The organism is Actinomadura kijaniata NBRC 14229 (genome assembly GCF_001552175.1).
GTDB classification, from domain to species: Bacteria; Actinomycetota; Actinomycetes; order Streptosporangiales; family Streptosporangiaceae; genus Spirillospora; species Spirillospora kijaniata.
In genome coordinates this window covers 1-55808 of sequence record NZ_BCQR01000037.1, presented here as the reverse complement: position 1 = coordinate 55808, position 55808 = coordinate 1, and the positions used below count along the sequence as shown (strand labels likewise).

Annotated in this window: 56 protein-coding genes and 1 pseudogene (1 of these 57 running past the window's edge); 34 read left to right on the top strand and 23 right to left on the bottom strand. The window is 72.8% G+C overall.

All coding sequences use genetic code 11. The features are described from left to right. From AKI01S_RS13750 to AKI01S_RS54835, 5 genes and pseudogenes are all read left to right on the top strand, one after another. Nucleotides 1–1086 carry the final stretch of an ATP-binding protein gene (locus AKI01S_RS13750; RefSeq protein WP_157419828.1) on the top strand. 1458 nt of this gene lie to the left of the window's left edge, so the window shows 1086 of its 2544 coding nt (coding positions 1459–2544); its start codon lies beyond the left edge, outside the window; the stop codon is at nt 1084–1086. A 94-nt stretch (nt 1087–1180) separates the two neighbouring features. Beyond that, a complete protein-coding gene (locus AKI01S_RS13745; protein ID WP_067816117.1) occupies nt 1181–2185 on the top strand; it encodes a hypothetical protein in 1005 nt (334 codons plus the stop codon). Nucleotides 2186–3397: 1212 nt separating this feature from the next. Next, on the top strand, nt 3398–6067 hold the full coding sequence (locus AKI01S_RS13740; protein WP_067816116.1) for a hypothetical protein: 2670 nt from the start codon (nt 3398–3400) through the stop codon (nt 6065–6067). A gap of 203 nt (nt 6068–6270) precedes the next feature. Further along, nucleotides 6271–6828 (top strand): dihydrofolate reductase family protein, encoded by a 558-nt coding sequence (locus AKI01S_RS13735; RefSeq protein ID WP_067816113.1) that lies wholly within the window; start codon nt 6271–6273, stop codon nt 6826–6828. Nucleotides 6829–7111: 283 nt separating this feature from the next. Continuing rightward, nucleotides 7112–7411, top strand: a pseudogene (locus AKI01S_RS54835) (hypothetical protein); the annotation flags it as partial. 40 nt (nt 7412–7451) lie between these two features. Here the strand turns inward: AKI01S_RS54835 and AKI01S_RS13730 are convergent. The 4 genes from AKI01S_RS13730 to AKI01S_RS13720 form a co-directional block, all read right to left on the bottom strand. Beyond that, the gene (locus tag AKI01S_RS13730; protein WP_067816110.1) at nt 7452–8771 is read right to left on the bottom strand and encodes an MATE family efflux transporter; all 1320 of its coding nucleotides are present in this window, start codon (nt 8769–8771) and stop codon (nt 7452–7454) included. A 173-nt stretch (nt 8772–8944) separates the two neighbouring features. Next, entirely contained in the window at nt 8945–9106 is a 162-nt protein-coding gene (locus tag AKI01S_RS50480) for a hypothetical protein (RefSeq protein WP_157419826.1), read from the bottom strand. A gap of 39 nt (nt 9107–9145) precedes the next feature. Then, complete coding sequence (locus tag AKI01S_RS13725) at nt 9146–9547, bottom strand: hypothetical protein (RefSeq protein ID WP_067816107.1); 402 nt, start codon at nt 9545–9547, stop codon at nt 9146–9148. A gap of 128 nt (nt 9548–9675) precedes the next feature. Beyond that, entirely contained in the window at nt 9676–10566 is an 891-nt protein-coding gene (locus AKI01S_RS13720) for a LysR family transcriptional regulator (protein WP_157419825.1), read from the bottom strand. Nucleotides 10567–10698: 132 nt separating this feature from the next. Here AKI01S_RS13720 and AKI01S_RS13715 point away from each other — a divergent pair, with 132 nt between their 5' ends. Together AKI01S_RS13715 and AKI01S_RS13710 are read left to right on the top strand one after the other, a co-directional pair. Then, nucleotides 10699–11148 (top strand): hypothetical protein, encoded by a 450-nt coding sequence (locus tag AKI01S_RS13715; RefSeq protein ID WP_067816104.1) that lies wholly within the window; start codon nt 10699–10701, stop codon nt 11146–11148. 38 nt (nt 11149–11186) lie between these two features. After that, nucleotides 11187–11729, top strand: coding sequence for a nuclear transport factor 2 family protein (locus AKI01S_RS13710; RefSeq protein ID WP_067816102.1), 543 nt, complete (start codon nt 11187–11189; stop codon nt 11727–11729). A 13-nt stretch (nt 11730–11742) separates the two neighbouring features. On the opposite strand, the gene AKI01S_RS13705 is transcribed toward AKI01S_RS13710, so the two are convergent. Further along, nucleotides 11743–12156, bottom strand: coding sequence for an SRPBCC family protein (locus AKI01S_RS13705; RefSeq protein WP_067816100.1), 414 nt, complete (start codon nt 12154–12156; stop codon nt 11743–11745). Between the two features lie 166 nt (nt 12157–12322). On the opposite strand from AKI01S_RS13705, the gene AKI01S_RS13700 reads away from it, so the two are divergent. Continuing rightward, nucleotides 12323–12811: an MSMEG_6728 family protein gene (locus AKI01S_RS13700; RefSeq protein ID WP_067816098.1), complete on the top strand. Its 489-nt coding sequence runs from the start codon at nt 12323–12325 to the stop codon at nt 12809–12811. A gap of 50 nt (nt 12812–12861) precedes the next feature. Here AKI01S_RS13700 and AKI01S_RS13695 read toward each other — a convergent pair whose 3' ends face one another. From AKI01S_RS13695 to AKI01S_RS54245, 5 genes are all read right to left on the bottom strand, one after another. Further along, the gene (locus AKI01S_RS13695; RefSeq protein ID WP_067816096.1) at nt 12862–13572 is read right to left on the bottom strand and encodes an alpha/beta fold hydrolase; all 711 of its coding nucleotides are present in this window, start codon (nt 13570–13572) and stop codon (nt 12862–12864) included. A gap of 130 nt (nt 13573–13702) precedes the next feature. Beyond that, complete coding sequence (locus AKI01S_RS13690; RefSeq protein WP_067816093.1) at nt 13703–14416, bottom strand: alpha/beta fold hydrolase; 714 nt, start codon at nt 14414–14416, stop codon at nt 13703–13705. Nucleotides 14417–14448: 32 nt separating this feature from the next. Beyond that, entirely contained in the window at nt 14449–15405 is a 957-nt protein-coding gene (locus AKI01S_RS13685; RefSeq protein ID WP_067816090.1) for an alpha/beta hydrolase, read from the bottom strand. 109 nt (nt 15406–15514) lie between these two features. Next, complete coding sequence (locus tag AKI01S_RS13680; protein ID WP_067816202.1) at nt 15515–16507, bottom strand: alpha/beta hydrolase; 993 nt, start codon at nt 16505–16507, stop codon at nt 15515–15517. A gap of 112 nt (nt 16508–16619) precedes the next feature. Then, nucleotides 16620–19415, bottom strand: coding sequence for a helix-turn-helix transcriptional regulator (locus AKI01S_RS54245; RefSeq protein ID WP_067816087.1), 2796 nt, complete (start codon nt 19413–19415; stop codon nt 16620–16622). A 225-nt stretch (nt 19416–19640) separates the two neighbouring features. Between AKI01S_RS54245 and AKI01S_RS13670 the strand changes: the two genes are divergently transcribed. Beyond that, nucleotides 19641–21893, top strand: a complete 2253-nt coding sequence (locus AKI01S_RS13670; RefSeq protein ID WP_067816083.1) for an ATP-binding protein — start codon at nt 19641–19643, stop codon at nt 21891–21893. 39 nt (nt 21894–21932) lie between these two features. On the opposite strand, the gene AKI01S_RS13665 is transcribed toward AKI01S_RS13670, so the two are convergent. Then, the gene (locus tag AKI01S_RS13665) at nt 21933–23150 is read right to left on the bottom strand and encodes a phospholipase D-like domain-containing protein (protein WP_169813957.1); all 1218 of its coding nucleotides are present in this window, start codon (nt 23148–23150) and stop codon (nt 21933–21935) included. A 309-nt stretch (nt 23151–23459) separates the two neighbouring features. Here AKI01S_RS13665 and AKI01S_RS53390 point away from each other — a divergent pair, with 309 nt between their 5' ends. The 5 genes from AKI01S_RS53390 (at nt 23460) to AKI01S_RS13640 (ending at nt 27016) form a co-directional block, all read left to right on the top strand. Next, nucleotides 23460–24146 carry a MarR family winged helix-turn-helix transcriptional regulator gene (locus AKI01S_RS53390; RefSeq protein ID WP_245681612.1) on the top strand — a complete coding sequence of 229 codons (687 nt, stop codon included), beginning with the start codon at nt 23460–23462 and terminating at the stop codon, nt 24144–24146. 127 nt (nt 24147–24273) lie between these two features. After that, the gene (locus AKI01S_RS13655; RefSeq protein ID WP_067816077.1) at nt 24274–24699 is read left to right on the top strand and encodes a hypothetical protein; all 426 of its coding nucleotides are present in this window, start codon (nt 24274–24276) and stop codon (nt 24697–24699) included. A 125-nt stretch (nt 24700–24824) separates the two neighbouring features. Beyond that, nucleotides 24825–25652 carry an endo alpha-1,4 polygalactosaminidase gene (locus AKI01S_RS13650; protein WP_067816074.1) on the top strand — a complete coding sequence of 276 codons (828 nt, stop codon included), beginning with the start codon at nt 24825–24827 and terminating at the stop codon, nt 25650–25652. 136 nt (nt 25653–25788) lie between these two features. Further along, on the top strand, nt 25789–26451 hold the full coding sequence (locus AKI01S_RS13645; protein WP_083999513.1) for a class I SAM-dependent methyltransferase: 663 nt from the start codon (nt 25789–25791) through the stop codon (nt 26449–26451). A 121-nt stretch (nt 26452–26572) separates the two neighbouring features. Then, nucleotides 26573–27016, top strand: a complete 444-nt coding sequence (locus AKI01S_RS13640) for a hypothetical protein (protein WP_067816068.1) — start codon at nt 26573–26575, stop codon at nt 27014–27016. A gap of 33 nt (nt 27017–27049) precedes the next feature. Here AKI01S_RS13640 and AKI01S_RS13635 read toward each other — a convergent pair whose 3' ends face one another. From AKI01S_RS13635 to AKI01S_RS13615, 5 genes are all read right to left on the bottom strand, one after another. After that, nucleotides 27050–27508, bottom strand: a complete 459-nt coding sequence (locus AKI01S_RS13635; protein WP_067816065.1) for a hypothetical protein — start codon at nt 27506–27508, stop codon at nt 27050–27052. A 36-nt stretch (nt 27509–27544) separates the two neighbouring features. Further along, nucleotides 27545–28078 (bottom strand): hypothetical protein, encoded by a 534-nt coding sequence (locus AKI01S_RS13630; protein WP_067816063.1) that lies wholly within the window; start codon nt 28076–28078, stop codon nt 27545–27547. A 370-nt stretch (nt 28079–28448) separates the two neighbouring features. After that, nucleotides 28449–29123, bottom strand: a complete 675-nt coding sequence (locus AKI01S_RS50475) for an alpha/beta fold hydrolase (protein ID WP_067816060.1) — start codon at nt 29121–29123, stop codon at nt 28449–28451. Nucleotides 29124–29168: 45 nt separating this feature from the next. Next, complete coding sequence (locus AKI01S_RS50470) at nt 29169–30356, bottom strand: YbfB/YjiJ family MFS transporter (RefSeq protein ID WP_157419824.1); 1188 nt, start codon at nt 30354–30356, stop codon at nt 29169–29171. Beyond that, the gene (locus tag AKI01S_RS13615; protein ID WP_067816057.1) at nt 30353–31198 is read right to left on the bottom strand and encodes an alpha/beta hydrolase family protein; all 846 of its coding nucleotides are present in this window, start codon (nt 31196–31198) and stop codon (nt 30353–30355) included. Before AKI01S_RS13615 ends, AKI01S_RS50470 begins: the two co-directional genes overlap by 4 nt. A 79-nt stretch (nt 31199–31277) precedes the next feature. Between AKI01S_RS13615 and AKI01S_RS13610 the strand changes: the two genes are divergently transcribed. After that, nucleotides 31278–31877 carry a TetR/AcrR family transcriptional regulator gene (locus AKI01S_RS13610; RefSeq protein ID WP_067816055.1) on the top strand — a complete coding sequence of 200 codons (600 nt, stop codon included), beginning with the start codon at nt 31278–31280 and terminating at the stop codon, nt 31875–31877. A gap of 67 nt (nt 31878–31944) precedes the next feature. Here AKI01S_RS13610 and AKI01S_RS13605 read toward each other — a convergent pair whose 3' ends face one another. Further along, nucleotides 31945–32607, bottom strand: coding sequence for a sulfotransferase family protein (locus AKI01S_RS13605; protein ID WP_245681613.1), 663 nt, complete (start codon nt 32605–32607; stop codon nt 31945–31947). Nucleotides 32608–32749: 142 nt separating this feature from the next. On the opposite strand from AKI01S_RS13605, the gene AKI01S_RS13600 reads away from it, so the two are divergent. Continuing rightward, on the top strand, nt 32750–33601 hold the full coding sequence (locus AKI01S_RS13600) for an SAM-dependent methyltransferase (RefSeq protein ID WP_067816050.1): 852 nt from the start codon (nt 32750–32752) through the stop codon (nt 33599–33601). Between the two features lie 7 nt (nt 33602–33608). Here the strand turns inward: AKI01S_RS13600 and AKI01S_RS13595 are convergent, their stop codons facing one another. Beyond that, nucleotides 33609–34265, bottom strand: a complete 657-nt coding sequence (locus tag AKI01S_RS13595; protein ID WP_067816047.1) for a TetR/AcrR family transcriptional regulator — start codon at nt 34263–34265, stop codon at nt 33609–33611. Nucleotides 34266–34333: 68 nt separating this feature from the next. Between AKI01S_RS13595 and AKI01S_RS13590 the strand changes: the two genes are divergently transcribed. The 7 genes from AKI01S_RS13590 (at nt 34334) to AKI01S_RS13560 (ending at nt 39381) form a co-directional block, all read left to right on the top strand. Next, entirely contained in the window at nt 34334–35338 is a 1005-nt protein-coding gene (locus AKI01S_RS13590; protein WP_245681611.1) for a serine/threonine dehydratase, read from the top strand. Between the two features lie 333 nt (nt 35339–35671). Next, nucleotides 35672–36082 (top strand): RNHCP domain-containing protein, encoded by a 411-nt coding sequence (locus AKI01S_RS13585; RefSeq protein ID WP_157419823.1) that lies wholly within the window; start codon nt 35672–35674, stop codon nt 36080–36082. A 28-nt stretch (nt 36083–36110) separates the two neighbouring features. After that, nucleotides 36111–36527, top strand: coding sequence for an RNHCP domain-containing protein (locus AKI01S_RS13580; RefSeq protein WP_083999511.1), 417 nt, complete (start codon nt 36111–36113; stop codon nt 36525–36527). A gap of 150 nt (nt 36528–36677) precedes the next feature. After that, complete coding sequence (locus AKI01S_RS13575; protein ID WP_067816042.1) at nt 36678–37511, top strand: phosphotransferase enzyme family protein; 834 nt, start codon at nt 36678–36680, stop codon at nt 37509–37511. A 384-nt stretch (nt 37512–37895) separates the two neighbouring features. Continuing rightward, nucleotides 37896–38150 (top strand): hypothetical protein, encoded by a 255-nt coding sequence (locus tag AKI01S_RS13570; RefSeq protein WP_067816039.1) that lies wholly within the window; start codon nt 37896–37898, stop codon nt 38148–38150. Between the two features lie 407 nt (nt 38151–38557). Further along, nucleotides 38558–38752: a hypothetical protein gene (locus AKI01S_RS13565; RefSeq protein WP_067816036.1), complete on the top strand. Its 195-nt coding sequence runs from the start codon at nt 38558–38560 to the stop codon at nt 38750–38752. Beyond that, entirely contained in the window at nt 38752–39381 is a 630-nt protein-coding gene (locus AKI01S_RS13560) for a sigma-70 family RNA polymerase sigma factor (protein WP_169813956.1), read from the top strand. Before AKI01S_RS13565 ends, AKI01S_RS13560 begins: the two co-directional genes overlap by 1 nt. A gap of 415 nt (nt 39382–39796) precedes the next feature. Here AKI01S_RS13560 and AKI01S_RS13555 read toward each other — a convergent pair whose 3' ends face one another. Further along, entirely contained in the window at nt 39797–40456 is a 660-nt protein-coding gene (locus AKI01S_RS13555) for a TetR/AcrR family transcriptional regulator (RefSeq protein WP_067816033.1), read from the bottom strand. Between the two features lie 108 nt (nt 40457–40564). Here AKI01S_RS13555 and AKI01S_RS13550 point away from each other — a divergent pair, with 108 nt between their 5' ends. After that, nucleotides 40565–42430 carry a cellulase family glycosylhydrolase gene (locus AKI01S_RS13550; RefSeq protein ID WP_067816028.1) on the top strand — a complete coding sequence of 622 codons (1866 nt, stop codon included), beginning with the start codon at nt 40565–40567 and terminating at the stop codon, nt 42428–42430. Between the two features lie 324 nt (nt 42431–42754). On the opposite strand, the gene AKI01S_RS13545 is transcribed toward AKI01S_RS13550, so the two are convergent. Then, complete coding sequence (locus AKI01S_RS13545; RefSeq protein ID WP_245681610.1) at nt 42755–43180, bottom strand: hypothetical protein; 426 nt, start codon at nt 43178–43180, stop codon at nt 42755–42757. A gap of 404 nt (nt 43181–43584) precedes the next feature. Continuing rightward, nucleotides 43585–43863, bottom strand: coding sequence for a hypothetical protein (locus AKI01S_RS50465; protein ID WP_157419821.1), 279 nt, complete (start codon nt 43861–43863; stop codon nt 43585–43587). A gap of 105 nt (nt 43864–43968) precedes the next feature. Here AKI01S_RS50465 and AKI01S_RS13540 point away from each other — a divergent pair, with 105 nt between their 5' ends. Then, the gene (locus AKI01S_RS13540) at nt 43969–44751 is read left to right on the top strand and encodes a DUF899 domain-containing protein (protein WP_067816025.1); all 783 of its coding nucleotides are present in this window, start codon (nt 43969–43971) and stop codon (nt 44749–44751) included. A gap of 432 nt (nt 44752–45183) precedes the next feature. Here the strand turns inward: AKI01S_RS13540 and AKI01S_RS13535 are convergent, their stop codons facing one another. Together AKI01S_RS13535 and AKI01S_RS13530 are read right to left on the bottom strand one after the other, a co-directional pair. Next, on the bottom strand, nt 45184–45711 hold the full coding sequence (locus AKI01S_RS13535) for a DUF3995 domain-containing protein (RefSeq protein ID WP_218009667.1): 528 nt from the start codon (nt 45709–45711) through the stop codon (nt 45184–45186). Next, a complete protein-coding gene (locus tag AKI01S_RS13530) occupies nt 45701–46030 on the bottom strand; it encodes a DUF6191 domain-containing protein (RefSeq protein ID WP_067816022.1) in 330 nt (109 codons plus the stop codon). The genes AKI01S_RS13535 and AKI01S_RS13530 overlap by 11 nt, the downstream gene beginning before the upstream one ends. 337 nt (nt 46031–46367) lie before the next feature. Here AKI01S_RS13530 and AKI01S_RS13525 point away from each other — a divergent pair, with 337 nt between their 5' ends. From AKI01S_RS13525 to AKI01S_RS13490, 9 genes are all read left to right on the top strand, one after another. Then, nucleotides 46368–47657, top strand: a complete 1290-nt coding sequence (locus AKI01S_RS13525) for a PP2C family protein-serine/threonine phosphatase (protein ID WP_245681609.1) — start codon at nt 46368–46370, stop codon at nt 47655–47657. A 184-nt stretch (nt 47658–47841) separates the two neighbouring features. Then, nucleotides 47842–48021 carry a hypothetical protein gene (locus AKI01S_RS50460; protein ID WP_157419820.1) on the top strand — a complete coding sequence of 60 codons (180 nt, stop codon included), beginning with the start codon at nt 47842–47844 and terminating at the stop codon, nt 48019–48021. Between the two features lie 238 nt (nt 48022–48259). Further along, nucleotides 48260–48727, top strand: coding sequence for an NUDIX hydrolase (locus tag AKI01S_RS13520; protein ID WP_245681608.1), 468 nt, complete (start codon nt 48260–48262; stop codon nt 48725–48727). A 147-nt stretch (nt 48728–48874) separates the two neighbouring features. Continuing rightward, nucleotides 48875–49855, top strand: a complete 981-nt coding sequence (locus AKI01S_RS13515; RefSeq protein ID WP_067816175.1) for an ABC transporter substrate-binding protein — start codon at nt 48875–48877, stop codon at nt 49853–49855. Continuing rightward, nucleotides 49852–50847, top strand: coding sequence for a FecCD family ABC transporter permease (locus AKI01S_RS13510; RefSeq protein WP_067816016.1), 996 nt, complete (start codon nt 49852–49854; stop codon nt 50845–50847). The genes AKI01S_RS13515 and AKI01S_RS13510 overlap by 4 nt, the downstream gene beginning before the upstream one ends. 50 nt (nt 50848–50897) lie before the next feature. Further along, a complete protein-coding gene (locus AKI01S_RS13505; RefSeq protein ID WP_218009666.1) occupies nt 50898–51917 on the top strand; it encodes a FecCD family ABC transporter permease in 1020 nt (339 codons plus the stop codon). 47 nt (nt 51918–51964) lie between these two features. After that, nucleotides 51965–52843 (top strand): ABC transporter ATP-binding protein, encoded by an 879-nt coding sequence (locus AKI01S_RS13500; protein ID WP_218009665.1) that lies wholly within the window; start codon nt 51965–51967, stop codon nt 52841–52843. Nucleotides 52844–53363: 520 nt separating this feature from the next. Further along, nucleotides 53364–55097, top strand: a complete 1734-nt coding sequence (locus tag AKI01S_RS13495) for an ABC transporter ATP-binding protein/permease (RefSeq protein WP_067816011.1) — start codon at nt 53364–53366, stop codon at nt 55095–55097. Then, nucleotides 55094–55808, top strand: a 715-nt coding sequence (locus tag AKI01S_RS13490; RefSeq protein WP_169813955.1) for an ABC transporter transmembrane domain-containing protein, incomplete at its 3' end; no start/stop codon positions are given. The genes AKI01S_RS13495 and AKI01S_RS13490, both read left to right, overlap by 4 nt.

Below are 55808 nucleotides of genomic sequence, written 5' to 3'. Positions count from 1 at the left end.
CGCTACCTGGTCGGGGACCATCGTGAGGCCATCGAGGTGCTGACCGAGTCGCTGGCGGCCTTCCGCCGCGGAGGGAATCCGCTCGGCGAGGCCCAGGCCCTCAACGAGCTGGGCATCGTCCATCGGATGGCCGGATCCTATGCGGCCGCGCTGGAATTCCTGCGGCAGGCCATCGTGCGCTACGACGAACTGGGATGCCGCCTCGATCTGACGGGTGCGCTCAACGATTTCGGCATCGTGCTGCGCACGGTCGGGGAGTACGCGGAGGCTCGGGCCGCCCACGAGCGCTCGCTCGACCTCTACCGCGAGGCAGGGGACCTCATCGGCCAGGCCGGATCGATCAATCAGCTCGGCATCGTCCACCAGCTGGCGGGCGATCACGCGCGGGCCGTCGCGCACCACGAGACGGCGTTCCGCATGTACCTGGAGGCCGACGACCTGCTCGGCCAGGCGCACGCGTCCAACCAGCTCGGCGCCGCATGCCGCCGTGCCGGCGACCGGGCGGCGGCGGCCGTGGCGCTGGACCGGTCGCTGGAGCGGTTCCGCAGGCTGGGGAATCGGCTGGGGGAAGCGCACGTCCTGTACGAGACGGGGGCCCTCCGCCGCCAGTGCGGCGACCTGAGCGCCGCCGCGGACGCGCTTGACCGGAGCCTCGGCATCTACCGCCGGTTGCGCAACCGGCTGGGGGAGGCCCGCAGCCTCGACGAACTTGGGTGCGTGCACCTGCTGGAAGGGCGCGCGGAGACCGCGCGGGACCATCATCTGCATGCGCTGTCGCTGTTCGAGGCGCTCGGTGACCGGTTCGGTCAGGTGCAGGCGCGGATGAACCTCGCCCGAATCCCGGGGCAGGAACCGGGCCGGGTCTACCGGAACTACCGGCTGGCGCTCGCGGCGGCGCGAAGGCTCGGTGCCCGGGCGGAGGAGGCACGGGTGCTGCGAAGGCTCGGGATCTTCCTGCTGGTGAACGGGCGAGACGGGCTCGGCGCGAGGCTCCTGGAGGAGTCCTGGGAGATCCGTGGCCCGGCCCGGCCGCTTCCGCCGGCGATACCGGTTTCCGTGGACGGCCCGGAGGATTCCGGCGGCTGACCTATAGTCCTGCCGCATGGTCCCGCCGCGTCGGGGCCGCGGATCCGCAGGGGGCGGAGTGACCGGAGCGCATTTTCCCTTTGTCACCAGGAAGTTGCTGGAACTGTGGGATGAGGGGCGCCTGCCCAACGTCGCCGGTGTCGAGGTCGAGCCCGAGTACGGGTACGTGGCGCGCATCCGCTACCGGAGCGGCGCCGTCCGGATCATCCGGGGAAGCGATGTGGGGTTGAACGCCGGGGCGGCGTGCGAGCTCGCCAAGGACAAGGCGTATGTCAAGCACTTCCTGCGGCGGTCCGGTTTCGAATGCCCGCGCGGTGAGGCGTTCCTGCTGCCCTGGTGGGCGGAGGAGATCATGCCCCGGCTGGCGGAGAGGGGCTTCACCCGGCCGCGGACGACCGACGGCGCGGCGGAGTACGCGGCCGGGCTCGGGTTCCCCGTCTATCTCAAGCCGATCGACGGCGCGCAGGGCCGCGGGGTCTGGAGATGCGACTCCGCGGCGCGGATCCAGCCGGTCATCGACCACTACGCCGAGCAGCGTATCCGGCTCATGGTCGTCGAGGAGGCCGTCGATCTGCCCGACCACCGGCTGGTCGTCTTGCGCGACCGGCTGATCTCGGCGTACACGCGCTTCCCGCTGAACCTGACCGGGGACGGGACGGCGACGGTCGCGGAACTGCTGAGCGGGCTCCAGCGCGGCTTCCGGCTCAGCGGCCGTCCCACCACGATCGACGCGGCGGACGCGCGGATCGCAGCCCGGCTGGCCAGGGCCGGGCTCGACCTCGGCTCCGTGCCCCGGCGCGGCGAGACGGTCGTGCTGCACGACATCTCCAATCTCGCCGCCGGGGGCACCGCCCTGGACGTGACGGCGACCGTCCATCCCCGGTGGGTGCGGCTCGCCCTGGACGTGACCGCCGAGCTCGGCCTCACGTTCTCCGGCGTCGATCTGGCGTGCGCGGACGTGACGGACCCCGACGCCCCGTACTCGGTCCTGGAGGTGAACTCCTCACCGGGGCTCGATCACTATGGGAGCGTCGGCGCGGAGCAGCGGGCGGTCGTCGACGGCCTGTACGCGCTCATCCTCAACGAGCCGCCTGACTGAGGCCACCGAGACGTTCAGGGGTCAAGGACTTCCGGGGGACTCCATGCCGGGCCTGAGGTCTTCGACCAGGGACATCGCGGGCGGCCAGCCAGCGCCGGACGAGCGCGTCGTCGGCTCCGCGGCCCGGCGGCGGGGCCGGGCGAAGGCCATTTCGATCCGTGCCGCCCCGCCCGGCCGGGACTCCGCCGTAGGTGAGGAGCTTCTCCCACTCGGCCGCGTCGCGGGCCGCCGCCCCCGTTCCAGGACGGCGACCGTTCCCGCACGCGACCGGGATCAGCCCCGAGCGGAACCGAGGATCTCGTAGGACGCGATGGGCGGGGTGCCGGTTGCCCACCCGCTGCGAGGACACCGACGCTGGCGTCCTTCGCTGTGAGGACGTCGACCAGGGCGATGCCAGCCGAGGTCGGCTCGCCCTCCGTGACCCGTTTCGGTCCGGACACGGCCGACAGTCGACGTTCCTCAGGCGGGCTGCTCGGCGCGTGCTCATCTTGAATAAATGTCCGATTCTGCGAGGTCAGCCCCGTGCTCGCTCCGTGGAACCCACCCACCCGACGCGGCGGTCGGACCATGTCGCCTGACTCGCCACGGAAAACCACGGCCGGTCGGAGCGCTACATAACCCCAGCCAGCCTCATGCAACAGCAAAGCTGGCGGGGTCAACGTCAAAGACACGCCTGACGTATTCTAAAACGTTGACAGTCTTTAATGTCGGGGGTTTGACGTGACACTTCCCCAAAGCTAACAATGAAAACCGGAGCGAGATATCGCGACTTCGAACTGCCGGCAACATTGTTAAGTCACGAAACATGGCTGCTGTGCATCACCAGGTAATGACGCGACTCTTGTGTGGCTCTCTCAAGTAATGAGGGGCTGTTAATGGTTATCTGGCGCGGTTGAAAGAAGATGCCGACAGAGAGCATGCAGACTGCGCCCGCCGCTAGTGGGGGCGTCAATTTGCCCGAGCGTGGAGATGGTCACTACATCTACCGCAGCGGCTTCACCGGTGGAGTCTTTCCCGTCGGCTGGCCCGGATGGAAAGTGCTAGGGAATGTGCCGAGTGGAGATCTTCATTGGAGGCTGCGGAGCCGGAATGTGAGTGACGGCCGGGGCGGCCCCACTTCACGTGTCGGTAGCGCCGACACAGTCAGGAGGGCAAGGCGGCGCGCGAGGAGCAGACGCAAATGGTAGGCGGGTGAACGGCCGAGGAGTGGCGATGGTTGCGTTCGATCCGAATATGATCTGCACACGGGTGATGCCTGATTCGAGCACCAGTCACTGGGTCCGGCTGACCGACCCTCTCTCCGGCTCCCTGTCGCTCGATGTCCACGGTGCCGATCCGTTCGTCGCGGTAGGGGAGATAGTCGTCTCCGAGAAGTATTGGCGACTCCCGGAGGGGGATGAGAGGGGGCCAGCCGATGGGGATCTCGTCGAGGACACCAGGGTGGTCGCCAGGGGCAGTGGTTCCCAATCCGTGCCCGTGGAACCCGGCCAGGATGTCGACATCGAGCTCTTGTGCGGGCCCGCTCCCGGGGGCGGGTCGGAGAAGTGGCTCGTGGGACGTCTCGTCGCCCACTTGGGCTCTGCCACCAGTGAGCTGCCCCTGTACTTCGCGGTCGGCGGGGATGAGGTGCAACCGCTCGTCTCGGACGAGCAGCTGAGTGTATGGATGAACCCGGGCCAGACGAGAAACACCTCCTTTGCCATCGTCAGCGCCCCGTCCAGCGCGGAAGTGCGAGCCTGCCTCATCGGCGGCGCACCGACGATCCACTCATCGGAGATCTTCGTGGAGAAGGAGGAACACCTCAGCTACGAGGAGGCCCTGAGCCGCGGGCTGCTCGAAGGCATGGACGCGGATGAGCTGGAGCTGATCCAAGAGCACGGATACAGCCACATGGTGCAGGTCGCTCATGCCATGGGCGCGGAACCGGTTCAGGTGGCATATGGAAACCAGGTCAGGGTGAACATCGCCTGCCGGGCCCCGGAGAACGGGGGCGGCGTCGCGAGGGCGAAAGTGGCCTTGGTCGCTCCTCAGTGGAAGCCGGTCATCGTTCCGATTACGGCGATCGTTCAGAACGTGTCGGTCAAACTGGATCGGGACACCTTCACCCTGGCCCAGGGCGAGCGTATAGGGCTCGATTTGACGGTGTCCTCGGGGCTCGGCGCAGCGGGATATGTGATGTTCAAGCTGTGGGGAGGGGACGACATCCTGACCCTGCCGTCGCCGGCCCCTCTGGTCTACGGGCCCGGGGCGAAGGTCAGAGCATCGATCCCGCTGTCGGTCTCCCCTGCCGCGCCCCTGGGGCCGGTGCACAACACCCGGTTGGTGGCGCTGTTCAGCGCCGGGGGCGTGGACGATGCCATCACCACCTCCATCGACCTGCATGTCACGGTGGTCCCGGGCAAGACGGAAGTGCTGGTGAGCCCCACCAGGATCGGCGTCCCCACGGGATCGTCCGGCTTGCTGACGGTCGCCGTCCTCTCCGGCGGAGGCCCCAAGGAGATCCAGCTGACTCCCGGTCCGTTGCCGCCGGGCGTGAGCGTGGAGTCGGCGACGGTGACTCTGCGCCCCACCGACACCGAGGTGCAGCGTGTACTCCGCGTCGATGCTCATCCGGACAACGCCCGTCTCGTGTCCGGGCTGCCCGTGGTCATCAATTGGAAATCGAACAACGGCCAGCAGAGCGGGACCGTCGTGTTCCGGCTGACCATCCTTCAGCGTCCCGAGTCACGGACGTTCTCCAAACCGATCGTGACTCCATCGGGTGTCCCGCTGGGCGGACATGCGGAATTCGTGATCAACAGTGACGGATCAGCGCGGTTCAAAGGGCATATGCGGGCCACGGGGCTCTTCTCGTACAAGTTCACCGTCCGAGCCGTACTACAGTCGGGTAGCGGGGGCTTGGCGCTCATCCACCAGAAGTCAGGACAGGTGTACGGAACCGACACGCCCGGCCCACGTCAGTTCGACTGGGACGAGGACGCAAGCGACCAACTCATCGCCGACATGTGGCCCGACTTCCGGGCGGGCTCAATCGCGGTAAGCCGCAGCTCGGAGATGACAGGGGTGATCGGCACTGCCGCGGAACTTACCGGCGATGTGCTGGAATTTGCGGTCGCCTCGTCAATTCTCCTTCCCTTCGGGCCCGCAGGCCAGTGCCTGGCCGGTCTGGTCCTTGTCGGCAGCGAAATCGGCGACGCCGCCAATACCTCCATCATCGGGCCCGGGGCTCTGTCCGGTCTCCTGCTGGCAGGTGGCGCCGCCTTCCTCGTCAGCCCAACCTTGATCATCCCGGCCTTCGTCGGCGGGGCGCTCATCGGAGAGGCCCTCGTGAAACACCGAGGGCTCAACTCCGCGGAGAAGGCAGCGGCGCACGAGCTCTTCCGGGACACCTTGCCATGGGACCGCATCCGGCTCACCAATCTGTCCGGTCGCAACAACGCGATGCTGACGATCCCCTCCTATGATGGATCCATCCTCCTCAATCTCGGCGACGCATTCGACGACCCACTGGCCTACACCAACCCGCCGCAATTTTCTACCTATTTGGAGCCGGGGCAGGCTTTCATGCACGAGCTCACGCACGCCTGGCAGATCGCACACAAGTCGTTCAAGATTGAGTACTTCTGGAAAGGCGCGGTAGACCGGATGATCGGGTTCACGAGCGGCGACTCCGAAACTCCCTACCGCTACGGACCGGCCGGAGAGCCGTGGCGGTTCTACGGGCTCGAGGAGCAGGCCGCCATCGTCGAAGAATGGTGGGCAGGAACAACGTATAGGTCGGCCGGAGAATTTCCCCCAGGCGCAGTGCGGCCAAGGAAATCCGAAAATGACCCCTACTTCCGCTACATCTCTGAGAACATCCGCATGGGCGAACCTCTGTAAGGGGCGATTCCTGCCAGAGAGGGCCTGGCTGGTGCGGTGATCACAAACGATCACCGGCCTGGTTGCTCGGCCCGCGGTCGGCACATCCGCGTGCCGATTGTCCGCGTTGGGCCATCGCCGATACGCGTGCGACTCCGCCCCGCCGTCCCCACCGGCCGGACTATGATTCGGCCCCGGGCTTCCAAGATCCCCTGGAGAAACGCATGAGCGATGCGAGCACCGGCAAAGTGGTCGTGAACAGGGTGATGTCCCTGGACGGCTTCATCGCCGGTCGTGGTCACGCGATGGATTGGATCTTTGAGTACCTGACCGCGGACGCGGTCCCGGAGGTCATGGCGGCCACGGGCGCCATGCTCATCGGCCGGGGCACCTACGATGTCGCCAAGGGTATGGCCGATCAGGACACCGCATACGACGGGGGAGCACAGTTCGTCCTCACCCACAATCCTCCGGAGGAGCCGGACCCTGCCGTCACGTTCCTCACCTGTGGGCTTGAGGAAGCCGTTGCCACGGCACGCAGCGCCGCGGGAGACAAGAACCTGGAGATCCTCGGTGCCGACGTGGCCGCCCAGTGCCTGCAGCGCGGGCTCGTCGACGAGATTCTGGTGTATGTCCTACCGGTGCTGCTCGGCGACGGCGTCCGCTTCTCGCCTCCGAGCTTGGACAGGGTCGACCTGGAACCTCTCAGCAATACCCAGTCGGGCGCCGTCACGGTGCTCCGCTTCCGGGTGCGAAAGCAGGCGCGGCCCTCCAACGGCTGATGCGCTGTCGGTGAACGTTCGTCGGGTGTGATCAGGCGGCTTGGGTTCGTGGTCACCGCACTAGGGAGTGGGCGGTGGTCGAGCCGCATCTGCCGTTGGGCGGGCGCGGCCCGGTCCCTGACCTGCGGCGGCTGGTCGACGGCGTGATGTGGCGGCTCCGTACGGGCAGTCCGTGACGGGACGTGCCGGAGCGGTACGGGCCCTGGCCCACCGTCTACGCGCGGATCCATTTGTGGGCAGGGGCCTAGGTCTTCCATGCCCTAGTGGAAGCGGTGACCGCCGAGGCCGCCGAGCTGGACCGCTCACGCGGAGGACGGACCGCCGCTGCCGCCCGCTGCCCTTTGTGCTCACCCCCGGCCAGGCTGCTGACAGCCCGCGCTTCACCGCCGTCCCGGAGCGCATCAAGGCCCGGGACCCGGCCTGGCGCCGTGGCCGCGGATCAGGCGTACTCCTCCCGCGCCAACCGCAGCGCGGGGAACGCCGCCTCAACAAGATCAAGGAAGGGCGCGGTCCGGCCGCCCGCTACGACGGGACGCCCCTGAGTCACCTCGCCGGACTCCACCTACGAGGCGCGGTCATCTGACTCCGCGGCCTCCAGCGAAGATCTGAACTCGACACGCTCCCTAGGACCGGACCCGCTGCGCCGCCGGCCGGTCCAGCCGACGCCGGTCCTGCCGACGCACGAACGCCAGCGCCCCGGCCACCGCCAGCAGACCGCCGACGTTCATCGCGCTCATCACCGCGTACAACGGCACCGGACCGTCGGCGCCCTGGTTCGCCCAGGCGCCGACGGCGACCGTCAGCACGACGTACAGCACCGTCGCCGACAGCGCCATCCGCACACCGCCGACCTGCTGGAGCGCCATCATCACGGCCAGGACCAGGGCGAGGGGCAGGTAGCTCGGCGCGACGATCGCGAAGTACCGGGCCGTCTCCTCCGCGATCCGTGCGTTCTCGGCCGTCACGCTCCCGATGAGACCGCGCGACAGCCACACCACCGGGGTGATCACGGCGTAGACCGCCACGGTGATCCGGAGTGCCGCGCGCAGGACCGGGGCGAGCCGCGGCCGGTCCGCGCCGAGCCGCTGGTTCATGACGATCGCCGACGCCGAGCCGAGGGTGAGGGCGGGCATGATGAGCAGGTTCTGCACCGTGGCGGCGGTGGCGAACCCGGCGATCACGGTCGGGCCGAAGGGGCTGAGCATGCGCACGAAGGCCAGGTTCATCCCGAACATCACGAGGCTGGACATGCACACGGGCAGACCGGTCTGCGGAAGGTAGCGCAGCACCTCCCGCTGCCAGCCCCACCCGCCCAGCAGTCCCGCCCGGGACACCAGGACGATGCCGAGCGCGCCCCCGACGAGACCGTTGAGCACGGTGGCCAGCGGCAGGGCGGCGGTGCCCAGGTCGGCGCCGAACCCCAGCACCGCCAGGCCCGCCACCTCCATCACGCTGCCCACCAGCACGATCAGCGCCGCGGGTCCCGCCCGGCCCGTACCGCGCAGCGCCGCCGCGCACAGCACCGGCCCGGCCAGGGTCATGTTCGCGAACGCCATCCAGCGCAGGAACCGCGCGAAGTGGTCCGCGCTCTCCGGCGGCGCGCCCAGCACGTCCGCCAGCGCCGGGGCGCCCGCGCTCAGGACGCCCGCGAACACGAGCCCGCCCACGAACCAGACGAGCGCCATGCTCGCGAGCGTGGGCCCGGCGTCGTGCTCGCCGCGCCCGCTCCGCAACGCCATGATCGTCTGGGTGGCGACGTCGAAGATCGCTTGGAGGGCGAAGAACAGGAACGCCATCGGCATGTAGAGCGAACGGATCTGGAGGGCCTCGCCGTCCATCCAGCCCAGCATCCCGATGACCAGGATGGGGACGAGGATGGCCAGGAGCCGCGCGGCCATCATCGGTACCGTCAGCCGGACGATCTGCCGCCGAAGCTCGGTCATGCAAGGAGACTCGTGGATGCGGGGGAGAGCGGGGCAGCGTCGTCCATCCGCCCTTTCGCCCTGCGACGCGTACCGCCCCATTCGGGTAGGCGACACCCGGAAACGCTCGCGCCCTCCCGGAGGATCTCCGGGAGGGCGCCTTGGCGTCCCTGGCCGTTGGGGCGGCTAGAGCCCTACCACTCGCGGTTCTTCGGGGTGTCCGAGGTGATGCGGACGCTGTCGGAGGTGATGCGGACGCTCCCGGTCTCGTCGGCGGCCGCGGGAAGGGCGGAGACCCCGGCGAGCCCGCCCGCGATCACTCCGGCCGTGACCAGGGCCATGACAACACGACGCATAGTTCTCTCCTCTGCAACGCATGGCGGTCGTGCCGTCGATCATGGGCTGGACGGGTCGCGCCGGTCTTGAACAAATATGCGCAACGGGACCCCGCGGGCACGAGAAAGCGGCGTGCCGAGCAGCACCGGCAAGACGGTCCGCGTCTCCGCCTGCGAGAAGCAGGGCGGCTGAGCGGGGCGCGGCAGGGCCCCCTCCGGGAGGGACGGACCCCGCTCGTCAGAGTCCGCCTGGTTGACCTCGTCGATGCGGTCGTCCGGCGCGGCCGGGAGCGCCTCGAACCGGGGGTCGGCCAGCAGGTCGGCGACCAGCCCGGCGGAGCCGCCCACATGGGTGGAGTCCAGGCCGACCTCGATCGCGACGCACCAGGCGCGGTCGGCGGGCCAGAAGAGGTTGGGCGACCGCGGGAAGAAGTAGCCCTCGCCCCGTTCGCGTGTTCCCACCCGCCCATCGTCCCGAGGCCCCGGTGCCACCGCCGCACGACGCGACGTCCGCGAAGCCGGGAGGCCGGACGCGGCGTGGCGGGAGGACCATCGCGACCGGCTGGAACGCGCGACCTCGTGCCCCCGGCTCAGGAACGCCCCGACAGCCGCCTGACGACGGCGGCGAAGGCGGCCACCGACGGGCTGGCGCTGGTCACCGGCCAGCACAGGGCGACGCGCAGCGGCGCGATGTCCCGGACGGGGAGCCAGGTGAGGTCGGGCCTGCCGTAGTTCAGGCTCATCGACTCGGGGCTGATGCAGATCGCCTGCCCCGAGGCCACGTGCTCCAGCATCTCCTCGACGTTGTCGTTCTCGGGACCCCAGACCGGTTCGCGGCCGTCGGGGCGGGGGTTGACCGCCCACCAGTCGACCCATGCCCGGGGCGCCCGCCTGGTCCACACGATCGGCTCGTCGGCCAGATCCATGATCGACACGTCGGCGCGGCCGGCCAGGGGGTGCCGGGCGGCCAGGCCCGCCATGCGGCGCTCCACGGTCACGATCTCGGTGTGCAGCCCGGTGGTGTCGGCGGGCAGCCAGACGAAGGCGACGTCCACGAGCCCCTCGTGCAGCGCCGCGACCTCCCCGCCCCAGTCGAACCGCTTGGGCTCGACGGTGGAGTCGGGGTGGCGGCGCATGAACTCGGTGTAGGCGCGGGTCGCCAGCGAGCCCGCGCCGGACGCCTCGAAGCCGACCCGCAGGACGCGGGAGCCGACCGCCGCCACGGTCCGCACGGTGCGCTGCGCCGTCAGCCAGTCGGCGAGCAGGCCGCGGGCTAGGGGCAGGAACGCCTCCCCGGCCGGGGTCAGCAGGACCTCGCGGCCGGTCCGCTCGAACAGCGGGGTGCGCAGGTCCTCCTCCAGGCGGCGGATCCGGCGGCTGAGCGTGGGCTGGGACAGGAACAGCCGTTCGGCGGCGCGGGTGAAGTTCAGCTGCTCGGCCACCATCACGAAGCAGCGCAGCGCACCGGTGTCCACGTCCATGGCGCCGCCCTCCGTCCGGCGATGACCTATGCGCCAACTGTATGGCGAAAGGTCTTGGACGCGTCCCCGGAAACCGCGTTTTCCTGGACAGGCCGGGCCCCGTCGAGCGGATCCGGCGGAACGGAGACGAAGATGCGATTCGGCCGGCGTATCGCCCTGGCGGCCGCGGCCCTGACGGCGGTGACGGGATGTTCGAGCGCGCCGGAGGGCGGCGCCCCTCCGGCCGCGGCGCCGGCGGCCGCCCCGGCCGGCCGGGCGGAGGCCGAACGGGTCGCGCGGCGCTTCACCGACGCGGCCAACGCCGGTGACGAGCGGGCGGTGGCGGCCACCTTCGCCGCCGACGCCCGGTTCGACAGCGTCGGGCGGATCTACCCCTCGCGCGCCGAGATCATGGACCGCTTCCTGGTGCCCGAGGTGCTCCGGGCCGGCGGCCGCTACGAGATCACCGGGAGCCGGTGGGACGGCGGGCGGTACGTGCTGGACTACCGCTTCTCCACCCGCGGCGGCGCCCGCGAGACCTTCTTCTACGCGTTCCTGGTCCGCGACGGCCTGATCCGTGACGTCGTCGGACGCTACCGCTGAACCGCGCCCCTCCCAGGACACCCCAAGGAGCCGTACCCATGCCCGAGATCTCCCGTACGACCCTGCTGCGTGCCGCGGGCGTGTCGGCCGCCGGGATGGCGGCCGCCGCCCTGCCCGCCAGGGAGGCGGCGGCCGCGCCGCCCGCGGCCGAGCACCCGAACGTCACCCTGATCCGCGGCTACTACGCCGCCTACGCCGCCAACGACCTGCGGGCGCTGCGCGACCGGTTCTTCGCCCCGGACATCAGGTGGACCATCCCCGGCCACCACCCGCTGGCGGGCGTCAAGCGGGGCGTGGACGAGGTCCTGGCCTTCTTCGCCGAGCTCGCCCGGGCCGGGTTCCGGGCCGAACCGATCTTCCTGGCGGCCGACGGGCCGTGGGTCGTCGACCTGCACCGCGGCTGGAGCACGACCCCGCGGGGCCTGGACACCACCTGGGCGCTGGCCTTCCGGATCGAGCGGGGCCGCATCGCCGAGGCCGTCAACTACCCCGGTGACCAGCACGCGGCCGACGCCTACTTCTGGCGGGTGTTCCCGCTGGCGCCGCTGCCGGACCGGCTCCGCCCCCGCGGCGGGCGGTGAACCGGCGCGGGGGTCAGCGCGCTGACCGGGCGGCCTGCTGCCCCACCAGGTCGGCGAGGCGGTCCAGCGACCGTTCCAGGAGCCGCTGGGTGGCCTCCCTGGCGCGCGTCGCGCCGCTCGCCTCGGGCTGGTCACCGAGGAAGGACAGGTGCGCCACCACGGTGCTGGCGCCGTCGGCGCGGTCCATCACCTGGATCCAGCCGGTGTAGTCCGGGCGCCCGTGCAGCCCCCACTCCAGGCGGAGCTGGTCCGGGACCGCCCGCATCAGCACCTCGTCCCCGTCGGCCTCGCCCTCGACCAGGTCGGTCGCGATCCGCCGCACGTCGATCTCCTGGGGAAGCCACCGCTCCATCGTCCCCACGTCGGCGGCGACGCCGAACACCGTGCGGCTGTCGGCCGGAATCTCCCGTTCGGCCTCGTACTCCATGGACGCCCCCTCGCCTTCAACGATCTTCCAGGTGGGGGCTACCCGTCCTGGACCGGCTGACACCGGCGCCGGGACGGGCCGCGCGCACCCCCGTCCCGTCGCGGTGGCGGGCTGCGGCTACGGTGGGTGACGAGCCGACGACCATGATCGAGGGTGGGGGGCGGTCGTGCAGACCTTCCTGCCGTACGCGGACTTCGCCGCCACGGCGCGCGTCCTGGACCGGCGCAGGCTGGGCAAGCAGCGGGTCGAGACGCTGCAGATCCTGCGCGCCCTGACGGTGCCGGGTTACGGCTGGCGGCGCCATCCGGCGGTGCGGATGTGGGCCGGGTACGAGGAGGCCCTGGTCCGCTACGGGATGGAGGTCTGCCGGCACTGGTGCTCGCTGGGGCACCGGGACACCTGCAACGCCACCCTGACGGCCGAGCTGGCCGCGGTCCGGGGCATCGCGGAGCCCCGCGCCCAGCGGGAGCTGGCCGAGGCCGGCGAGCTCCCGCCGTGGCTGGGCGACGACGCCCTGCATCTCAGCCACCGGTCGGCGCTGGTGCGCAAGGACCCCGGCCACTACGGCCCGATCTTCCCGGGCGTGCCCGACGACCTGCCGTACGTCTGGCCGCCCTCGGACCGCGACCCGGACCGCGACCCGGAGCCGGGCTGATCATGCGCCGCGCTCGGCGGGACGGGGGGCGCGGTCCGGGTGGTGGCGCGTTACGCGCCGACGGCGGCGCTGATCACCTGGGCGACCTCGTCGGGGCGGGACAGGGCGACGGCGTGCGAGGCGCCGTCGAGCTCGACGGTGTCGGCCCCGACACGCGCGGCCGCCGCGCGCTGCGCGCCGGGGTCGATGGCGTGGTCGGCGGCGGCCACGACGAACCGGCTCGGCACGCGCTTCCAGGCGGGCTCGACGGCCAGGGGCTGGGCGAGGGCCAGCTCGGCGACCGGGCGCTGGGAGGCGGCCATCAACGCGGCGTCCCCGGCGGGCAGGTCGGCGCAGAACACCGGGTGGAACTTCGCCGGGTCGATCGTGAACTCGGTCGCCGAGCCCTCGCCGTCGGGGTAGGTGGCGGGGACGAGCGCGGTGTTGAGCTCGGCGGGCGGGAAGCCCTCCACCGACGACAGCGCGCTCATGCCGGTGTCCAGGCCGAAGGCGGCGACGTAGACCAGGCCGGTGACGTTGGCGGCCACGGCGGCGGCGTGGGTGATGACCGGGCCGCCGTAGGAGTGGCCGACCAGCACCACGGGGCCGTCGATCTGGCTCACGAGGGAGGCGACGTACTCGCCGTCGTGGGTCAGGCCGCGCAGCGGGTTGGCCACGGCGCGCGCGTTCGTCCCCGCGGCGCGCAGGCGGGCGACCACCGGGCGCCAGCTGGAGGCGTCGGCGAAGGCCCCGTGCACGAGGACGACGGTGGGAGAGGTCATGGGGTGCTCCTGATCGGAAGGGAGTGGGCGGGCGCCCCCGAGGGCCCGCCGGGACGGAACGGAGCGGCCGCGGCGTCTTCGGCGCGGCCGGGTCCGCGGGGTGCCCGTGGGGACGCCCGCGGTGGGAGGGTCAGGCGGTGGCGCGGACGGCGTCGCGGATGACCGCGGCGACCTCCTTGGGGCGCGACAGCATCACCAGGTGCGAGGCGTCGATCTCGACGGTGGTGGCGCCGGCGCGCTGGTAGCCGAAGCGCTCGACGTCGGGGTTGATGGTCTGGTCGGCGGTCGAGACCGTGCCCCAGGACGGCCTGGTCCGCCAGGCCGCCGCGGTGGCGGGCTCGGCGAACGCCGCGGCCGCCAGCGGGCGCTGGGTCACCGCGAGGACCTCGGCCAGCTCGGCGTCGACGTCGGCGGCAAAGACGGCGTGGAACCGGTCGGGGTCCACGTACACGTCGGTGCCGGTCCCGCCCGGGACGCCGGTGGGGTACTCGCGCTGCACCAGCGCCGAGGCCAGCGGCGAGTCGGGGAAGCGCCCCTGCAGCTCGCCCAGGCTCTCGCCCTCCTCCAGCGCGTAGCCGGCCAGGTAGACCAGGGCGGTGACGTTGTCCTCGACGCCGGCGACGGTGATGACCGCGCCGCCGTAGGAGTGGCCGACCAGCACGACCGGGCCGTCGATCTGGCGGACGACCGAGGCGATGTAGGCGGCGTCGCCGCCCAGGCTGCGGTTGGGGACGGCCGGCGCCAGCACCGGGATCCCGTCGGCGCGCAGCTCGGGGATGAGCCGGGCGAAGCTGGAGGCGTCGGCGAAGGCGCCGTGGACGAGGACGACGGTGGGTGTGGACATGCGATGGGCTCCTGTGGTTCGCGCGGGCCGGATCAGGCGTGCAGGGCGTCGCGCAGGAACTCGCCGCCCTGCCGGGTGGCGGCCTTGGCGGCGTTGGTGTCGCGCAGCGCGTTGAGCATCACGAAGTCGTGGATGACGCCCTGGTAGCGGACGGCGGTGACCGGGACGCCGGCCTCGCGCAGCTTGGCCGCGTAGGCCTCGCCCTCGTCGCGCAGCACGTCGGCCTCGGCGACGATCACCAGCGCCGGGGGCAGCCCGGCGAGCTGCTCGGGGGTGGCGCGCAGCGGCGAGGCGGTGATCTCGGCGCGCTGCGCCTCGTCGGTGGTGTACTGGTCCCAGAACCAGCGCATGCCCTCGCGGCTGAGGAAGTACCCGGTCGCGAACTGCTCGTAGGAGCCGGTGTCGAACGCGGCGTCGGTGACCGGGTAGTACAGCAGCTGCGCGGCCAGGGCCGGGCCGCCGCGCCGCTTGGCCAGCAGGGTGGTGGCGGCGGTCATGTTGCCGCCGACCGAGTCGCCCGCGATCGCGATGCGGGAGGCGTCCAGGCCGTGGTCGGCGCCCTTGTCGGCGACCCACAGCAGCGCGGCGTAGATCTCCTCCAGGGCGTGGGGGTACCTGACCTCGGGGGAGAGGCTGTAGTCGACGAAGACGGTGGCGGCCCCGGCCCGCACGGTCAGCTCGCGGACCAGGCGGTCGTGGGTGTGGGCGTTGCCGAACACCCAGCCCGCGCCGTGGATGTAGAGCAGGACCGGCAGCGGCCCCTCACTGCCCGCCGGGCGGAGGATCCGGATCCGGACGCTTCCGCCGGGGCCGCCGGGGATGGTGAGGTCCTCGACGTCGGCGTCGGGGACCGGAACGTCGCCGCCCTGGACCTCGTCGACGGTCTTGCGGCCCTCGACGGGGCCCAGGTCGTACAGGTAGGGAGGGTTCTTGGTCGCCTCGGCGAAGTCGCGGGCGGCCTTTTCGAGTACGGGTTCGGTGTTCGTCATGCGTCCAGCCTCGGGGCGACGCCCCCGGGGACACATCGGTCGGTCGACTGGTCGGCCGGAACTCAGTCGTTCCCAGTCATCGACCGGTACCGGGTCACCGGTTGTCCCGCTACCGGTCGAACAGCGCGTCCGCCAGGAACGACGCGCCCTGCCGGAGGGCGACGCGCGAGGAGGGGCTGGGTTGCAGCGCGGTCAGGGAGACGAAGTCGTGCACCATGCCGAGGTAGCGCACGCACGTCACCGGGACGCCCGCGAGGCTCAGGTGGCGCGCGTACTGCTCGGCCTCGTCCCGCACGACGTCGGCCTCGGCCGAGATGATCAACGCGGGGGGCAGCCCGGCCAGGTCCTCGGCGGTGGCGCGCAGCGGCGCGACGGCGGCCTCGCCGAGCTGGCGGTCGTCGTCGGTGTACTCCTGCCAGTACCAGCGCAGCGCCTCGCGGGTCAGCAGGTACCCCTCGGCGAAGCGCTCCTGGGAGTCGCTGTCGCAGCGCGGGTCGGTCATCGGGTAGTACAGCAGCTGGGCGCGCAGCCGCGGCCCGCCGCGCCGTTTGGCGAGCATGGGCAGGACGGCGGCCATGGTCGCCCCCGCGCAGTCCCCGGCGACGGCGATCCGGTCGCCCCGCAGGCCCAGCCCGTCGGCGTTGCGGGCGGCCCACTCCAGCACCGCGTAGCACTCCTCGACGGCGACGGGGTAGCGCGCCTCGGGCGTGCGGGTGTACTCGGGGACCACGAACGCCGCGCCGCTGGCCAGCACCAGCGCGCTGATGAGCCGCCAGTGGGTGTGGGCGTCGCCCAGCATCCACCGCCCGCCGTGCGCGTACACCACGGCCGGCAGCGGCCCGGCGGCCGCGGCGGGCCGGAACACCCAGAAGCCGGTCAGCCCCGACGGCCCGACCGGCGCGGCGTGGAAGGCGGCCGCCACGCGGGCGTCGTCGGGCGCGTGCCCCTGCGCCTCCAGCAGCGCCAGCCGCCCGTCCACGGGGCCGATCTGGTGCAGGTAGGGGGGTTCGGCCGAGGCGTCGAGCAGCCGCCGCACGAGGGGATCGGGGACGAACGCCGGCCGGTCACGGTCGTGCCCGCCCGGCGGGAGAGCCGGTCCCATCATCCGCACCTGGCCATCGAGTCGGGAGCATGTCGATTCGTTCGGTTCACTGTAGCCTCCCGCCGCCGCCCCTCCTCCGTCCCGGAGGCCCCCGCCGCGGCGGGCACCGGGGTCAGTCGCGTTCCAGGAGGTCGCGCAGCTGGTGGCGGCTGCTCACGCCGAGCTTCGGGAACGCCTGGTACAGGTGGGAGCCGATGGTGCGGGGGGACAGCATGAGGCGTTCGGCGATCTCCCGGTTGCCCAGCCCCTCGGCGGCCAGCCGGACGATCTGCTGCTGCTGGGCGGTCAGCGACGCCAGCGGGTCGTCGCCGGACGCGCGGGCGGACTCGCCGGACACCCCGCTGGCGCGCAGCTCGGCCGCCGCCTGCTCGGCCGGGGTCCGCGCGCCGAGCCGAGTGAAGGTCTCCAGGGCGGCGGTGAGCAGCGGCCGCGCCTCCAGCGGCCGGCGACGGCGGCGCAGCCAGCGGGCGTAGTCCAGGCGGGCCCGGGCGCGTTGCAGCGGCCACTGCTGGGCGGCGGGGTTGACGATGGCGAGCCGGAAGTGCCGCTCGGCGTCGGGGGAGTCGTCGAGCAGCGCCGTGGCGTGGTGCAGCAGCAGCGCCATGCGGGCCGTCGGTCTCGGCCCGGCCTCGGCCCGCGCCGCCTCCACCAGCGGGGCGGCCTCCTCCTGCCTGCCGGTCTGGCGCGCGACGGCGGCCAGCTCCACGATCGAGCGCATCGACAGCACGTAGTGCAGCGCGGTGCCGTCGTCGTAGAGCGCCCGCAGGTGCCGGTAGGCGTCCTCCAGGTCGCCCGCCGCCTCGGCCTGCGCGGCGGCGGCGCGCAGCAGGTAGGCGTGGGTGGCGCGGTTCTCGGCCAGGTCGACCGCCGTCCAGGCGTCGTCGCCGAGCGGCTCGTGCCGCCCGCGCAGCGCCGCCAGCGTCGCGCGCAGGGCCCGCACGTCGACCGCGACGTGCTCCAGGCGGTGCACGGCCGCGACGGCCGCGGCCTCCTCCAGCATCGCGTCGGCCTCGCCCCACCGTCCGGTGTCGATCAGCGCCGCGGCCATGGGGACCAGGCAGGTCGCCCCGCTTCCCATGGCCTCCCCGGCGCGGAGCCCCGCGAACGCCGCGCGGAACGACTCCACGCACAGGTCGGACTCGTCGGCGTACCAGGCGACCGCGCCCAGCGCCAGCAGCCGCGTCATCTCCGCCGCGCCCTCCGCCGGCTCGCGCAGCGGCGTCCGCGCGGCGGGGTCGAGCAGCGCCGGCACGTGGGCGACGGGGTCGGCCGAGGCCAGGACCACATTGCCGATCAGCTCGCAGGTGAGGTCGTCCATCTCCGCGAACGGCGCGGGAGCGGCCGGGCCGATCCGGACCTCAGCCAGCAACCCCGGCAGCGGCCGGCGCATCTCGGGCAGCCCGGACTGGAACGCCACCGCCGCCATCACCGACACCAGCGCCAGCGTCACGCGCCCGTCTCGCGGCGGCCGGTGCTCCAGCGCGGACGCCATCAGCCCGAACGCCTCGCGCTGGCGGGCGCCCATCGACAGCGCCAGTCCCGCCCCGCAGGCCGCCGCGCCCAGCATGTCGGGGTCCCGGCTCAGCCGGGTGACCCGCTCGTACAGCTCGCGGACCCACCGGGGGTCGCCCGCCCGGTCGGCGGCGCCGAGCGCCCGGACGTAGCGGCGGGCCCGGTCGTGGTCGGCCGGGGAGCACTCGGCCGCGCGTTCCAGCGCCCGCGCCGCGGCGAACCGGCCGCCGCGCCGCGTGGCCAGCTCGGCGACCTCCTCCAGCGCGGCGGCCACCGACTCGTCGGGTCCCAGGCAGGCCCCGGCGCGGTGCCAGGCCGCGCGTTCGGGATCGTCCTCCAGCGCCGCCGCCAGGTCGTGGTGCGCCTGCCGGCGCGACTGCGCCGGCGCCGTCCGGTAGACGGCGGACCGGACCAGCGGGTGCCGGAACTCCACCTCGGTGGCGGTGATGACGACCAGCCCGGCCTCCTCGGCGGGCCGCCACACCGCGAGGTCCGCCCCGTGCCCGGCCGCCCGCGTGATCGTCGCCAGGTCGCCGTGGTCGTCGGCGGCCGCGTACAGCAGCGCCCGCCGCGTGGCGTCCGGCAGCTCGCGCGCCCGCGCGGCGAACGTCTCCTGGAGACGCGACAGCCGCGCCTCCGCGACACCCTCCAGGGGCGGCCCGGACCGGTCCGCGGCGCGGCACAGCTCGATGATCGCCAGCGGGTTGCCCCGCGCGTGCCGGAGCAGCTCCAGCCGGGCCCGGCCGACCGGCGGGCGGGGCTGGGCGTCCAGCAGCCGCGTCGCCGAGCGCTCGGTCAGCGGCCCCAGCGTCAGCACCGGCGTCTCGGCGTTCACCTGCGGGGGAGGGACGTGGCCGCGCGCGGCCAGCAGCACCGTGACGCCCGGGTCGGCCAGACGCCGCGTCACGAACCCCAGCACGTCCGCCGAGTCGCGGTCGAAGTGCTGCACGTCGTCGACGACGAGCGCGACCGGCCGCCGCGCGGCGGTCCGGGTCACCAGCGTCAGGACGGCGATGCGCAGCAGCATCGGATCGGGCGGACCGGGCGCGGCGACCGTCCCGAAGGCGGCCTCCAGCGGCGCGCGCAGATGCTCGGGCAGCCCGCCCAGCTCCCCGGACAGCGGCAGCAGCAGCTGGTGGAGCCCGGCGAAGGGGAACCGCGACTCGGCCTCGTTGCCCCGGGCGCGCAGGACCAGCGTCCCGGCCTGCCGCAGGCGGTGCGCGGCGGTCTCCAGCAGCGCCGTCCTGCCCGCGCCCGCCTCGCCGAGCACCAGCAGGTCGCGCGGACCCCGCCAGTCGGGGCGGCCCGGCGCCAGCACGCGGCCCAGCTCGGCGGCACGGCCGACCAGCGGTGTGCCGCACCCGTCGTCCCGGGACCCGCGCTGCAACGAGACCATGCCCCTTCCGTCCGGCGGATCGGCGGCGAGCCGTCCGTTTCTGCCATCCGACCAGGACCGCCCCGGCGGCACCAGGCAGAACAACAGGCAGAAACGCTACCTTCCGCCCGAGTGTGACCAACGCGGCAGGTCATCACGGCTCCCGCCCCCGAGTGGTCACGGTAGAACTGGGGGAGAAGACCGGCCGGGGAGCCGGCCGCGGGGCGGGGTGTGAGGGAAGACGGCATGGGGGGACCGGCCACGTTCGGTGCGCTGCTGCGGAGCCACCGGCACGCCGCCGCCCTGACGATCGAGGAGCTGTCGGACGCCTCCGGCGTCAGCGTCCGGGCGATCGGCGACATGGAACGCGGCCGCAGCCGCGCGCCCCAGCGCCGCACCGTGGCCGCGCTCGCCGACGCCCTCGGGCTGTCCCCCGAGGAGCGGCGCGCGCTGGAGGACGCCGTCCGGACCGGCCGCCGCCAACGTTCGCGCGCGCCCCTGAACGAGCTGCCCCGCGGCGTGCGCGACTTCACCGGACGGGCCGACGAGCTGGCCGCGCTGTCCCGCCTGGCGGAGTCGGCCGCCGACCCGGGCCCGACGGTGACCGTCGCGGTCTCCGGCGGCCCCGGCCTCGGCAAGACCGCCCTGGCCCTCAGGGCCGCCGAGCGGCTGGCCGACGCCTTCCCCGACGGCCGCCTGTTCGTCGACCTGCGCGGCATGGACGAGTCCCCGCTCACCCCCGCCGACGCGCTGGCCCGCCTCCTGCGCGGCCTGGGCGTCGCCGACCGGCACGTCCCGCAGGACCCGCACGAGCGCGCCGGGCACTACCGGGCGCTGATGCGGGACCTCCGCACACTGATCATCCTGGACAACGCCGCCGACGAGGCCCAGGTGCGCCCGCTGCTGCCCGCCGACGGGCCCGGCATGGTCGTGGTCACCAGCCGCCGGACGCTGGCCGGGCTGGAGGGCGTCCACCACCTCCCGCTCGCCGAACTGTCACCGGCCGAGGCCGTCGGCCTGCTCCAGCGGATCATCACCGCGGTGCGGCCCGCCGCCGACGCCGAGCTGGACCAGATCGCCCGCCTGTGCGGCAACCTGCCGCTGGCCCTGCGGATCGTCGCCACCCGGCTGCTCAGCCGCCCCTCCTGGACCGCCGGGCACATGGCCGACCGGCTCGCCGACGAGGAACGGCGCCTCCAGGCGCTGTCGGCCGGGGACCTGCACATCGCCACCGCGTTCATGCTGTCCTACCGGCAGCTCTCCGACGAGGCGCGCCTGACGTTCCGCCGCCTGGCGCTGATCCCCGGCCCGCACTTCGACGCGGCCCCGGCCGCCGTCCTCACCTGCGGCGACACCCAGGTCAGCGAGGACGCCCTCGACGAGCTCGTCGAACTCGGCCTGTTGCAGTCGCCCTACCCGGCCCGCTACCGCCTGCACGACCTGGTGCGCCTGTTCGCCCGCGACCGCCTGCTGGCCGAGGAGACCCCGCAGGCGCACCGGGCGGCCCGGGACAAGCTGGAGAACTGGCTGCTGGACACCGCCGTCACCGCCGGACGCTGGTTCGAGCCCGGCTACGGCGCCCCGCCCGCCGACCCCGACCGCCTCGTCGCGCTGGACACCCCCGCCGAGGCGCAGGCGTGGCTGGAGACCGAGAGCATCCACTGGCTGCCCGCCCTGCACGCGGCCGCCGCGGCCGGACGCCACCGGCAGGTGATCGACACCGCCGAGGCCATGCACTGGTTCTCCGACCGCTGGATCCACTGGGGCCGCTGGTCGGAGGTGTTCGGCCTGGCCCGCTCCGCCGCCCGCGCCCTGGGCGACACCCGCGCCGAGGCCACCCACCTGAACTACCTGTCCTGGACCGCCTCCACCGCCGAGGGCCGCCCCCGCGACGGCCTGGCCCACGCCCTGGAGGCCCTGGAACTGGCCCGCGCCGTCCGCGACCGCGCCCAGGAGGCGTGGGCGCTGGTCTACGCCTCCTACGCCACCCGCGACCTGGGCGACTGGGAACAGGTCGCCGTCCACACCCGTCAGGCCGCCGAGATCTTCGCGTCGATCGACGACAAGGAGGGCTACCCGCAGGCCGTGAACGTCCTCGGCGACGCCCTGCGCAACCTCGGCCGCCCCGACGAGGCGCTCCAGCACCACCTGACGCTCCTGGCCGCGCTGCGGGCCCCCGGCTACGGCGGCTCACCCGACGTCCGGGAGTTCAGCCTCGGCCTCACGCTGCGCCGCGTCGGCGAGGACTACGCCGCCCTGGGCCGCTGGGACGAGGCGGCCGACCACTACGCCCAGGCCATCCCCCCGCTGCGCGACCAGGGCATCGTCTCCGGGGTCCCCGTCGTCGCCCAGATGCTGGGCGACGCGCTGCGCCGCCTGGGACGCCTCGACGAGGCCCGCCGGGCCTTCCAGACGGCCCTCGACGGCTACCTCCAGATCGGCGAGGACATCCAGGCGGCCGAGGTCCGCAAGGAACTGACCGACCTCCCCGCCGGGTGAGGCGACGGCGGGGAACGGCGGCGTTCGCGGGCGGGGCCGCTACTGGACCTCCTCGACCGCGTTGACACCCGACCCCGAAGGGGAACCGGGGGTCACGCGCACCGGCGGGCAGTAGGCGTGGAGCTTCTCGAAGCGGTCGGTGTAGCGCGCGTACAGCGGGGAGCCGATCAGGCGGAGGATGTTCTCGTCCTGCTGCCGCAGCGCCTGGTAGGTGAAGTTGTGGCTGCCCACGTAGAGGCCGGCCGACGTGCCCTCGCTGATCTGCGTGAACTTCTCGTGCATCCACGCGATCCCGTTCTCCGGCCCGCAGACCCTGACGCCACCGGTGATGTGCGGGCTGGTCGCGAGCCTCTTGACCGCCTCGTAGGTGACCTCGTTCTCCTCCTCGTCCTCGTACCTGGTGTCACCGGTGATCACCCGGACCGTGCAGCCGCGCCGGCCCGCGGCGATCAGCGCGTCCGCGACCGTCTCCCGGGCGAACCTGGCGTTCGCCACGTTGATGACGTCGCCGGTGGTGTCGGGGGAGCACTTGGCCGCCTTCAGGTTCGTCACGACCGGGTCCCTGGACACGCTCTTGAAGTCCTGGCCGTCGGCCTCCCTGCGCGGGAACGTGAAGACCTGGTACTTCCCGCCGGACGGCGTGTGGTTCTTGCCGTAGTCGTTGTCCCCGGTCGACGTGGCGAGGTCGTACATGTCGTCGAAGTACTTGCTGTAGACGTCGAACAGCCCGGCGTCCCGCAGCGTGACGGCGCTCTCGTACGAGGTCCACTCGTGGAGGTTGGCCGACGCCACGTAGACGACGTGCTGCGCGACGCCTCCCCCCACCAACTGGACCTTGTCGATCGTCATGAACTTGTTGTGCATGCGCGAGTACTGCTCACCGCGCTGACGGTCGGCGACGCACCCGCGATCGGAGATGTAACGGCCGCTCTGGGTCGGGAAACCGCCCCCGGGGTCCGTCACCCGCTGACCACAGGTCCTCACATCCAGCTTGATCTTCGCCCCGCCGGGATAGGGCTCGAACGCCTCCGTCAGGGCCTTGTACTCCGGCATTCCGATCTCGCTGCCGTTGATGACGACCTGGACCTTGACGCCACGGCCGCGGGCCGACCTGAGGGCCTCCACGATGATGTCCTGGGTGAAGTAGTACAGCGGAAGCCGGATGTGCGCACCGCTCGGCGCGGCCTGGATGAGGGCCTTGGCGTGCTCGGCGATCCTGGTGTTGTCGTCCTCGGTGAACATCGCGAAATCGGTCACCTGACCGGGGTCGACGGGCCTCGGCACGTTGGGGGGATCGGCGGGCGCCGCGCCGGCCGGCGCCACGGACGCCGTGGCCGCCAGCGACGCCGCCGCGACCGCCGCCGCCAGGGCGGTGCGCGTGAGTCCACGGGTTCGAACCGATGACCTGACACCCATGAGCGCTCCGTTCGGCCGGCGTACCACGTCCACCAGAGCGTCGATCATTCAAACGATCGCGGCAACGCGCTGACCGGCTCCGGTCTTTCCGGCACTCGCGGGTCCCGTTGTGCGAAACGGGGATAGATGTGTTTCGCATGGACTCGCGCCATGAGCGCAGCGTTGGAAGCGGCCATCAACGAGTGGCACGCGAGCGTGAACGATGGTGACCTGGAGCGGTCGGCGAAGGCGGTCGCCGATCCGATCGTCATCCTGGGCCCGGTCACGCCCGAGCGGTTCGCGGGCTGGGCGGAGCGCTCAGGGATCAGGCTGGTGCCCCGACCCCGGCGTCCGGTCGGTGGGCGAGGCTTCCACCCGCGTGGCCACGGTGTTCCGGGTGACCGGTGCGAAGGCGTCCGTCGCCCTCCGGCTGCCCGACCTCAGAGCGGGGCGGGACCGGGCCGGCTCCTGTTCGCGTTCGTCCGGCACTGGTCGCGCAGGGCGTCGGCCGCAGACCACGACGTCGCCGAGCGGGGGCGGCTCGTCCTGGTCACCGAGGCCGTGCACTCCCTGACCCAACGCGGGATCGCCGCGACGGTCAACGCCGTCGCCCACGAGATCGGAATCGACCAGAGCGGGGCGTCCCGCCTGGTCAAGAGCGCGACGGACGGTCGCCGACGCCAGATGACGGTCACCCCGTCCGGGTGGGCGATGTTGGAGCGCGCGCATGACCGGCAGGAGCAGGTCTTCGACCGGCTGACCGAAGGCTGGAGCGAGCAGCGGCGCCTCGATTTCCAGCGGGCGATGGCCGACCTGATCGGCCGGTCCTACGCCCTGACGCACGACCCGCGCCGCTGAGCCGGAGAGCCGACGGGCATCCGCCGCCGCGGGCGCGCTCTTCGCCCGGTGTGGGACACCCGCGTGCCGCACCACTCACACTCGCGGGGGAGCGGGCGACGTCTTTCGGTGACGGCGGGCGGCCCGGATGGACTCGGTGTCAGGCATCGCCTTCTACGCGGCGGCATTACCGCTGGTCGCCGCCCTGGCCGCCGACCAGGAACTGTTCGCCGCCTACCAGCGCGCCAACCGCGATCGCGGCTCCGGCCCGCACGTGGCGCTGGACGACATCGCCCGCTACCTGAGGGAGTGCCGGAAGGCCGGAGAGCTGCCGCCGGGGGCCGAGCCGCACACGCTCGCGCTCACCCTGTGCGGCACCGCCCAGTTCGAGGCCTACACCGAATACCTGGCCGGTCCCGACGCGCTGCCGGGCGGCCGCGCCGACCGTCTCGCCGCCGCGGCCGACCTGATGCTCTCCACCGGGGGCGTTCCCGCCGCCACTTCCTTCACATGTCCGCCGCCGGGCAAGGCGGGGCGTCGGGCCCACACCCAGCCTCTTCTGCGTTTCACGTGATCCGCGAACGGACCGTCGAGACGACGATTCTGTTCGGGGTGTTCCCCTTGTCCGCCCCCCTTGCGGGTCGGAAGATGCCGGAAAACCTCCTCTCGTTCCCGGCGAACCGGGCAGGATGGGGCGATGTGAAGATCTTTTTGGCGGGCTGGCTCGGCGCGGTGGCGCTGACGGCCGTGGCATGCAGCGCGAACGTGACGGCACTCCCGTCCAACGGGCGGGCGCCCGCGGGGCAGCAGGCCCAGGCGGGGTCGTGGTGGCGTCCGAAGGCCGGGGTGTCGTGGCAGTGGCAGCTCAGCGGGAAGGTCGACACGTCCGTTCGCGCCGCCGTGTACGACGTGGACCTGTTCGAGACCTCCGCCAAGACCGTCGCCACGCTGCACCGGGCGGGGCGGAAGGTCATCTGCTACACCGCGATCGGGTCGGCCGAGACGTGGCGGCCGGACTTCAAGCGGTTCCCCAAGAACGTCCTCGGCAAGAAGGTGCAGGGCTGGGAGGACGAGCGCTGGGTCGACATCCGGCGGATCGACGTCGTGCGGCCGGTCTGGGCGGCGCGGCTGGACCAGTGCAAGAAGAAGGGGTTCGACGGGGTCGAGCCCGACTGGATGGACGGCTACAAGCACGACACCGGGTTCCCGCTGACCGCCGCGCACCAGCTGGCGTTCAACCGGATGCTGGCCGAGGAGGCGCACAGGCGCGGGCTGGCCATCGGGCTGAAGAACGACCTGGACCAGATCCCCCAGCTGGTGGGCGTCATGGACTTCGCGGTGAACGAGCAGTGCGCGCAGTACGACGAGTGCGACGCGCTGAAGCCGTTCATCAAAGCGGGCAAGCCGGTGTTCCACGCCGAGTACGAGCTGCCGCTGAAGAAGTTCTGCGCGCGCACCAAGCGTCTCGGACTCAGCTCCATCCGCAAGGCGCTCGACCTCCCGGCGGCCCGGCAGGCGTGCCCCTAGGCGCATCCGTGGGGGAGAGGCCCGGTTCCACCCGCCGGGACCTCTGCCGTCCTGCGGGAGCGCCGTCGGCCTGGACAGGGCCTCCCGGATCGCTGAGCATGAGCGTTCCGGCACACGCGCGGGGACGGTGAGGGACATGCACGGCACCGGGCCGGGGGAGATCGCTCCCGACGGATCGGCGGTCGAGTACTACGCCGCGGTTCCGCCCGACGAGGAGAGCGCGGCGCTCGTGCACGGGGCGGTGGGGCCGGGCGGGACGATCCTGGAGCTCGGCGCGGGCGCCGGCCGGGTCACCCACCCGCTGCTGGCCCTCGGGCATCCGGTGGTGGCGGTGGACGCGTCGGCCGGGATGCTGGCGCGGATCAGCGGCGCGGAGACGGTGTGCTCGCCCATCCAGGACCTGGACCTGGGGCGCGCGTTCGACGGGGTGCTGCTGATGTCGTACATCATCGAGTACGGCGGGGAGCGGCGGCCGCTGCTGGACGCGTGCCGGCGGCACGTCGCACCGGACGGCGTCGTCATCGTGCAGCGGCAGCCGCCCGCGTTCCACCGGGACGCGGGTCCGCGCGAGTGGTCGAGCGGCGGGGGACGGTTCCGGATGTACGACGTCGTGCGCCACAGCGAGGACGTCGTGTCCGCCACGATCGAGTACCGCCTGGACGGCCGCCGGTGGACGCATTCGTTCACGTCCCGCCGGTTCGGCGACGAGGAGCTGCCCGCCGTCCTGGGGGAGTCCGGACTGGCGCTGGACCGCTTCCTCGACGAGGAGGGCGGCTGGATCCTGGCACGCCCCGTGTGAGCGGTGCCCGGCCCGCCTCCCGAGTTCCCAGGGGTTGCCGAGTACGTCTCCCCGCGATGGCCCGGGAGGGGTTCTGTTAGGGTCCGACCCCGATGACCGCTATCTGCCCCCTGGAGCCGACGTGACCTCCAAGACCGCGATCGTGGCGGCCCTCGGCGCCCTCCTCCTCGGCTCGGCGGCCTGCGGCGGTGGCGAGGACGGGCCCAAGGGCGGCCCGGCCGCGCCGTCGACGAGCGCGTCCGCGCCGGGGACGGCCGCCGCGACGGCGCCGCCGACGACCACGGCGACCACCGGCACCTCCACCGCCTCGCCCCGGCCCAGGCCCACCAAGCCGGAGATCAGCGACAGCCGGGAGATCGTGATGATCGATCCGGAGGGCAAGCGCTACACGTTCCGCACCATGGTCGAGATGGCCGCGGGCATGCGCGCGACCATGGGCGACGACCCGCCCCCGAACTTCTGCGCCACGTCCTACGAGCAGGGCGTCAAGGAGGGCGGGAAGTTCCCCGCCGGCCGCCGGGCCTTCATGGCGGCCTGCCAGGAGGGCTGGCGCAAGGCGTCCTGAACGCCGGGCCGCGCACCGGCCTCCGGCACCGCCTCACCCGACCGGATCCCACCGGACCCACTGGTCGATGCCGTCGAACCGGTAGCGCTCGTCACCGTCGTCGAACCGCCATCTGGCCATGAGCCGTCGCGCGTCCGCCGGCGCCCGGCGGTGGGGCGCCAGCAGCGATTCCAGTTCGTCGTACCGCGCGTCGACGCCTCCGGTGCCCGGGTGGCTGTCGTGGTCGGCCTCTCCCGCCTCATGACGGCGCAGCCATCTGATGTAGATCGACCACTGCTCGCGTTCCATCGCCACCGCCTCCTCGCCCGCGGGCCAGACGGCGTAGGGGTCCTCAAGGGCGTCGAAGCCCAGGCGTTCGAAGTAGTGCGGCACACCGTCGACATCGGCGAGACCCTTGAACGGCCCGTCGTTCCGGTCGAGCTCGACGTGCACGCGTCCGAAGCCGTCGGCGATCAGGGTTCGTTCGTCGTATCCACCCGGCTTGTCGTCCATGACGGCAGGCTACCGACGACCGGTTCCCCCGCCGTGTCACTCGGCGGTGCCGCGAGGGGAGTCGGCGGTGAGCTCGCGGATGGTCTCCCGCCAGGTGGTGTCGACCTTGACGACCGTGTCGCCGGGCAGCCGGGCGCTGGACGCGTCCTGGACCCACCGCGCGACCTCGTCCAGGGTCATGCCCTGCTTGCGGTCGGCCGCCACGGCCCTGACGGTCTGCTCATCGGAGCCGGAGGCGTCGTCCGTCCTCTTCTCGGTGCCCCGGCCGCGCATGTCCTCGTATATGGAGTAGGTGCCGGCCCCGGCCGCGACGACCACCAGCACCCTGATCACGGTCCACAGCCAGTCGGGCATGTCGACGTCGGGCAGCACCGCCAGGACGTCGTGGCCCAGGAGGTCCAGCGCGATCAGGAGCACGGCGACGAGGAGCGGCGGCACCCAGTAGAGGAGGAGCGTCCTGCCGACCGCGGCCCGCCGGGACCGCCGGGGCCCGCGGTCCTCCGTCCTCGGGTCGGGCGCCGGACCGTGCCCGTTCTGGTCGACGGGCCGGTCCTTGTCGAGTTCGGCCATTTCGCGGTGGTCCCTTCTGCCGCGCAGCGGTGGGCCGGACCCGGTGGGCTCCGTGATGCCGTCGTCCCCGGATCGCCCGGCCCGATGGTCATGTGTGGAGGGCGGGGAGCCGGGGGCGCTGTTCTTCCCGCCGGCCCGCTTCCCGCGCGTCCGAGATGACCGCCGTACGCCGACCGCCGAATCGGTCGGGACCCGTCCGTGGCCACCCTCTTCTTCGGTGAGATGGCGGCCGATGGGGAACGGTTCATGATCTGGGACGTCGATTCGGCGAACGGGTCCGGGGCGTGGTCGTGCCCGGACGCGCGGGTGACGGACGTCCACTTAGTGATCTACAACGTAAAGGAAGCGGGCCGGGGATCCCGACCCATGATCAACGGGGTTCGGCGACCTCCAGCAGGATCCGGGCCAGGTCCTGGGGCGCGTCGCGCATGAGGTTGTGGCCTCCGGCCAGGGCGTGCGTGCTCCAGGCGGGGTTCTCTCGCAGCCGCTGGTAGACGGAGGTGAACGGGGACGGGCCGTCCCATCCCGTCGCGTACACGTAGACCCTGCGCCGGAGGTGCGAGAGGTCGCCCGTCAGCCGGAGCGGCTGGAGCAGCGAGGCGAGCGGATGAGGGGTGGCGCGCGGGTCGAAGAACGGCAGCGGCCGTACCGCGTAGCCGGTGTCCACCACGTCGGTGTACCACTTCCGCTCCTGTTCCGTGACCAGGATCCAGCAGGAGTCGCCGTGCTGGGGCACGACGGCGTCCAGGTACACCAGGGAGGCGACGCGGTCGGGCGCGCGGTCGGCGGCGCCGGTGATCACCATGCCTCCGTAGCTGTGGCCGACCAGCACCGCGTCGCGTAGGTTCTCCGCCTCCAGCACGGCGGTGACGTCCTGGATGTGGGTGTCGAGGTTGACCGCGCCGGGCAGCAGGTGGCTGCGTTCGCTGAGTCCAGTGAGCGTCAGCGGGTGGACGGTGTGGCCTTGGGCGCGCAACCGCCCGCTGAGCTCCTCGAAGCACCAGCCGCCGTGGCACATCCCGGGGATGAGCACGAAGTTCGCCATCGTTCGTCTTCCTGTTCTCTTCGGTCGTTGTCCGGGGGAGGGGGGTCATGGCCGCCGTGGTGCGGGGCGCTCGCGGTGTCCGGCGGCGATCAGGGCCGCCGCGAGGCACAGGATCGCGGTCCAGGCGAGGGCGGCCTCGGTGGAGGTGCGGTCGGCGACCAGGCCCGCGATCCAGGGCCCGGCCGTCTGCCCGGCGGCGAACACCGTGGTGAACGCCGCCAGCGTGGCGGTCCAGTCGGCGGGGGCGGTGCGGGTCTTGATGAGGGCGGTGACGGCGGCGGGGACGCCCATGAACGTCGCCCCGTAGACCAGCGCGGACAGCAGGATGACCGGCGGCGTGGGCGCGGCCAGCGCCAGCGCTGATCCACCGCCCAGGACGGCGAGCAGGGTCGTGAGGGCCCGCGTGCCGGGCCATCGGGCGGTCGGCCGGCTCCACAGCGCGGGCGCCGCCATGACCGCGAGGCCCAGCACCGTCCAGGTGAGCACCACCTGCCCGAGGGAGGCGTTCCGGTAGGCCAGGTAGGCGGACAGGAACGTGATGTAGGTGATGTACCCGGTGGCGAACAGCAGGTAGGCGAGGGCCGGTCTCCACAGGGGCCGCATCCGGGCGCGGCCGGGGCCCGCGTCCCGCGCGTCGTCCTCGGTGCTCGCCGCGGTCCAGCTCACCGCGGTCGCCAGCGCGGCGGCGACGGCCAGGCCGAGCCAGGCCGGGCGCCAGTGCTCGCCCAGCGCCGGGATGGCCGCGCCGCTGAGCACGATTCCCAGCCCCGTCCCGGCGAAGTACACGGTGATGGGCAGGCCGGAGCCGGCGCGGGCGGCGATACGCGAGGCGATCACCCCGCCGCTGACGAACACGACCGCTCCGGTCGCCCCGGCGAGGACCCGCGCGGCCAGCAGCGCCGCGTAGGCGTCGCTGACGACGGTGGCGGCCAGCGACACGGCCGTGAGCACCATCCCCGCGCGGAAGGCGGTGGCGGTGCCCCGGCGGCGGACGATCGCCGCGGTCGCCAGCGCGCCGAGCAGGTAGCCGAGCCCGTTGGCCGTGCCCATCCCGCCGGCCTCGGCCAGCGTCCAGCGCAGGTCCTCCTGCATGGCGGGCAGGAGCAGGCCGTAGGCGAAGCGGGAGATCCCCAGGGCCGACGCGGTTCCCAGGGCGAGCCGGACAGCCGTCCAGTGGTGCCCCGACGCGTGGCGGGACGGGGGGTTGACGGTCCCGGCGGGGGAGGGGCTCACCGGGGGGCGCCCTTCAGGTGCCGGTCGAGGAAGTCGATCACCGTGCGGGCCAGGGCGACCCGGTGGTCGGACAGGGCGTGGTCGGTGTCGAGGACATGGTGTTCGAGACCCGGGACGGGGTGGGCGCGGTAGGACTCCACCAGGGGCCGGTGGTGGGTGTCGGCGGGGGTGACCGGGTCGCGGCCGGTGCCGACCAGCAGCACGGGACGGGTGGCCAGCCGGGGCGCGAGGCGGGCCAGGCTCCACGAGTCCCCGGCCGCCTCCATCTCCGCGACCAGCGCCTGCGCGCTGGTGCCGTGCAGGGGGAGCAGCTCGCCCGCCCAGTCCTGGAGGTAGGCGGCCCGCACGGTCGGGTCGGCCCGGCAGGCGGCGGCGGCCGTCCCGAGGTCGAAACCGGCCACCGAGCCGACCGCGGTCACGCCGGGGTCGGAGGCCGCGGTCATCAGGGCGGCGAAACCGCCCAGGCTGTGGCCGACGACGGCCAGCCGGTCCGGGTCGAGGGCGTGGGCGCCGGCGGTCCCGGGCTCGCGCAGGCGGGCGACCACGTGGGCGGCGTCCTCCAGCACGTGCGCCCACGACCAGGAGCCGCCCATCCCCCAGGAGCCGCGGTAGTGGAACACCAGCGCCGCGTAGCCCGCCCGCCGCGCCGCCTGCGCGAGGTCGAAGTTGCGTTCGTGCCCCGGGAAGCCGTGCAGCAGGACCGCGACGGGGTGCGGGCCGGGGCCGGGCGGCAGGTGCAGGACGCCCAGCAGCGTCGTGCCCGCGCTCTGGAAGGTGACGGGCACCGTGCGGGCGGCGGGCCCTTCGGGGTGGACGGGATCGGTGGCGAGCGGGTCCGGCACAGCGTGCTCCTCAAGATAGAACCGACCGGTTCGATGTGAACGTTAGCAGTACATCGAACCACCCGGTACCATCTCCGGTATGCCCGTTCCCAAAGGCAGCAGCCTCGACCCCGACCGCACCCGGGCGACGATCCTCCGCACCGCGGAGGGGATCCTCTACGCGCGCGGGCTCGACGGCGTGGGCATAGCGGAGCTGTGCGCCGAGGCGGGCGTCTCCAAGGAGACGCTCTACCGCCACTTCGGGTCCAAGGACGGGCTCGTCCGCGCCGTCCTCGAAGCCCGCAGCGACCGCGTCACGCGCTGGCTGGCCCAGGCCGCCGCCGACGCGGGCGACGAGCCCGCGGCCCAGCTCGCCGCGGTCTTCGACGCCCTCGGCCGCTGGTACGGCGAGCCCGGCTTCCGCGGCTGCGCGATCGTCAACGCCGCCACCCAGCGCCACACCGTCCCGGCCAGCGGCATCGCCACCCGCCACCTCGGCCGCCACCTGGACCTGCTCACCGCGATCGCCGACCGGGCCGGGGCCGCGGACCCCGCCGCGCTGGGACGGCAGCTCCTCCTGCTCCTGGAGGGCGCGACCGTGGTCGCCGACCACCTCGCGGCCCCCGGGGCCGCCGGCGACGCCCGGGACGCGGCCCTCGCCCTCCTGGACGGCGCGGCCCGCACGGCGCACCGGGACTGACCACGGACGCCGCGTCAGGCGAGGGCGTCTCCGACCCCCGCACGAGCACGGGATCGAAGACGGCCGCTCACCGCTGGACCATGAGGCGCAACATCATGCGGCGGGCGGTCGCGTTGAAGGCGGCGGTGTCGTTGACGCGCGGGAACGGCTCGTCCGGAACGGGCACGTCGAGGAAGGCGCACAGCGGCTCCCACCCCTGCCGCACCTCGAAGACCAGCAGCCGTTCCGGCGGGATCGCGGCGACGACCTCCCGCGTGTGCCGCTCGAACGCCGCGACCAGCTCCTCGTCGGAGAGGCCGGGGAAGTCGCGGATCTCGGGCATCCGCGAGGTCATGTCGACGAACTTGGCCACGCCCGTGCCCAGCGTCCTCGACGCCCGGAGCATGAGCCGCATGGGAGCGGAGTCCTGGCGGGAGTGCTGGTCGAGGATGGTGGCGCGCATGCTGGCCACCCATCCCTCGGGGTCGCGGACGCTCAGCACGACCTTCGCGTCCGGATAGTGCTCGGCCGTCTCGCGCCAGTAGGCCGCCGACGGCCAGTCCACACACGACCGGTAGCCCGAGAACAGCGTCTCCCAGGGGACCGGTTCACCACGGGTCTTGGCGCGCCAGGCGTCGAGCTGGCCGGGCCGCCGCATCTCGCTCATGTGGTGGCACGGCCCGAACCCGAGCCTCTCAAGGGCGGCCTTGAGGGAGAGCGTGCCAGTCCGTCCGTATCCCGCACCGATCACATCCACGAGGCGACCGTCACATCCGGCGGCGGCGCGGTCAAGGAGGCGGGCGGCGTGGCCGGAAGCGGCTCCCGGCGAGCGCCGTTCCTTCTGTGGTGAAGTGTCGTGGCGGCCGGGGAGCTGTCAGACTCGGGGACCGCGAATGATCGTCCTGTGGGAAGGGTTCGGCGTGGACACCCCGAGCATCGTTTCGATCGACACCCAGCGTCCGCACCAGGCGCGGATCTGGAACCACTGGCTGGGCGGCAAGGAGAACTACCCCATCGACCGCTCGGTCGGCGACAAGGTGATGGAGGTGTTCCCCGAGATCGTCGACATCGCCCGGCACACCCGCGCCTTCCTGCTCCGCGTCACGCACTTCCTGGTCGCCGAGCAGGGGATCCGGCAGATCCTCGACATCGGCACCGGCCTGCCCACCGCCGACAACACCCACGAGGTCGCCCAGCGCATCGCCCCCGGGACCCGCGTGGTCTACGTCGACAACGACCCCCTGGTCCTCTCGCACGCCCGCGCGCTGCTGACCAGCACGGCCGAGGGCGCCACCGACTACGTCGACGCCGACGTGCGCGACCCCGCCACCATCCTGGAGCAGGCGGCCCGGACGCTCGACCTGGACCAGCCGGTCGCGCTGATGCTGCTGGGCGTCATGGGCAACGTCCCCGACGCCGACGACCCGCAGGGCATCGTCCGGACGCTGATGGCGGAGCTGGCCCCCGGAAGCTGGCTGGTGGTCAACGACGGCACCGACGTCCTGGAACGCGCGCAGGCGTCCCCGGCGGACGAGACCGGGCGCGCCGAGGCCATCCGCCTGTACGTCGAGGCGGGCGCGCTGCCCTACTTCGCCCGCACCCCCGAGTTCATCGCCGGTTACTTCGAAGGGCTCGACCTGGTCGAGCCGGGCGTGGTGTCCACCCCGCTGTGGCGGCCCGACCTGCCCGAGCTGGACCGGCCGCGCGAGGTCGACGCGTTCTGCGGCGTGGCGCGCAAGCCCTGACGGCGCCTCACCCGGAGGCGGCGCGCCGCGGGTCGGCGGCCCGGATGAGGGCGCGCAGGCCGTCGCGGTGGACCTCGTGGTCCGCCAGCGGCGGCAGCATCGCGTCGAGGTGCCCGGTCAGCGCGGGGAACCGGTCGGGGTCCAGGGCCGCCAGGGCGCGGCGGGAGGTCGCCATGGCGTCGCGCGGGTCGCGGTGGTCCACGAAGTCGGCCGCGCCCAGGGTGAACAGGTACATCTGCCGGTAGACGGCCATGGCGCGCTCCGGCGCCATGCCGACGGCGATGTTCGCCGCGACCTGCGGTTCGACGAGCCGCTCCAGCAGCGTCGGGCTGAGCCAGGGACGCGCGCCGCGCAGCGTGACGAGCCCGGGATGCCGCGCCAGCAGCTCGTACAGGCGGGTGAAACGCTCCTCGGTGCCCCGCGCCCAGTCGGTCCCGGGCGCGATGTCGGGCAGCCGGGCGGCGAGATGGTCGGTGCACAGGTCGATGAGCCCGTCCAGCGTCGAGCCGCACCGGCGGTGGATCGTCGTGTGGGAGACGCCCAGGCGCCGGGCCAGCGCCCGCAGGTTCAGGGCCTGCGGACCCTCCTCGTCGATGAGCGCCAGCGCCGCGCGCGCGATGGCCTGGGGCGTGGCCCGTTCCAGGGCGGCCGAGTGTCGGGGCATGGGAAACAGTGTAAGTTACGCTGTAACAGCGCCGGTCGCGTGACCGGCGGACGCGCGGGGAGGCGGACGTGACCTTCGTTCCTTCGGCCGGGGCGACCGTGGACCCGCTCGGCTACGCCGACATCCGTTCGGCCGCCGAACGGATCCGGGGCCGCGTGCGCCCCGTCGCCGTGGCGCCGATGGAGGACGGGCCTTTCGTCCGGACTCAGGGGAGCGGCCGGACCTGGCTGGCCCTGGAGTACATGCAGCACACCGGCAGCTTCAAGGCCCGGGGCGCGGTGAACTTCCTGCTCGCCCACGGCCGGGAGGGCGGCCTGCCCGAGGCCGGCGTCACCATCGCCTCCGGCGGGAACGCCGGCCTGGCCTGCGCCTGGGCGGCCGCGGCCCTCCGGGTGCGGGCCACGGTGTTCCTCCCGGCGAGCGCCCCCGCGGTGAAGGTCGCCCGGCTGAGGGCCTACGGCGCCGAGGTGCGGCTGGTGGAGGGGGAGTACGCGGACGCCGCGTCGGCCTGCGCCGCGTTCGCGCGCGAAAGCGGCGCGCTGACCAGCCACGCCTACGACGACCCCCACGTGGCGGCGGGAGCGGGAACGCTGCTGGACGAGATCCGGGACCAGCTCCCCGAACTGGACACGGTGCTGGTCGCCGTCGGCGGGGGCGGGCTGTTCGCCGGGGTCGCCACCGCCGCCCACCACCACGGCGTCCGCGCCGTCGCCGTCGAACCGGAGGGCTGCCGGGCGCTGCACGCCGCCCTGGAGGCCGGGGACGTGGTCGACGTCCCGGTGGACAGCGTCGCCGCCGACGCGCTCGGGGCGCGGCGCGCCACCCGCCTGGCCCTGCACGCCGCCCGGCGGGGCGACACGCGTTCGGTCCTGGTCCGGGACCACGACATCATCCGGGCCCGCCGGACCCTGTGGGAGGAACACCGCATCGTCACCGAACCGGGCGGAGCCACCGCCCTGGCCGCTCTGCTGAGCCCTGGAGACGGCGGCTACACCCCGCACCCCGACGAGAACATCGCGATCGTGCTCTGCGGCGCCAACACCGACCCCGCCACCCTCCTCGCCGAGGACTGACGCCCCGTCCAGGCGGTGCGCGGGCTCAGGAGCGCAACCCGGCCCGGCGGAAAAACCGTTGGTGCCCGCCCCGGCGGATGTCCTAGTGTCGACATCGCCCACCACGGGCGAACGTGACCACCCATGCGAACGGGCCGCCGCCCTAGAGAGAAGCTGGTTTATGACCTCGCCCGAGCCGAGCGCGCCTCGCCAAGCGTGATGCCGCCCGGCCCCGCCGACCTGTCGCCGTAGCGCTCCGCGAACGACGACGGCCCGGCGTCCCCAGGCCACCTTCCGAGGCCGCTCGGCCTCCTTCTGCAGCCATTTCTTCCGGTTCCAGCAAGGAGAACCCGAGTGTCCGACCACGATCTCGACGGCTCCCGTCACCGCAGGACCTCCACCGACCCGGCCCGCACCGGCGCGATCCCGCGCGCCGGCACCTTCGAGTGCCTGCGCTGCGGCCTGACCGTGACCCGGCTCGGCCCGGACGGCGACGTCCGCAACCACTGCCCGAGCTGCCTGCACTCCCAGCACGTCGAGGACCACGTGCGCGGCGGCCCCGCCGAGTGCCGGGGGCGGATGTCCCCCATCGCCATCGCCGTGCTCCGCAACGACGACTGGATGGTCATCCACCGGTGCACGCGCTGCGACGAGCTGACCTCCAGCCCCGTCTGCCGCGACGACAACCAGCTCATCCTCATGCGCATGGCCGTCCGGCCGCTGGCCCAGCCCCCCTTCCCGCTCGAGGTGTTCGCGGATCTGTGATCCGGCGCGAACGGAAAGGAGGACCACCGTGCCACGACGCAGAACACCCGACGGCGGGCGACGCCCCCAGCGGCGCAAGTCCGTCCTGCACGGCCCCGGCGGGGAGGGCGGCGACGCGTTCCGGTGCGTCGGCTGCCGGCTCGAAGTGCCCCTGGCCGCACCGGGCACCGCGCACCGCAACCACTGCCCGCACTGCCTGACCAGCCGGCACGTCGACCGGCGCGTTCCGGGGGACCGGGCGGCGGACTGCGGCGGGCGGATGGCGGCGCTGAGCATGACGGTGCGTTCCAACGGCGAGTGGCTGCTCATCCACCAGTGCGTGACATGCGGTGAACTGAGCGCCAACCGCATCGCCGGGGACGACAACGCACTGGCCCTGATGCGCCTCGCGATGCGCCCACTGGCCGACGGCAAACTGCCGGTAAGGGCCCTGCTCACCCTGTGACACGACCCTGGCCGGGCCTCTCCCCAAGGAAGAGGCCCGGCCAGAACAACCCCAAACCCACCACAACGGTGAACGAGCGGCCCTTGAGGAGCCGGAGCGGAGCCGGGAACGTCGACGAGAAGCGAGCATCCGGAAGACGTGGGGAACGGCATGCACAGTGATCGAGCAGTGCCGGAGGAGGACTCGCTGGTGGGGGACGGGGTGACTCCGGGCATCGTCCGCGTCGCCGACACCGTCCGCCGACCGGTCAGACCCTTCACCGCCACGATCCACGCCTATCTCTCCCACCTTCACCAGGCAGGGTTCTCAGCCGTCCCCAAGCCTCTGGGGACCGATGAACGAGGCCGGGAAGTGCTGTCCTTCGTGCCGGGTGACGTGCCCCGCGAACCGCTCCCACCCGAGGCGACCGGGGAGGACGTCCTTGCCGCCCTGGCCCGTCTCATCCGGCGGCTCCACGACGCCGCGCAGGGCTGGACGCCACCCCACGACGCCGTCTGGGCCACGCTGCCCGGGACCGGGGACATCCCGCTGGTCGACACCGAAGCCGAACTGGTCGGCCACCGCGACTACTGCCCCGGCAACGTGGTCTTCCGCCACGGACTGCCCGCCGCCTTCATCGACTTCGACCTGGCCCGGCCGACCACCCGGGTCTATGACATCGCCAACGCCCTGTACTGGTGGGCACCACTGCTGCACCCCGAGGACCGAGCCCCTGCCCTGACCGAGGCCGACACCCCCCACCGCGTGGCGGTGTTCGCCGACGCCTACGGAATGTCCGACCGGCAGCGCCGCGAACTCGTCCCCCTGGCCAGACGAATGGTCCACCGCTTCCACCTGACCAGCCGCGCGGCGGCCGAGGCCGATCCGGTGTTCCGCCGCTTGTGGCGGCAAGGCGTCAAGGACCGCATGCCGCGCGCCGAAGCATGGCTGGCCGAGGAAGGCCCGACCATCGCGACCCGGCTCACGCGAACCTTCCCCGCTTGAGGAAGGACCTCGATGTCCACGTTGAAAAAGCTCTCGGCACCTCACACCGCCGTCCGCGCTGTCGGCCGTCACCACCGACCCCGCGCTCACACCAGACGGCAGCTGAGAATCCGGCCCAGCTGCACCTGCGAGATCAGCGCACCTCCCTCTGAGACGGCCTGACACAGACCGTCCCGAGGTTCGCGGCTCGGCCCGCCGCGGCTCGATCGGTTGCGTTGGCTGCGGGGCGAGGGCGCGGCTGGCGCTCACTCCGAAGCCGTCGCGCATCTGCGATGGTCTGGGGCTTTTTGTGGGTGACCTGTTTGAAGAAGATCGTTGGGGCGTGTACGGGGAGGTGGGGACGGGCAGGGCAGTGGGGGAGGAGAGCAGGTCGGGGGAGCTCTGATGAGTGAGATCAGCCACGATGAGACGAATCTGTCGAGTGACCAGGCGGCGGTGTTCCGGGCGGTGTCTCGACTGGAGAGCAGCGCGGAGGGGCCTGGCGGGCTGGGGCGGGTCGCCGCGGAGGCCGGCCTGGATGAGGCGCGTACCCGGGCGGCACTGGAGGCACTGACCGGCCCACTGGGACTGGTCGCCGTTGTGGAGAACGCGAACGCCACCGAACCCGGTCCTGTTTACCGGGTCCAGACGCTGCGTTGACGTCGGACAGCACTGTCGCACTCCACGGAGGGGTGGAGGAACGGCACAGTCCCGGAAGCGTTTGCCGGGCTGCCGCGTCAGCCGGTTGCCGACAGAGATGCGGCTGTGTACGGGCGACGTTCCTCGCCGGTTCGTGGCGCGGTCGAGGGTCGGCTGTAGGTATCGCGGAGCGGGGCGTGTCGAACGAGCGCGCCTGAAGGTATGGACCGCTTTCTGCCTGTGCCTACCGCTTCATCCGCTGCGACAAGCGTGGCTAAAGCGGGCAAAGCGCATTAAAGCAGGCGACCGAATCGAATATTTGCTCCCGGGACGCATGGATGCGTGTGCAGGGGTAGTAGCGATGGTCCGACCGTGAAAGGGGCCGCTCTATGGAACCTATCGCGACTGTTGGGAACAGGCCGCGTTCGTTGTCGCACGACTCGTTGGCCGACCTGTACGCCGGGCTACGCACCGAGTACGCGGCCCTGGTGGATCCGGGGCTGGTCGAACGGGTGCTGTACTCGGCCCGGCAGCACGCCGAGCAACTGCACATGCTGGACGACCTCTGGGCGATGGAGGTCACGGCCCGTACCTGTCTCGACGCCTATCTGGAGCGGACATGATGAAGCCGTCACCAGCCGAGCGCCGCACGCCGCGGCGGACCGAGGAACGACCCACCCTGAACGACCCGGCGCTGTCACGGAGGCAGACCCGCTTCGAACGCGAAGCGGTGCCCTACCTCAACCAGCTGTACGCGGCGGCGCTGCGGATGACCCGCAACCGCGCCGACGCCGAGGACCTGGTCCAGGACACCTACACCAAGGCGTTCACCTCGTTCCACCAGTTCAAGCAGGGCACCAACCTGCGGGCGTGGCTGTACCGCATCCTGACCAACAACTTCATCAACGGCTACCGCAGGCAGCAGCGGCAGCCCCTCCGGTCGGGGACCGACCAGGTGGAGGACTGGCAGCTCACCCGTGCCGAGGCCCACCTTCCCGGCGGGCTGAAGTCGGCGGAGTCCCAGGCGCTGGAACGCCTCCCCGACCCGAAGGTGAAGCAGGCGCTCAACGACCTGCCCGAGGAGTTCCGCCTCGCGGTCTACCTGTCGGACGTCGAAGGCTTCTCCTACAAGGAGATCGCGCGGATCCTGAACGTTCCCATCGGGACGGTGATGTCCCGGCTCCACCGGGGACGACGCCGACTGCGCGTCGCACTCGACGACTACGCACACCGCTACGCCTACGTGAGCTAGGGCACGGCCGGTGGCTCGATGTTGGGCTGCATGGCCAAGCGGGTGACGGTGGTGCGGTGGCAGGCGGCGGGTCCGCCCCTGGAGCAGAAGTTGGAGCGCGCAAGCAGGGTCCGCCACCTGCCGGGCGTACCGGCACATTGATTTGGCCGGTACGCAGGTCCGCTTTGGTTGCGTTGACCACGTTCCTCTACGCAAGGCGACCGTCGCCGAGTGGAAACATCCTCATGCCGCGGTCGCTTGCCAGGAAGAGCACGTCCGTATGTTCGACGGCGCGGTGACCGCCGCGGCGATCAGGAGGTGGTTCCTCGGCCTCGTCCAGGGACTGTCAGAAACAAGCTGATCCCGTCACCGCCGAACCACTCGGGACCCGGCCGAGCACCGGCCGTGTGTCCAACCCCTCGCTGCTGACCCGTGGCTATTCAGTGCCGTGCGGGTCGGCTGTCCGTGGAGCGGACGCAGCGGCCTGGTCGCAACGTATGCAGGGAGCAGGGCCGGTCGTGGGGGAGGTGATGAGCGCGGCGAGGGTGGCCGCGAACCGTTCGGGGGTGACCTCGGCCGGAGGGTGTCCGAAGAACTGGCGTGCCAGGTGGTAGCCGGTCAGCGCGGAGACCACGACGGTGAGCAGGGCGTGCGGGTCGGCGTGGTCGACGTGGGCGCGGAGGTCGTGCGTCAGATGTCCGGCCTCCTCGACGATGCCCTGGTCGAGGAGGATTCCGCCGATCCTGCTGGTGAGGTCGGGGAACTGGCCGTGTTCGCGGGCGAGCAGGTTGATGAGCGGCCTGATCTTGGCCATGTAGTCGAGCTGTTGCAGAAGCCGACGGGCGAGGGCGGCCTGCGGGTCTTCGACGGTTCCCCGTTCGAACTCCCGGCGGTACTGCTGGGCGCGCTCCAGCTCGCGTTCGATGGCGGCCCGGAAGACGTCCTCCTTGGAGCGGAAGTGCCGGTAGAAGCTGCCGCTGCCGGGGGAGAGCCCGGACTTCTCCTCGATGGCGGTGACGGTCGTGCCGGTGAAGCCCACCTGCTGGATGAGCTCCAGGGCGGCGTCGAGGATACGCGCGCGCGTCGAGGGTGCCACGCCTGCAAGATAGCCCTTGCTTCCGCAAGAACCTTCTTGCATCCTTCTCTGCAAGAAGGTTCTTGCAGGCGCGAGCTGGGACCCCGCCCCCACCCGAAGGGCCCGACCATGGCGCCAACGCCCTCGCTCCCCAAGCGATCCCTCTGCCTGACGGTCGCCGTCTCACTGGCCGCGACGGTCCTCACCGCCGCCCCGGCACACGCGCAGGGCGCGGTGACGGTGTCGCCCAAGCAGCAGAGCTGGGTGTTCCGGGACGCCCAGGGCCGGGAGGTGACGCTGCGCGGCTTCAACGTCTCGGGGAGCACCAAGCTGTACGAGAGCGGCCTGCTGCCGTTCCGCGGCACGACCGACGCGGCCAGGTCCGCGCAGGCGATGCGGGACCTGACCGGCGCCAACGCGATCCGGTTCCTGATCAGCTGGGAGGGCGTGCAACCGGCCCCCGACAGGATCGACCACGCCTACCTCGACCGGGCGATCGCGCAGATCAGGGCCTTCACCGACCGGGGCATCCGCGTCCTGGTGGACTACCACCAGGACCTGTACTCCTACCACCTGTTCAACACGGGAAGCTGGTACACCGGCAACGGCGCTCCCCGCTGGGTGATCCAGGCCGGTGGCTATCCGCGGGAGTCGTGCGGGATCTGCATCCTGTGGGGCCAGAACATGCAGACCAACGCCGCCGTCCGCAAGGCCATGTACGACTTCTGGCGCGACCGGACCCTGCAGACCCCGGCCGGGCCGGTCGGCGTCCAGTCCGCCTACCTGGCGCAGGCCAGGTCGATGATGACCTACCTCAGGCAGCGGCTTCCCGCCGCGTCCTTCAACAACATCATCGGCCTCGACCCGTTCAACGAGCCGTTCGACGGCGGCCTGGACGGCAGGAGCGGCACGGAGTGGGAGAGCACCTACCTGATGCCGTTCTACCAGCGGATCCGCACCGTCATGGACGAGGCGGGCTGGACCGCCAAGCCCGCCTTCGTGGAGCCGCTGGTCTTCTGGAACACCGGCCTGTTCGAGGAGGGCGGGATGACCAGGGTCGGACGGCTGGGGACCCGCATGGTGTTCAACACCCACTTCTACGACGGGGCCCGCATCAGCGTGGACCCCTCGCCCGCCTCCGACGGAACCTACGACGCGGCGATGAACGAGATCCGGCAGCGCGCCAAGGACCTGGGCACCGCACCCATCGTCTCCGAGTTCGGGCACAAGCTGTCGGGCGGTGGGAGCGACCGCACCCCGTGGATGGTCCGCGCCATGTACCAGGCCGCGGACTACGGCGTCGCGGGCAAGAACTGGTGGAACGCCCCCGCGACCGGCGGTAACGTCCTGTCGGCCATCCAGTGGCAGTGGGACATCCACAGCGGCCGCCACCACGAGCCCATGAACGGCAACCCCGACAAGGTCCAGACCGAAGGCGACGCCTGGAACGGCGAGGACCACTCGGTGGCGGCCACCAACGACGCGGGCGCCGTCACCCTGCGCCTGGACCAGCGCGTCCTGGACCGGCTGTACCCCGCCGCGGTCAGCGGCGACACCCTGGCCTTCGCCTACGAGGACCTGGCCCGCTCCGGATACGGCGGCTCCGGCCAGCAGCAGGCCTGGCTGACGGTCCCCTCCTCCCTGCCGGGCGTGGCCGCCCTGACCGGCGGACGGCAGTACGGCGTGCTCGTGTGGCGAGGCTCGACCGGCAACGCCCCCACCGAACTGCACCTGCCGGCGGCCTTCGCCCCCGCGGCCACCACCGTCGTCAGCGACGTCGCTACGCTCAACGGCGTCCCCGCCTCCGGCCCCATCGCCGCCGCCACCGAGACCGGCTCCTCCACCGCCAAACGACTGCAGATCACCGCCGGCGACGGCCTGCACTTCGCGCTCGTCGTCAATACCGCGACCGGCGCACCGGTCACCGACGCCCAGCTCAACGCCACCCGCGCCGACCTCACCACCTGGATCGCCCAGAAGTTCCCGGCCAACTGACGTCCATCCCGATGCCGACGACCTGGACGGACGGGGGACGCCGAGCGCGTACCGCGTCCGTCCTCGGCGCGTGACCGGGCGTTCCCGACGGTCCGCGAGCGTTCACCATCGAGGGCAACGGCCCGGGGCTCCCGGCCGAGCCGATGCGTTCGGGACGCCCGCCGCTCCTCACGTCGAAGGCGTGATCCGGCGGCTCAAGACCGGCGGGCAGTGGCGTGACGCCGACCTCGACAGACCCGGAAAGCCATCTCGCCGGACTCCACCTGCGCGCCTCGACGATCTGGATCAAAGTTCTCGGCCACGCCGTCTCCTGATCACAACCCGCTACGCGCCCCGGCGCAGCCACCGCAGGGCGGCGTCGGCGGTGTCCTCGGGCGTGCTGTTGAAGGCGATGGCCGCGTCGGGCGCGTGCCGCCGCACCAGGTTGACCACCTTCTCGAAGAATTCGAGCAACGGCTCGTGCTTGCGGATGCCGCCCCCGATCACCACGCAGGCGTACTCTTCGCGAGTCAGCGCCTCGACGATCGCTTCTTCGGGGTGCTCATCGAGTGCCACCAGGCAATGGTCGGCCTCGATGCCGTGATCGTCGAAGCGGGCCTGCCCTCGTGCGATCGCCGCCTGGACCGGCTCCGGATCCCAGCCCTGGATCTTGGTGGGATCGAGACCGATCACCAGTACTCGTGCCACTGCCACGCGTCCCTTCTCCTCGCGGATCGTTTCCACGCCGGCGCGATGGTCGAGTCTCGCCATGTGCGCTTCGGGATGTGCACTCGCCAGAGTGACAGAACGTCGTGCTCGCCAGGCCGAGGACCGGGGCGGCGTCACCGGGGACGGACACCGGGACTTCCCTCGAACCGAGCGCGAGGACCCTCGCTTGCCCGGCCCGATGAAACTCCCGTTCCCCGCCCGTCGGTTGCTCAGAAGCTTCGCCTGGCCGTGCGTTCGGCGGCGGCGTGCCACCATGCGGGAGGCGAAGGGCCAACGATCTTTGATGCGGGTTGGTCGGGGTGAAGTCCCAGCCGCCGCAGCGCGTCGGCTTTGATTCGGACGCTGAGCCAGCCGTGCCAGTGGCCGTCGGCGTCAGGCCCGCAGGCCAGATCCATGCAGACGTCGTCGGCGTCGAACGGCGTTCAGTCGATGCCACGGTCACGCGGTCAAGCCCGCACCGCCGCCGGATCGGGGCGGCCAGGCACGTTTTCACAGCTGATGATGGTGACCCACTCGGTGCCGGTCGGGCTCATACCGTCCATGATGTCACTTCCTTCGGGCCGCGACATGACCTGAACCATCCGCTGCCGCGCGGTCCGTTCCCGCCCCAGAGCACGCGGCGGGCGTCCGCTGACCTTCGACGCCGACGTCTGCAAGCGTCCCAACGTGGTGGAACGCGGTTCAACCAACGCAAGCACCGGCGTGGTCCGTGCGGGCTCGGCCAAGGGTCCTTTGCTGCGATGAGTTCTGGCCGGGACGCGGGTCTGTTCTGGTAACCGTCGTAGGACGTCGTACGACGCTGCCTGGCACGAGACACTACGGAGGACACCGTGACGACCACGCCGGACGATCCGACCACCGCGCTACCCGGCCACCCGCCGATCGTTGACCTGGCCACCTGGCAGGCCGCCCGCGACGAGCTCCTGGTCCGCGAGAAGGCCCACACCCGCGAGGGCGACGCCATCGCCGCGGCCCGCCGTCGGCTGCCGATGGTGGAGTTCGACGGGACGGTGAAGGTCGTCGGGCCTGACGGTCCGGTCCCGTTCCTGGACCTGTTCCAGGGGCGCGACGAGCTCGTGGTCTACAAGCACATGTGGTACGACGGCGCGCCGCACCAGGGGCAGTGCGAGGGCTGCACCAACGCGGCCTGGCACCTGAAGGACGCCGTCTACCTCAACGCCCGCGGCGTCTCGTTCGCCATCGTGACCACGGGCCGTTGGGACGAGGTGGCCTCCTACGTCGATTTCATGGGTTACACCCAGCCCTGGTACTCGGTGCGCGACGTGGCCGAGCCGGTCGGCGGCGACATGGGCTACACCACCTGCTACCTGCGCGACGGTGACCGTGCGTTCCTCACCTACTCCACGACGGGCCGTGGCAACGAGCCGTTCAACGGGACCTTCGCCCTGCTCGACAGGACGCCCTACGGCCGTGGCGAGACGTGGGAGGACAAACCCGAGGGGTGGCCTGAAGGGCGTCACGCGTGCTGGTACTGGCGTACGGACGCGGACGGGTACCCCTCCTGGGGCCCGACCAGCCGCCCCGTGCCGCAGTGGACCCGCCCCGGCGCGGGCCCTGTGGAGACCCTCGGACGGCAAGGCCCCCACCACTGACCCGCCTTCCGACGGTGTCGGCAAAAGGTGCGAGGCACCGGGCGGAAACTCCGGACGATGCGAACGGCCCCGCACTCGATCGACGGGGCTCGCCCGGGAGATGAAGGGCTCCCGGTAGGAGAGGGGCTGTCGAGGCCTGCCGATCCTGCCAGGAGCCCGGGGCGCGTATCGCCCGAGGGCCGGTACGCGTCGCGTCCTGCTCACGGCAGGGATGAGCGCTGCTGCTCGGTCCGCGACGGGAACGCCTGGCGGGCCCTACCGGCCGACCCCCCGCCGCATCAGACCGGCTATGTCATGGTCCGCCGGTGGACCCGCGCATGGGCTGTCCGCGCCGCCGCTGGTCGGAGAAGCGGCGCGGGTCTGCCGTCCGGCACGTCATCCACCCACCGGTGCCACCGCCCCCACGCCGGTTCCGCTGTGGCCACGGCCTGTTCAGGTATCGATTCTCGAAACCCTGGTGCGGCGGGTGAACTGCCAGGCCGTGGCGATCCAGAGCGTTCCCCACGCCAGGAAGAACGGAGACCAGAGCATCAGGTCCCATCGGGCCAGGTGACGGGCCAGCTCCGCGTGCTCGGCGGGTGGGGGCCGCAGGCCGGTCAGCACCAGAGCGTCGCCGAGGAAGCCGAAGCCGACCGGTCCGATCGAACGCAGCACCATCAGGGCGCCGATGCCCCAGGTGAGCCCGAGCAGAAGCCGTCGCGGAAGGCGACGGCCCCAGGGCTGGACGGTGGCCAGCGCCAGCAGCACACCGGCGACCGCGACGGCGGCCATGATCCAGTAGCTGGCGACGAACCAGCCGTCGCGGGCCATCATCTGGACCCGCAGGTCCGGCCGCATCGGCTCCTTGTCCACCAGGACGTCCGAACCGAGGGCATGGGTGAGCTTCATCAGCCCGTAGGCGCCGGTGAACGCGCAGGTGGCGTAGGCGGCCCACCGCTGCCGGGGGTGTTCAGCGCGCATCGCGGGTTTCGCCTGGCCGGGTGATGCGGGCGATGCCCTGGTCCAGGTCGACGCGGGTGCCGGTGGCCGGGAGCGCTCCGTCACCGTCGTCCTCACGCAGCACCAGCCGGACCTGGCGATGCTGGAGCTCGGCGCGTTTGCCGCCCTGAAAGACCGCCGTGAACTCGTCGAACCCGGTCGCCGATATCGGTGTGCCGGAACGTCGGCGCAGCCAGGGCAGCAGCCCGTGGCCGGTGCACCGTTTCCAGACGAGCTCCACCCCGGCCAGGGCGAGGAGCGCGCACGCCAGGACGGGCAGGGCCGCCGCATACATCGCCATCGGTCAGGACTGCCGGAAAGAATCGGCCTTGGCGGCGACGGCACCGGGAGAGCCGCCCTGAGGATGATCGTTTCCAGTTCCCACCCTCGAACCGTACCGGAGCCCGGCTCCTTGCGGATCTTCTGCGGGACGGCCCGCACGGCATGCCCCACGCGGTTCCCGGCCCGACGCCGCTCCATGATCCCTTCGAACGCCCCTCCCGGGAGTCCCCCCGCCGCCGGGTTCGCCGTCCAACCCGTGTGCGGTCAGTGGCGGTTGGGGTAGGTCACGCTGTGTTTGATCCAGCGGCACGGTCGCGGCGGCTGGGCGCCGACGGTGCCGCGGGGAGGGGAATGCGGTGACGGCCGATGATCGCGCTACCGAGCGGATGCTGACCGGGTTGCTGACGGCCAGCCATCTGGCGTCGGTCGAGCAGGTGCCGGACCTGGTCGCCGAGCACGCCCGCGACGCGGGGTTGGGCGAGGTGCTGATCTATCTCGCCGACCTGCAGCAGACGGTGTTGCGGCTGCTGACCGGCCGGGGGGAGAACGCCGGGGAGGGCGCCGGTCCCCGGATCGAGGAGCTGCGGGTCGACTCCACGCTGGCCGGACGGGCCTTCCAGGAGGTGCGCGTCCTTCGCAGGAGCGACCCCGAAGGGGAGGAGCCCGTGTACTGGTGGGTGCCGCTGCTGGACGGCACCGAACGCCTGGGGGTGCTGCGCGTCGGCGCCCCCGACACCATGGGCGGGGAGGCGGCCGACGAGGCGGTGGCGGAGCGCGTGCGTCACCTGGCGTCGCTGGTGGCGTTGATCCTGGTCAGCTCCCGGCCCTCCAGCGACTCCTACGCCCGGCTGGTGCGCACCCGTCCGATGCACGTGGCCGCCGAGATGCAGTGGAACCTGATGCCGCCGCTGACCTTCGCCACCCCGCAGGTGACGATCGGCGCGGCCCTGGAACCGGCCTACCAGATCGGCGGCGACGCCTTCGACTACGCCCTCGCCGACGACACCGTCCACCTGGCCATCTTCGACGCCGCGGGCCATGACGTGCACGCCGGGCTGGCGGCCACCCTGGCGATGGCCTCCTGCCGCAACCAGCGCCGCCAGGGCGTCGGCCTGGCCGACAACAGCGAGGGCATCGAACGCGTCCTGCTGCGCGAGTTCGGCGAGAACACCCGGTACGTCACCGCGATCATGGCCGATCTGGACCTGCGCAGCGGGGTGTTCACCTGGATCAACCGGGGCCACCACCCGCCGGTGGTGATCCGCGACGGCCGCTGGATCACCACGCTGCCCTGCCCGCCCGCGCATCCCATGGGCCTCGACATGGGCAAGCCCGTCACCCTGTGCACCGAACAACTCCAGCCCGGCGACCGGGTGCTGCTGCACACCGACGGCATCACCGAGGCCCGCGACCAGCAGGGCCGCGAGTTCGGCCTGCACCGGTTCGTCGAGTTCATCATCCGCCACAACGCCGACGGCCTCCCGGTCCCCGAGACCCTGCGCCGCCTGATCCGCGCCGTGCTGGCCCACCACGACGGCACCCTCCAGGACGACGCCACCGTCCTGTTCGTCGAGTGGCACGGCCCCGCCGTCGACGAGAACCCGCCACCCCGGCCCGTGGTGGACGGCCCGACGGAGGAAGCGTAATAATCACGGCAAGTTTTGGGGTATTCGCGAACTCTGTGGGCACAATGAACCCTCAAGTCGCTTTTTCATCCGGTGGACATGAGGGGCAGGGGGTAAGTCAATGGCCTCGGCGACCCAGACGACGCGCCAGTTCGATCTCGTTATCCACCGACTGCATGCGGCCTTTCCCGCCGAAGAGATCGGGATGGTCCAGCGTATGGTGCACATCGCGGTGAGCTGTGCCGAGCACCTGGGCTACACCGCGACCGACGAGCTGGTGGAACGGCTGGTCGCCGAACGCCTGCGCGGCCGCCAGGCCACGTCCCGGACCCTGCCCTCCTCCCTCGACCGGCCCGGCCGGCCCCTGGACACCAAGATCACATAGCGGTCGGGAATTCCCCCAGGTCCTGGATGCCGGGCTTGGTTCCGTTCCGCCGGTGTCGAGCGCTTGAAAAGCGAGAAAGTTTCAGATAGGCGCGGCGGTCAGGGGTGTTGAAAGGGAAGCAGGGCCTGGTGGTTCGGGATCGGCACTTCGTGATCACCTGTAGATCGCATGGCGCCCGCCGGAGCCTCCTTCACGTGGTCGCCGCCGGCTTTCGTTGCGGCGCATGGAGAATGCCGGAGTGAGCCGGTCGAGGATCCGCGTCGCCGCCTACGTGATCAGGTGGCGCGCCGTTCCCGAACTCCTGGTGTTCGACCACGTCGGCATGCCGCAGGCCGGGACCCAGGTCCCCGCTGGCGGCGTCCGTCCCGGCGAGGGGTTGGAGCGGGCGGTCCTGCGCGAGGTCGCCGAAGAGACCGGCCTGCTCACCGCGTCGGTGGTCCGGCGGATCGCCGTGGAGGACAAGCCCCACCCCGACACCCGCCAGCCGCGCAGGACCACCTATTTCCACCTTCGGGCACCCGCGACCACGGAGGACGCGTGGCATCACACGGTCCGCGGTGACGGAGGCGACGCGGGGCTGGTGTTCGCCTGCCGCTTCCTGTCGCTGCCTCTCGGGTGGCCGCTGGCGGACGGTCAGGACGCGTGGCTGGGCCATGTCGATCCCCGCTGGGCGACCGTGACCGGCGGCACGCCGCACCGGGACTGACGTCGAGGCCCGGTGGCTCCGTCCCCGTTCGGATGTACAAAAGACAATGAAAACGATTATCATCCCGGAGCAATGTCCGGAGAGGCGCCCCGCACGGGCGTCCTCGTCCGGTGTGTCGCCGACCCCCAGAAGAGAGAACCCACGACCATGCCGCGCACTCCGAGCCGCCTCCTGCGGCATGCCGTCGCGCTCGCCGCCGCCGGTGCCCTGCTGGCCGGCTGCGGCGGGGCCGACGACGGCGGTCCCGGCGGCGGCGCCGCGAGCCAGGCCGCCGCGAGCCTGCCGCCCGTCCAGCCGGTCGCCGACGCCGACAGCATCACCGACGTGCGGGGCAAGAAGATCGCCCCCGGGCGCACCCCCGAACGCGTGGTCTGCCTGGTCGCCCTCTGCGACGACATGCTGACCGAGCTCGGCATGGTGCCGACCGCCACCAACTCCGCGCTGTTGGCCCACCCCCGGTTCCTCGGCGCGGAGCGGGCCAAGAAGGTCCCGGTCATCCCCGGCGGGTTCATCAGCCCCGAGGTGGAGGCGATCCTGTCCCACAAGCCGGACCTGGTCATCGGCCTGGAGGACACCCACGGCAAGCTCGCCCCGGCGCTGCGGGGCGCCACCACGTTCTGGCCGGTGCAGCCCACCAGGTGGCAGGACAGCGTCGCCTACCTCCGCGACCTGGGCGCGCTCACCCACCGCGGTGACAGGGCGGTCGCCGCCGAGCGGCGCCTGCGCGACAAGCTGGTCCAGGCCGAGAAGGCCAGGAGCGGCAAGACCGCGCTGATCGTGTTCGGCAGTGACGAGAACTTCGGCGTGGCCACGCCGGGCCGGGACGTGGCGGCCGGGCTGTTCCCGCAGATCGCCGACTACCCGTGGAAGGACCGGGGCGTCGAGGGCACCTACAGCCTGGAGGAGATCCTGGCCAGGAACGTCGACGTGCTCTTCGTGGAGACGATCGCGTTCGGCGCGCCCGGCAAGAAGCTGTCGGAGAAGATGGCCGGCAACGCCCTGTGGTCGCAGATCCCGGCCGTCAAGAACGGCAAGGTGGTCGAGGTCGATCCGGAGGTGTGGGCCAAGGGGCGCGGCACCCGGTCCCTCGGCGTCGTCCTGGACGAGGCGACGGCCGCCCTGCGATGAGACCGACGCTCGTCCTGGCGGCCGGGCTGCTGGCCGCCGCGGCGCTGTGCGCGCTCTGTCTCGGAACGCCGAACATCCCGCCGTCCCGGCTGCTCGCCGTGCTGCCCGGCGGCGGGGCGGACGGGCTGGAGGCGGTGGTGGTGCGGGACGTCCGGCTGCCCCGGATGCTGCTCGCCCTGGTCGCCGGGGCCTGCCTCGGGGCCGCCGGGCTCGTCATGCAGGAGGCGCTGCGCAACCCGCTGGCCGTGCCGGAGATGCTGGGCGTCTCGTCGGGGGCGGCGCTGGGCGTGGCCGCGCCGCTGGTGCTCACGCTCACGCTGCCCGGCTGGGCGCATCCGCTGCTGGCCCTGGCCGGGGCCGCGCTCGGCGGGATCGCGACGCTGGTCGCCGCCGGGTTCGGCCGCAGCCCGTCGGCGGTGCTGCTGACCGGGGCGGCGGTGGCGGCGGCGCTCCAGTCCGCGCTGCTGGTGCTGATGGTGATGGCCGACCAGCTCGACCTCCAGGTCATCTTCCGCTACCTGATGGGCAGCCTGTCCGGCCGTACCTGGCAGGCCTGGCACGACGTCTGGCCGTGGCTGCTGGCGGCCGTGCCGCTGCTGGTGCTGTGCGCGCCGATGCTGGCGGTGCTGCGGCTCGGCGACGAGGACGCCGCCGCCCTCGGGCTGCGGGTGCGGCACGCCCGGCTGGGGGCGCTGGCCGTCGCCGTGCTGCTCATCGCCCCCGTGGTCGCGGTCTGCGGCCCGATCGCCTGGGTCGGGTTCCTCGCCCCGCACCTGGCGCGGCGGCTGCGCCCGGACGCCGACGTGGTGCGGTGGCTGCCCTGGACGGTGACGTGGGGCGCGGTGGTCACCGTGTGGGCCGACCAGGCCGCGCGGCTGGCCCTCAAGCCGATGGACACCCCGGTCGGGGCCTGGACCGCGCTGGTCGGCGTGCCCGTGGGGGTGGCGCTGCTGCGCGGCTTCCGCGCCGAGCCGAGGGGCGGCGCCCGATGAGCCTTCTCGGACGCGCGGCGTCCACGGCGCCCGGCACGGACCGTTCCGCGGTGCGTCGGCGGCGGTCGGCGCTCGCGTTCGGCGCGCTGCTGCTCGCCGTTCCGCTGGCGGCCGCGCTCGACCTGGTCGCGGGGCGGGCCCTGTCGGTGGGGGAGGCGTGGCAGGCGTTCACCGGCGGCGCGGTGGACCTCACCGCGCGCCACCTGGTCTGGGAGGTCCGCCTGCCCAGAGCGCTGGTCGCGCTCGGCGCCGGGGCCGCCCTCGGGCTCGCCGGACTGATCCTCCAGGCGGCGATGCGCAACCCGCTGGCGGCGCCCGAGGTCACCGGGGTCACCCCCGGCGCGGTGTTCGGCGCGGTCGCCGCCACCGGGGTCGGCCTGGCCGACTGGGCGTCACCGGTCGCCGTCGTGGTCTCCGCGGTCGCCGGGGGCTGCGGCGGGGCGGGCCTGCTGTGGCTGATGACCGGCCGGACGCGGTCCGACCCGGCCCAGATGGCCGTGCACGGCGTCCTGGTCTCGGCGGCTCTCAGCGGGCTGACGGCGGTGACCCTGCTGGCCGCGCCCGGCGAGCTCGGCAGCGTCGTGCAGTGGATGGTCGGCACCACCGAGGCGCGCACCTGGCAGCACTGGAACCTGCTGTGGCCGTGGGCGCTGTTCTGGGGCGCCGCCGCCTGCCTGACCGCGGGGCCGCTCATGCTGCTGCGCTGCGGCGAGCGGGTCGCCGAGGCCGCCGGCCTGGTCCCGGCGCGGACGCGCGGGCTGGCGCTGCTGTGCGCGGTGGCCCTGACGGCCGGGGCGGTGGCGTCGGTGGGCGCGCTCGGTTTCGTCGGGCTGGTCGTGCCGCACGCCGCGCTGGCCCTGTTCGGGGCCGACCTGCGGCTGACGCTGCCGGGGGCGGCGCTCGCCGGCGCCGTCGCGGTGTGCGGCGCGGACGCGGTGGCGCAGCTGGCGTCGCGGGCGGCCACGGCCTGGGGGGCCGAGCATCTCAGCGTCCCCGTCGGCGCGGTCACCACCTGCGCGGGCGCGGCGGTGCTGCTGTTCGTCGCCCGCCGGCATGCCGTCCAGCCGTGACCCGCCCCCATGAGAACCCTCCATCCGAACAAGGAGTGCACGAGACCGTGTCCGAGCTGATCGGCGAACCCGAGTCCGCGACGAACCCGGCGCCGGACGCTCCGGCCCCCGGCCCGGCCGCCGCGCTGGACATCGACCGGGTGAGCTTCGGCTACCCCGGACGGCGAGTGCTCGACGAGGTCAGCCTGCGGGTCCGGCCCGGCGAGTTCGTCGCCCTGGTCGGCCTGAACGGCTGTGGCAAGAGCACCCTGCTGCGCCTGGCGGCCGGGGTGCTGCGCCCGGAGTCGGGGCGGGTTTCGGTGGACGGCGCCGACATGACCCGGATCTCCCGCCGCGACGCCGCCCGCAAGGTCGCCCTGCTGCACCAGTCCGCCCCGGCCGTTCCGGGGCTGACGGTGCGCCAGCTGGTCCGGCAGGGCCGCTACGCCGCGCGCGGGCCGCTGGGTATGCTCCGCGTCGGCGACGACGCGGTGACCGTCCGGGCGATGCGGGACGTCGGCGTGGAGGAGTGGGCGGACCGCCCGGTGGAGGCCCTGTCGGGCGGTGAACGGCAGCGCGTGCGCCTCGCCCTGGCGCTCGCCCAGGACACGCCCGTCCTGCTGCTCGACGAGCCGACCACCTACCTGGACCTGCGGCACCAGCTGGAGGTGCTGCGGCTGGTGGCCCGGCTGCGCGACGAGCGGCGCCTCACTGTGCTGATGGTGCTGCACGACCTCGACATGGCCGCCCGCTTCGCCGAACGCCTGGTGGCGTTGCGCAACGGACGCGTGGCGGCCGAGGGGCCGCCGGACCAGGTGGTGACGCCCGCCCTGCTGCGGGAGGTGTTCGGCGTCGAGGGCCGGGTCGGCCGGGACCCCGAACACGGATGGCCGGTCTGCTACCCCGACCGGCCCGCCCCGATTGAAATCGATAACGGTTTTCATTAGTGTTCGTTGTCGGAATCCCCGGGAAGCCGCGTTCCCGCCGCCATGCGAGAACCGGCGTCGTGCGCGGGCCCGTCCGAGACGCGTCTCGGACGGGCCCGCCCCTCCCTGGCCCCGCCCGGTGCCGGCGGCTCCCCGGGAAGCCACGAGCAGGAGAAACGTGCCACCGCCCCATCCCGCCCCCGGCGCCGGGTTCGCCACCGCGCCAGGACGGCCCACGGCGGCCCACCCCCCTCCTGGGGCCGGAACGCTCGCCGCCGGTCCGGAGGGCCGCCCCCGCCCACACGGCCCCGCCCTCCCTTCGGGACGGTCGCCGCGACCACCCGGCGCACCGCCTCCCGTCACGGCCACCACGCCCGCACAACACGGGACGCCCGCACAACACGGGACGCCCGCATGACACGGGACGCCCGCATGACACCGGACGCCCGCATGACACCGGACGCCCCGCTTCCCGCCGGACGGCGGTCGACCCTCCACGGTCGCGCGCCGGTCCCCCCTCCCACGCCTGGAGCGACCGTCGATGATGCTTCACCCCGAGCTGCTGCGTGCGGCCCGTACCGCTCCGGCCCCGCTGCTGCGCGCGGCCGCCCTGCTCGCCCTGGTCACCCTCGCCCACGCCGGTCAGGCCGTGCTGCTCGCCGTCACGCTCGCCGACATCGCCCGTGGCCGCACCGGTCGGCTGCCCGTCCTGCTCGGCGCGGTGGGCGCGGTGCTGGTCCTGCGCGCGGTCCTCGTCTGGCGGCAGCGGGTGGCCGCCGCCGACGCCGGGGCGCGGATCCGGTCGAACCTGCGCGACGAGCTGCTCGTCCAGCTCGGCCGCCTCGGTCCCGCGCACGGCGACGCCACCCGGGCCGGGGCGCTGCGCGCGACCGTCGTGGACGGTGTCGAGGGCGTCAACACCTACCTGTCGCGCTACCTGCCGCAGCTGGCGGTGGTGTGCGTGGTCACGCCCGTGCTCCTGGTGGGGGTCGCCGTCGTCCACGTGTGGGCGGCGGCGGTCCTGCTCGCGGCCGTCGTCGCGGCGCTGTCGGTTCCGCGGTTGTGGGACAGGGCGCTGGCGGCGCGCGGCAAGGAGCACTGGGACACCTACGAGGGCCTGGCCGCCGACTATCTGGAGTCGCTCCAGCAGATGCCCACCCTGCGCGCGACCGGGGCCGTCCGGCGCAGGCGCGAGGCGTTGGAGGAACGGTCGCGGCGGCTGCACCGGGCCACCGTCGCCAAGCTGCGGGTCTCGCTGGTCGACACCGCGCTGACCGACCTCGCCATCCAGGCGGGCACGCTCGGCGCGGTCCTGCTGGCCTGCGCGTCGGCCGCCGGCGGGCGCGCGACGGGCGCCGGGCCCTACCTGCTGCTGATGCTCGCCTCCGAGTGCTTCCGGCCGCTGCGCGACCTGTCCCGGGAATGGCACGCCGGGTACGTGGGCGTCTCCGCCGCCGACGGCATCGCGGCGCTGCGCACCGCCCGGCCCGCCGTGCCGGACACCGGAACGCTCGCCCCCGCGTGGCCGTCGCCGCCCGGCGTGGTGTTCAGCGGCGTCCGCTTCGCCTACCCGGGCACCGGCCGCCCCGCCCTCGACGGCGTCGACCTCGAATGCCCCGCGGGCCGCACCACCGCCCTGGTGGGCCCGTCGGGCGCGGGCAAGTCCACGCTGCTGGCGCTCCTGCAACGCCACCACGACCCCGACGCCGGGGCCGTGCTGCTCGACGGCCTGGACGTCCGCGAGCTGTCGCTGGCCGCGCTGCGCCGCTCCATCGCCGTGGTCTCCCAGGACGTCTACCTGTTCGCCGCCTCCATCGCCGACAACCTGCGGCTGGCCGACCCCGGCGCCACCGACGAACGGCTGGCCGCCGCCTGCCGCGACGCCGGGATCCACGACGAGATCGCCGCGCTCCCGGACGGGTACGCGACCGTGCTGGGCGAACGCGGCGCCACCCTGTCGGGCGGCCAGCGGCAGCGCCTGGCCCTGGCCCGCGCGCTGCTCTGCGACGCCCCGGTGCTGGTGCTGGACGAGGCCACCAGCGCGGTGGACGAGCGGCGCGAGCACCAGATCACCGAGGCGCTGCGCCGCGCCGCGCGGGGCCGGACCTGCCTGGTCGTCGCCCACCGGCTGGCCGCCGTCCGGCACGCCGACCGGATCGTGGTCCTGGACCGCGGCCGCGTCGACGACGTCGGCGACCACCGGACGTTGGTCGGCGCGGGCGGCACCTACGCCGCGCTGGCCACCGCGGACCTGAGCCGCCGGGGGGAGCGGTGAGCCGCCCGCACGCCCTGCGCGGCCTGCTCCCGGCGCTGCGGCCGCACCGCCGGACGGTCGCCCGCACGATCGTCGCCTGCCTGGTCGACCAGGCCGCGCTCGTCGCCCTGGTCACGCTGCTGGCGCACACCGTCGGGCGGGCCGTCGTCGACGGGGCCGCCCCCGGCCCCGGCACCGTCGGCGTTCTCGCCGGGCTGGTCCTGCTCCGCTCCGTCGCGACCTGGCGGCAGATGGACCTGTCGCACGACCTGGCCTACCGGGTGCTCGCCGAGCTGCGGGTGCGCATCTACGACGGCCTCGCCCGCAGCGCCCCCGCCCGCGTCGCCGGGCGGCGCAGCGGCGACCTGGCGGCGACCGCGATGAACGACATCGAGGCGCTGGAGTTCTTCTACGCGCACACCACCGCGCAACTGCTGGCGTCGGGGCTGGTCTTCGCCTCCGGGACGGCCGTGCTCGCCGTGCTCGACCCCTGGCTGACGCCGGCGGTCCTGGCCGCGGCCGCCGCCCTGGTCGCGCACCCGCTGCTGGGCGACCGCGCCCGCACCGCGCGCGGGCAGGAGGTGCGCGCCGCCACGGCCCGCCTGTCGGCCGACGCCGTCGACACCGTGGACGGCATGCGCGAGCTCCTCGCCCGCGACGCCCTCGACCGCCGCCGGCGGCGGCTCGTCGACGTCGGCCGCGGGCTCGCGCGGGCCCAGCGTGCCGAGGCCC

What these genes read in the sequence shown, in the direction of transcription:
- AKI01S_RS13740 (WP_067816116.1), top strand. Translation starts at nt 3,398, where the DNA reads ATGGTTGCGTTCGATCCGAATATGATCTGCACACGGGTGATGCCTGAT.
- AKI01S_RS13735 (WP_067816113.1), top strand. Translation starts at nt 6,271, where the DNA reads ATGAGCGATGCGAGCACCGGCAAAGTGGTCGTGAACAGGGTGATGTCC.
- AKI01S_RS13730 (WP_067816110.1), bottom strand. Translation starts at nt 8,771, where the DNA reads ATGACCGAGCTTCGGCGGCAGATCGTCCGGCTGACGGTACCGATGATG.
- AKI01S_RS50480 (WP_157419826.1), bottom strand. Translation starts at nt 9,106, where the DNA reads ATGCGTCGTGTTGTCATGGCCCTGGTCACGGCCGGAGTGATCGCGGGC.
- AKI01S_RS13720 (WP_157419825.1), bottom strand. Translation starts at nt 10,566, where the DNA reads ATGGACGTGGACACCGGTGCGCTGCGCTGCTTCGTGATGGTGGCCGAG.
- AKI01S_RS13715 (WP_067816104.1), top strand. Translation starts at nt 10,699, where the DNA reads ATGCGATTCGGCCGGCGTATCGCCCTGGCGGCCGCGGCCCTGACGGCG.
- AKI01S_RS13710 (WP_067816102.1), top strand. Translation starts at nt 11,187, where the DNA reads ATGCCCGAGATCTCCCGTACGACCCTGCTGCGTGCCGCGGGCGTGTCG.
- AKI01S_RS13705 (WP_067816100.1), bottom strand. Translation starts at nt 12,156, where the DNA reads ATGGAGTACGAGGCCGAACGGGAGATTCCGGCCGACAGCCGCACGGTG.
- AKI01S_RS13695 (WP_067816096.1), bottom strand. Translation starts at nt 13,572, where the DNA reads ATGACCTCTCCCACCGTCGTCCTCGTGCACGGGGCCTTCGCCGACGCC.
- AKI01S_RS13690 (WP_067816093.1), bottom strand. Translation starts at nt 14,416, where the DNA reads ATGTCCACACCCACCGTCGTCCTCGTCCACGGCGCCTTCGCCGACGCC.
- AKI01S_RS13685 (WP_067816090.1), bottom strand. Translation starts at nt 15,405, where the DNA reads ATGACGAACACCGAACCCGTACTCGAAAAGGCCGCCCGCGACTTCGCC.
- AKI01S_RS13680 (WP_067816202.1), bottom strand. Translation starts at nt 16,507, where the DNA reads ATGGGACCGGCTCTCCCGCCGGGCGGGCACGACCGTGACCGGCCGGCG.
- AKI01S_RS54245 (WP_067816087.1), bottom strand. Translation starts at nt 19,415, where the DNA reads ATGGTCTCGTTGCAGCGCGGGTCCCGGGACGACGGGTGCGGCACACCG.
- AKI01S_RS13670 (WP_067816083.1), top strand. Translation starts at nt 19,641, where the DNA reads ATGGGGGGACCGGCCACGTTCGGTGCGCTGCTGCGGAGCCACCGGCAC.
- AKI01S_RS53390 (WP_245681612.1), top strand. Translation starts at nt 23,460, where the DNA reads ATGAGCGCAGCGTTGGAAGCGGCCATCAACGAGTGGCACGCGAGCGTG.
- AKI01S_RS13655 (WP_067816077.1), top strand. Translation starts at nt 24,274, where the DNA reads ATGGACTCGGTGTCAGGCATCGCCTTCTACGCGGCGGCATTACCGCTG.
- AKI01S_RS13645 (WP_083999513.1), top strand. Translation starts at nt 25,789, where the DNA reads ATGCACGGCACCGGGCCGGGGGAGATCGCTCCCGACGGATCGGCGGTC.
- AKI01S_RS13635 (WP_067816065.1), bottom strand. Translation starts at nt 27,508, where the DNA reads ATGGACGACAAGCCGGGTGGATACGACGAACGAACCCTGATCGCCGAC.
- AKI01S_RS13630 (WP_067816063.1), bottom strand. Translation starts at nt 28,078, where the DNA reads ATGGCCGAACTCGACAAGGACCGGCCCGTCGACCAGAACGGGCACGGT.
- AKI01S_RS50475 (WP_067816060.1), bottom strand. Translation starts at nt 29,123, where the DNA reads ATGGCGAACTTCGTGCTCATCCCCGGGATGTGCCACGGCGGCTGGTGC.
- AKI01S_RS13610 (WP_067816055.1), top strand. Translation starts at nt 31,278, where the DNA reads ATGCCCGTTCCCAAAGGCAGCAGCCTCGACCCCGACCGCACCCGGGCG.
- AKI01S_RS13600 (WP_067816050.1), top strand. Translation starts at nt 32,750, where the DNA reads ATGATCGTCCTGTGGGAAGGGTTCGGCGTGGACACCCCGAGCATCGTT.
- AKI01S_RS13595 (WP_067816047.1), bottom strand. Translation starts at nt 34,265, where the DNA reads ATGCCCCGACACTCGGCCGCCCTGGAACGGGCCACGCCCCAGGCCATC.
- AKI01S_RS13575 (WP_067816042.1), top strand. Translation starts at nt 36,678, where the DNA reads ATGCACAGTGATCGAGCAGTGCCGGAGGAGGACTCGCTGGTGGGGGAC.
- AKI01S_RS13570 (WP_067816039.1), top strand. Translation starts at nt 37,896, where the DNA reads ATGAGTGAGATCAGCCACGATGAGACGAATCTGTCGAGTGACCAGGCG.
- AKI01S_RS13560 (WP_169813956.1), top strand. Translation starts at nt 38,752, where the DNA reads ATGAAGCCGTCACCAGCCGAGCGCCGCACGCCGCGGCGGACCGAGGAA.
- AKI01S_RS13550 (WP_067816028.1), top strand. Translation starts at nt 40,565, where the DNA reads ATGGCGCCAACGCCCTCGCTCCCCAAGCGATCCCTCTGCCTGACGGTC.
- AKI01S_RS13545 (WP_245681610.1), bottom strand. Translation starts at nt 43,180, where the DNA reads ATGGCGAGACTCGACCATCGCGCCGGCGTGGAAACGATCCGCGAGGAG.
- AKI01S_RS13535 (WP_218009667.1), bottom strand. Translation starts at nt 45,711, where the DNA reads ATGCGCGCTGAACACCCCCGGCAGCGGTGGGCCGCCTACGCCACCTGC.
- AKI01S_RS13530 (WP_067816022.1), bottom strand. Translation starts at nt 46,030, where the DNA reads ATGGCGATGTATGCGGCGGCCCTGCCCGTCCTGGCGTGCGCGCTCCTC.
- AKI01S_RS50460 (WP_157419820.1), top strand. Translation starts at nt 47,842, where the DNA reads ATGGTCCAGCGTATGGTGCACATCGCGGTGAGCTGTGCCGAGCACCTG.
- AKI01S_RS13515 (WP_067816175.1), top strand. Translation starts at nt 48,875, where the DNA reads ATGCCGCGCACTCCGAGCCGCCTCCTGCGGCATGCCGTCGCGCTCGCC.
- AKI01S_RS13510 (WP_067816016.1), top strand. Translation starts at nt 49,852, where the DNA reads ATGAGACCGACGCTCGTCCTGGCGGCCGGGCTGCTGGCCGCCGCGGCG.
- AKI01S_RS13495 (WP_067816011.1), top strand. Translation starts at nt 53,364, where the DNA reads ATGATGCTTCACCCCGAGCTGCTGCGTGCGGCCCGTACCGCTCCGGCC.